This is a genomic window from Xenorhabdus sp. IM139775 (assembly GCF_028598745.1).
Lineage (GTDB): Bacteria > Pseudomonadota > Gammaproteobacteria > Enterobacterales > Enterobacteriaceae > Xenorhabdus.
Map to the genome: position 1 here is coordinate 1 of NZ_JAQRFK010000018.1, position 56,464 is coordinate 56,464.

Annotated in this window: 32 protein-coding genes and 3 pseudogenes; 22 read left to right on the plus strand and 13 right to left on the minus strand. The window is 49.0% G+C overall.

Features of this window, described 5'->3' with window-relative positions; all coding sequences use genetic code 11:
* Window positions 1-3: 3 nt before the first annotated feature.
* Window positions 4-2,052 (minus strand): bifunctional tRNA (5-methylaminomethyl-2-thiouridine)(34)-methyltransferase MnmD/FAD-dependent 5-carboxymethylaminomethyl-2-thiouridine(34) oxidoreductase MnmC, encoded by a 2,049-nt coding sequence (gene mnmC, locus PSI17_RS06145; protein WP_273551126.1) that lies wholly within the window; start codon window positions 2,050-2,052, stop codon window positions 4-6.
* Window positions 2,053-2,255: 203 nt separating this feature from the next.
* On the opposite strand from mnmC, the gene fabB reads away from it, so the two are divergent.
* Window positions 2,256-3,470: a beta-ketoacyl-ACP synthase I gene (gene fabB / locus PSI17_RS06150; protein ID WP_273551127.1), complete on the plus strand. Its 1,215-nt coding sequence runs from the start codon at window positions 2,256-2,258 to the stop codon at window positions 3,468-3,470.
* Window positions 3,471-3,525: 55 nt separating this feature from the next.
* Here fabB and PSI17_RS06155 read toward each other — a convergent pair whose 3' ends face one another.
* From PSI17_RS06155 to PSI17_RS06165, 3 genes are read right to left on the minus strand one after another with little or no spacing between them, the layout of a single operon-like run.
* Window positions 3,526-5,046, minus strand: a complete 1,521-nt coding sequence (locus PSI17_RS06155) for a tripartite tricarboxylate transporter permease (RefSeq protein ID WP_273551128.1) — start codon at window positions 5,044-5,046, stop codon at window positions 3,526-3,528.
* Between the two features lie 10 nt (window positions 5,047-5,056).
* Window positions 5,057-5,488, minus strand: coding sequence for a tripartite tricarboxylate transporter TctB family protein (locus PSI17_RS06160; RefSeq protein WP_273551129.1), 432 nt, complete (start codon window positions 5,486-5,488; stop codon window positions 5,057-5,059).
* A gap of 13 nt (window positions 5,489-5,501) precedes the next feature.
* On the minus strand, window positions 5,502-6,476 hold the full coding sequence (locus PSI17_RS06165) for a Bug family tripartite tricarboxylate transporter substrate binding protein (protein WP_443256008.1): 975 nt from the start codon (window positions 6,474-6,476) through the stop codon (window positions 5,502-5,504).
* Window positions 6,477-6,760: 284 nt separating this feature from the next.
* Here PSI17_RS06165 and tctD point away from each other — a divergent pair, with 284 nt between their 5' ends.
* Window positions 6,761-7,429 (plus strand): transcriptional regulator TctD, encoded by a 669-nt coding sequence (gene tctD / locus PSI17_RS06170; protein ID WP_273551130.1) that lies wholly within the window; start codon window positions 6,761-6,763, stop codon window positions 7,427-7,429.
* Window positions 7,426-8,859: a sensor histidine kinase gene (locus PSI17_RS06175; RefSeq protein WP_273551131.1), complete on the plus strand. Its 1,434-nt coding sequence runs from the start codon at window positions 7,426-7,428 to the stop codon at window positions 8,857-8,859. Before tctD ends, PSI17_RS06175 begins: the two co-directional genes overlap by 4 nt.
* On the opposite strand, the pseudogene PSI17_RS06180 reads toward PSI17_RS06175, so the two are convergent.
* Window positions 8,800-9,054, minus strand: a pseudogene (locus PSI17_RS06180) (EamA family transporter); the annotation flags it as partial. The gene PSI17_RS06175 and the pseudogene PSI17_RS06180 sit on opposite strands and share 60 nt — an antisense overlap.
* 310 nt (window positions 9,055-9,364) lie before the next feature.
* Here PSI17_RS06180 and pdxB point away from each other — a divergent pair.
* From pdxB to PSI17_RS06230, 10 genes are all read left to right on the plus strand, one after another.
* Complete coding sequence (pdxB, locus tag PSI17_RS06185; RefSeq protein ID WP_273551132.1) at window positions 9,365-10,492, plus strand: 4-phosphoerythronate dehydrogenase PdxB; 1,128 nt, start codon at window positions 9,365-9,367, stop codon at window positions 10,490-10,492.
* A gap of 67 nt (window positions 10,493-10,559) precedes the next feature.
* Window positions 10,560-11,570, plus strand: a complete 1,011-nt coding sequence (locus tag PSI17_RS06190; protein WP_273551133.1) for an aspartate-semialdehyde dehydrogenase — start codon at window positions 10,560-10,562, stop codon at window positions 11,568-11,570.
* A complete protein-coding gene (gene truA / locus PSI17_RS06195; protein ID WP_273551134.1) occupies window positions 11,570-12,409 on the plus strand; it encodes a tRNA pseudouridine(38-40) synthase TruA in 840 nt (279 codons plus the stop codon). Before PSI17_RS06190 ends, truA begins: the two co-directional genes overlap by 1 nt.
* A gap of 51 nt (window positions 12,410-12,460) precedes the next feature.
* Complete coding sequence (locus PSI17_RS06200) at window positions 12,461-13,159, plus strand: DedA family protein (RefSeq protein WP_273551135.1); 699 nt, start codon at window positions 12,461-12,463, stop codon at window positions 13,157-13,159.
* 117 nt (window positions 13,160-13,276) lie between these two features.
* Entirely contained in the window at window positions 13,277-14,224 is a 948-nt protein-coding gene (gene accD / locus PSI17_RS06205; protein ID WP_273551136.1) for an acetyl-CoA carboxylase, carboxyltransferase subunit beta, read from the plus strand.
* Entirely contained in the window at window positions 14,217-15,530 is a 1,314-nt protein-coding gene (gene folC, locus PSI17_RS06210) for a bifunctional tetrahydrofolate synthase/dihydrofolate synthase (RefSeq protein WP_273551137.1), read from the plus strand. The genes accD and folC overlap by 8 nt, the downstream gene beginning before the upstream one ends.
* Complete coding sequence (dedD, locus tag PSI17_RS06215) at window positions 15,520-16,209, plus strand: cell division protein DedD (RefSeq protein WP_273551138.1); 690 nt, start codon at window positions 15,520-15,522, stop codon at window positions 16,207-16,209. The genes folC and dedD overlap by 11 nt, the downstream gene beginning before the upstream one ends.
* A 115-nt stretch (window positions 16,210-16,324) precedes the next feature.
* Window positions 16,325-16,813 carry a colicin V production protein gene (gene cvpA / locus PSI17_RS06220; protein WP_273551139.1) on the plus strand — a complete coding sequence of 163 codons (489 nt, stop codon included), beginning with the start codon at window positions 16,325-16,327 and terminating at the stop codon, window positions 16,811-16,813.
* A 32-nt stretch (window positions 16,814-16,845) separates the two neighbouring features.
* Entirely contained in the window at window positions 16,846-18,363 is a 1,518-nt protein-coding gene (gene purF, locus PSI17_RS06225) for an amidophosphoribosyltransferase (RefSeq protein ID WP_273551140.1), read from the plus strand.
* A gap of 146 nt (window positions 18,364-18,509) precedes the next feature.
* Window positions 18,510-19,100: a UbiX family flavin prenyltransferase gene (locus PSI17_RS06230; protein ID WP_273551141.1), complete on the plus strand. Its 591-nt coding sequence runs from the start codon at window positions 18,510-18,512 to the stop codon at window positions 19,098-19,100.
* Between the two features lie 62 nt (window positions 19,101-19,162).
* Here PSI17_RS06230 and PSI17_RS06235 read toward each other — a convergent pair whose 3' ends face one another.
* Both PSI17_RS06235 and PSI17_RS06240 read right to left on the minus strand, forming a co-directional pair.
* On the minus strand, window positions 19,163-20,077 hold the full coding sequence (locus PSI17_RS06235) for a TIGR01777 family oxidoreductase (RefSeq protein ID WP_273551142.1): 915 nt from the start codon (window positions 20,075-20,077) through the stop codon (window positions 19,163-19,165).
* Between the two features lie 149 nt (window positions 20,078-20,226).
* A complete protein-coding gene (locus PSI17_RS06240) occupies window positions 20,227-20,847 on the minus strand; it encodes a glutathione binding-like protein (RefSeq protein ID WP_273551143.1) in 621 nt (206 codons plus the stop codon).
* Between the two features lie 127 nt (window positions 20,848-20,974).
* Here PSI17_RS06240 and yfcD point away from each other — a divergent pair, with 127 nt between their 5' ends.
* Entirely contained in the window at window positions 20,975-21,502 is a 528-nt protein-coding gene (yfcD, locus tag PSI17_RS06245; protein WP_273551144.1) for an NUDIX hydrolase YfcD, read from the plus strand.
* Between the two features lie 494 nt (window positions 21,503-21,996).
* On the opposite strand, the gene PSI17_RS06250 is transcribed toward yfcD, so the two are convergent.
* From PSI17_RS06250 to PSI17_RS17405, 4 genes are all read right to left on the minus strand, one after another.
* A complete protein-coding gene (locus tag PSI17_RS06250; RefSeq protein ID WP_273551145.1) occupies window positions 21,997-22,575 on the minus strand; it encodes an Ail/Lom family outer membrane beta-barrel protein in 579 nt (192 codons plus the stop codon).
* Window positions 22,576-23,301: 726 nt separating this feature from the next.
* Complete coding sequence (locus tag PSI17_RS06255; RefSeq protein ID WP_273551146.1) at window positions 23,302-30,828, minus strand: amino acid adenylation domain-containing protein; 7,527 nt, start codon at window positions 30,826-30,828, stop codon at window positions 23,302-23,304.
* On the minus strand, window positions 30,821-40,855 hold the full coding sequence (locus PSI17_RS06260) for an amino acid adenylation domain-containing protein (protein ID WP_443256009.1): 10,035 nt from the start codon (window positions 40,853-40,855) through the stop codon (window positions 30,821-30,823). The genes PSI17_RS06255 and PSI17_RS06260 overlap by 8 nt, the downstream gene beginning before the upstream one ends.
* Window positions 40,856-41,023: 168 nt before the next feature.
* Window positions 41,024-41,422: a phosphopantetheine-binding protein gene (locus PSI17_RS17405; protein ID WP_443256010.1), complete on the minus strand. Its 399-nt coding sequence runs from the start codon at window positions 41,420-41,422 to the stop codon at window positions 41,024-41,026.
* Window positions 41,423-41,509: 87 nt separating this feature from the next.
* Here PSI17_RS17405 and PSI17_RS17410 point away from each other — a divergent pair.
* A pseudogene (locus tag PSI17_RS17410) lies at window positions 41,510-41,563 on the plus strand (hypothetical protein); the annotation flags it as partial.
* 51 nt (window positions 41,564-41,614) lie between these two features.
* Here PSI17_RS17410 and PSI17_RS06265 read toward each other — a convergent pair.
* Together PSI17_RS06265 and PSI17_RS06270 are read right to left on the minus strand one after the other, a co-directional pair.
* Window positions 41,615-44,323 (minus strand): annotated as a pseudogene (locus tag PSI17_RS06265) (non-ribosomal peptide synthetase); the annotation flags it as partial.
* A gap of 228 nt (window positions 44,324-44,551) precedes the next feature.
* The gene (locus PSI17_RS06270; RefSeq protein ID WP_273551149.1) at window positions 44,552-46,165 is read right to left on the minus strand and encodes a cyclic peptide export ABC transporter; all 1,614 of its coding nucleotides are present in this window, start codon (window positions 46,163-46,165) and stop codon (window positions 44,552-44,554) included.
* Window positions 46,166-46,867: 702 nt separating this feature from the next.
* Between PSI17_RS06270 and PSI17_RS06275 the strand changes: the two genes are divergently transcribed.
* The 7 genes from PSI17_RS06275 (at window position 46,868) to PSI17_RS06305 (ending at window position 56,348) form a co-directional block, all read left to right on the plus strand.
* Window positions 46,868-47,605, plus strand: coding sequence for a hypothetical protein (locus PSI17_RS06275; protein WP_273551150.1), 738 nt, complete (start codon window positions 46,868-46,870; stop codon window positions 47,603-47,605).
* Window positions 47,606-48,600: 995 nt separating this feature from the next.
* Complete coding sequence (locus PSI17_RS06280) at window positions 48,601-49,812, plus strand: aspartate aminotransferase family protein (protein WP_273551151.1); 1,212 nt, start codon at window positions 48,601-48,603, stop codon at window positions 49,810-49,812.
* A gap of 26 nt (window positions 49,813-49,838) precedes the next feature.
* Entirely contained in the window at window positions 49,839-50,867 is a 1,029-nt protein-coding gene (gene astA / locus PSI17_RS06285; RefSeq protein WP_273551157.1) for an arginine N-succinyltransferase, read from the plus strand.
* Between the two features lie 74 nt (window positions 50,868-50,941).
* The gene (gene astD / locus PSI17_RS06290) at window positions 50,942-52,438 is read left to right on the plus strand and encodes a succinylglutamate-semialdehyde dehydrogenase (protein ID WP_273551152.1); all 1,497 of its coding nucleotides are present in this window, start codon (window positions 50,942-50,944) and stop codon (window positions 52,436-52,438) included.
* Between the two features lie 2 nt (window positions 52,439-52,440).
* On the plus strand, window positions 52,441-53,784 hold the full coding sequence (gene astB / locus PSI17_RS06295; protein ID WP_273551153.1) for an N-succinylarginine dihydrolase: 1,344 nt from the start codon (window positions 52,441-52,443) through the stop codon (window positions 53,782-53,784).
* A gap of 12 nt (window positions 53,785-53,796) precedes the next feature.
* Window positions 53,797-54,813: a succinylglutamate desuccinylase gene (astE, locus tag PSI17_RS06300; RefSeq protein WP_273551154.1), complete on the plus strand. Its 1,017-nt coding sequence runs from the start codon at window positions 53,797-53,799 to the stop codon at window positions 54,811-54,813.
* A gap of 116 nt (window positions 54,814-54,929) precedes the next feature.
* Complete coding sequence (locus tag PSI17_RS06305; protein WP_273551155.1) at window positions 54,930-56,348, plus strand: amino acid permease; 1,419 nt, start codon at window positions 54,930-54,932, stop codon at window positions 56,346-56,348.
* Window positions 56,349-56,464 lie beyond the last annotated feature (116 nt).

The following is a 56,464-nucleotide window of genomic DNA, read 5'->3' on the forward strand; positions in this document are numbered from 1 at the left end:
ACGTTAAGGTTTTTCTGTTTTCACTGCTTTACCACGTAATAACTTCCTGACCCAAAAGCGATTTGGGTGTAAAGCCGCCAATGTCTCATCATCAAGCGGTAGAGCTTCGCCAAAAATCTGGCTAGCCAATAATTCTGCGCTTAAAGGTGCAGAACATAACCCACGTGAACCTAACGCACCAAGGACAAATAAATTCGGGTAACAAGGCGATTTTTCAATAATCTTATTCGTGTTTATCTGTAGGGATAAATCCGCATATTTATCCATAATCTCACTGAAAACAGGCACATTTCCGATCATTGGCATATGATCCCGAATGACGCAACGGATACCCTGACGGGATTTTTCTTCTGAAATATCAACTTGTTGTGGCCAATCAACATCAGGAAAACATTTTAATAAACGATCGCGGTTTTCTTGTTGTTCGGCAGAAGAATACAAAGTATCCAACTGATTGCGCTGATAACTGGCACCGATACAGTGATACTGATTGTCAGGATTGACGGGGGTCATGTAGCCATCGTAACACAGCACACTTTTTAACTGGCGCAGGTCATCTGTGGTTGGAATATGGCTAACTTGACCACGAACAGCAGTGACAGGGAGTTTTTGAGTTTGTTCAAATTGTGGCAGACAGTGGCCATTGGCAATAATGACCACGTTGTGATCCTTGCATTGCAGATTTTCTTTATGCTCCACTAGCAACTGCCAACCGTTTTCACTTTGAATAAGCTTAGTCACTTTATGATTAAAATAAATCTTCATTCCCTGTTGTTCAGCCAGTTTAATCGCCGCTTGAGTCAATTGTGCGGGATATAACCATCCTCCTTGTGGATAGTAAATGCCATCGTAATTTACATCTAACCCACTTACATGGCTTAATTGGCTGCGATCCATACCAAGTGCAATTTCGTCCGGCCATGCTGTCCGCTGCATTTTGCCAATTTTATTTGCGCTTTTTTCATCGTAAGCTAACTGGCTGACGCCACACCATTGGTAGTCAAAAGGGACATTTTCGTCAATTAACTGATCGTACTGACGGCGGGCAAACGTAAATGCTGATGTGAAAAAGCGTTCTAATGGATCGTGATGACCATTCAGTAAGGGATAAAGTGCTCCTTGTTGATTGCCCGAAGCATTTTGGGCAGGTTGAGCATCCTGACAATATAGCGTGACCTTGGCGCCACGGCGCAATAGCGCCAGTGCGCTCAGTGCGCTGGCAATACCGCCGCCGATGATGGCAATATCATCGGCATGGGTAGCCGACTGACGGGAAAACCACGGTGTATCAGGCAAGGGAAGTGGATCACTTAATGGGGATAAGGTGCCCGTCAGCATCTCTCGTTTACGGCCAAATCCTTTAACCTTAGCGACATTAAAACCGGCTTTTTGCAATCCCCGGCGGACGATCCCGGCGGAGGTAAAGGTTGCAAACGTCCCTTCAGGACGACAAAATTTTGCTATTGCAGCGAACAACTGTTCACTCCACATTTGTGGATTTTTTGCTGGCGCAAAGCCATCCAAAAACCAGGCATCAACTTTCCCTGCCAAATTTGCATTGATCTTCGGTAATAGATCATTTACATCCCCAAACCAAAGATCCAGCGTGATAGCGCCATTATCCAGCATTAATCTGTGGCAGCCAGCCAGCGGTAAGGGCCATTGTTGGCATAATTGTGTAGAAAACGCGTTAAGTTCCGGCCAACGTTGGTGTGCTGTTTTCAGGTCAGTCGGTTGTAATGGGTATTTTTCAAAACTGATGTAATGCAGCCGTTTTAATGTAGCTTCAGGATGTTGTTGTCTGAAATGAGTAAAATCTCGACAAAGTGTCAGGAAATTCAATCCAGTACCGAAGCCGGTTTCTGCAATTACGCACTCTGGGCGGGAATGGGTATGAAAACGTTGAGGGAAATGGTTACCTTGCAAAAATACATACAATGTTTCTTCCAAGCCATCTTGATTTGAAAAATAAACATCATCAAACTGCGCTGAAATGGGGGTTCCTTGCTCATTCCAGCTTAGGGTTGCGTTGCTGATAGCACTGCTTTTCACAATAATGCCTGTACTGTTGATAACAATAATAGCTGGATTTTAACGGTCTTCATGGGGTAGCACCACCCATGCCAAAGCGTCAAGTTGAGTTTAGATCAATCTTTCTTTGAATTTTTAACCTGATCGGACTTGTTCAGCGTACAAGTGTACGCTAAAGTGCGGGTGAAGAAATCCTGCTGGTAAACATATTGATGAGGTAAGTAATGAAACGTGCAGTAATCACTGGTCTGGGTATTGTCTCCAGTATTGGTAATAACCAGAAAGAGGTGCTGGAATCTCTGAAAGAGGGCCGTTCCGGGATAACTTTCTCAGAAAAGTTTAAAGAGATGGGAATGCGCAGCCATGTCTGGGGCAATGTAAAGCTGGATACGACCGGTTTGATTGACCGCAAGGTACTACGTTTCATGAGTGACGCCTCTATTTATGCTTATCTGGCAATGGATGAGGCCATTAAAGATTCAGGCCTGTCCGATGAACAAGTTTCTAACCTGCGTACTGGTTTGGTGGTTGGTTCAGGCGGCGGCTCTCCTTATAACCAAGTTGCAGGTTCCGATGGTATGCGTGCCCGTGGCTTGCGTGGCGTAGGGCCTTATATGGTCACGCGTGCAATGGCTTCTGGCGTATCAGCGTGTTTAGCCACACCGTTTAAGATCAAGGGTGTGAACTACTCCATCAGTTCTGCGTGTTCAACTTCTGCACACTGTATCGGTCATGCCGTTGAATTAATCCAACTCGGTAAACAAGATGTTATTTTTGCCGGGGGGGGTGAAGAACTCAGTTGGGAAATGGCTTGTGAATTTGATGCAATGGGCGCACTTTCCACTAAATATAATGAAACACCAGAACAAGCCTCCCGTACTTATGATCAGAACCGCGATGGTTTTGTGATTGCCGGCGGCGGCGGTGTTGTTGTTGTTGAAGAATTAGAACACGCATTAGCCCGTGGTGCGCATATTTATGCTGAGATCATCGGTTATGGGGCAAATTCAGATGGCGCAGATATGGTCGCGCCTTCTGGGGAAGGCGCGGTGCGTTGTATGAAGATGGCACTGGATGGTATTGAAGGTGGCGTCGATTACGTCAACACCCACGGAACGTCGACGCCAATTGGTGATTTGAAAGAGCTGGAAGCCATCAGGGAGGTTTTTGGTGACAATACGCCTGCTATTTCTGCCACTAAAGCGATGACCGGGCATTCATTGGGCGCAGCGGGTGCCCATGAAACCATCTACAGCTTACTGATGTTGGAGCATGGCATTATTGCACCAAGCATCAATATTGAAGATTTGGATGAAAAAGCACTGGGCATGGACATTATTACGGAACCCACCAAACGTGAGCTAAAAACAGTGATGTCCAATAGCTTCGGGTTCGGTGGTACAAATGCCACGCTGGTGATGCGCAAGTATTCAAACTGATAGTCCGCAAGCGCAATGAAAGCCAATCCACTGATGATGTGGATTGGCTTTTTAATTAGGGCGTCATGGCTTTATTACGGTGTTTATTGCGATGTCTATTCATGATGCGCAGAATCGGTGGGATAACAATCACCAGTATCGCCAGTACCAGCAAAACTTGGGTAATCGTACTACTCCACAGGATGCCAAAATTTCCATTGCTGATTGAGAGTGCCCGTCGTAGGTTTTGTTCCAGCATCCCGCCCAACACGAAACCTAAGATCAGTGGCGACATGGGAAAATTCATTTTTCGGAGTATGTAACCGAAAACGCCTAATCCCACCATCAACATAAGATCAAACGTGGTACTGTGGATAGCATAGACGCCAACGGCAGAAACAATGGCGATGGCCGGAACCAGAAACCACATCGGAATATTCAGCATGCGGGTAAATAGCCCAATCATCGGGATATTCATGATCAGTAACAAAATATTGGCGATCAACAAAGCCGCAATCAGCCCCCAGACGATATCCGGCTGTTCTGTGAACATGGTGGGACCCGGCGTGATGTTGTAAAGCGTCAAAGCCCCCATCATCACGGCGGTTGTCCCTGAACCGGGTACACCGAGGGTCAACATGGGAATGAATGAACCACATGCTGATGCGTTATTCGCTGCCTCTGGCGCCGCGACCCCACGGATATCACCTTTGCCGAATGAATCACTGTTACCGCTGAGTCGTTTTTCTGTCATGTAGGTGATGGCGCTGGCGATTGTTGCGCCTGCACCCGGTAATATTCCGACAAAAAAACCAATCACTGAGGAGCGTAGGGTTGGCCCGACACACGTTGCCGCTTCTTTTCTGTTGAATAGCAGGCGTCCGGTTTTACTGATGGTTTTTTGTCCCATGGACGTGCTTTCCAGCATCAATAAAATTTCACTGACGGAAAACAACCCGATAACGACCGCAATAAATTGAATACCATCGGAGAGATGTACGCTATCAAAGGTGAAACGATAAACGCCCGTATTGGCATCCACGCCGACGGTGGCTAAAGCCAAACCGATTAGGGCTGCCAATAGTGATTTTACCGGGTTTTGGCTCATCATGCTGCCAAGACAGGCAATGGCAAATACCATTAAGGCAAAGTACTCAGCAGGCCCAAATGCTAAAGACCATTGTGCCAGCAGTGGGGCAAATAAGATGATGCCAATGATAGCCAGAAGTGAACCACAAAACGAACTGACGGCAGAGATAGAGAGTGCAACCCCCGCGCGTCCCTGCTTTGCCATTGGGTGCCCGTCAAGGGTTGTCATGATAGCGGCCGCATCTCCCGGTACATTGAGCAAGATTGAAGAGATCCGCCCCCCATATTCGCAGCCAATATAGACGGTAGCCAACAAGATTAAAGCCGATTCAGCGGGTAATTTCAGGGCAAAAGCCAGTGGTAACAGGATCGCCACCCCATTGATAGGGCCGAGGCCGGGTAATAACCCAACAACCGTACCAATAAAGCAACCAATCAGTGCAATAAGCAAATTTTTCGGCATTAATGCGACTTCAAAACCGTGGCTCAGATATAGCCAAGTATCCATTATTATCTCCTTAGCTGAGCCAACTGCCGATGGGCAGAGTGACATCTAACAGACGATCAAAAGCAAAAAAGAGTGAAATCCCCAGAAATACACCGGAAATCACTGCTGCAAGGAGCGTGGCGTTAAAGAGTCGTGCCACACAAATTGTCAATAATGTGGTGGCGAGCGGAAAACCCAACCACTCAAATACCCCCGCATAAATGGCGAGTGAGATAACCAACAAGGCCAAGCGAAGTAATACGTGTGGTGCCGGCCAGTGGATGGGGTCTGGTTTTTTAACCAGCAACAGTAAAGCGCAAAGTGCCATGAGCGAAAGAATCGTGATGGGAAATGGGCGAGGGCCCAAGGGTTCATAGTTATATTCGCTATGAATTCCCCATCCAATCATCAACCCAATGCCACATAGCACCAGCCATACAGACGCAAAGATGCGATCGCTCATGATGCCACCCCCGTTATTTTGCTAAACCAAAGGATTTGGCCATTTCATGGTATTGAATAACCTGTTTTTTGACATAGCTATCCAGTTCTTTCCCCGTCAGATTGAATTCAAATAACCCACGTAGCTCACGTTGTTTTTTGAATTCAGCAGATTGTTGGAGTCTTTGAAAAGTCTCTATCCACCACTGGTATTGTTCATCAGAAACTTTCGGGCCCATATAAAAGCCACGCATGACCGGCCAGACAAGGTCATAACCCTGTTCTTTTGCCGTTGGAATATTTGCCAGCTCCCCCCCCAATCGTTTATCGGCATAAACAGCCAGTATGCGGATCTTATCGCCATGGAGGTAAGGTAAAGTTTCACTCAGATCACCGGAGACGACTTGAATATGATTGCCCAACAACGCCGTGATAGGCTCACCGCCACCTTCGAACGCGACATAGCGCATCTTGCGGGGGTCAATACCGGCTTCTTTAGCCAGTAATGCGGTTTTCATCCAGTCTTGGCTACCGATGGAGGCACCTGCACCAAATACAATACTTTCGGGGGATTTTTTAAAAGCCGCCATCAAATCTGTCAGGGTTTTGTAAGGGGAGTCATGGTGCACCGCAATCATGCCGTAGTCAGTGCCAACACTGGCCAGCCAGCGCACCTCATTGACGTTGTAACGACCAAATTTGCCTTGGGCAAGATTCAATAGCGAGCCACCCGAGAAGGCTACGATAGTGCCGGGTTCAGCGGGTCTCTGGGCAACGATGGCATTATAAGCAACCGCACCGACACCACCGGGCATAAATGTCACCCGCATGGGAGAGTCTATGGTTTGGGTTTCCAAGAGTGAGATTTGGACGAGTTTACAAGTTAAATCAAAGCCTCCACCGGGTTTGGCCGGCGCAATACATTCGGTTCTATCGGGGGCTGCGGTGGCAAAAGCACTGGTACAAACAAGCAGGCTTGCAGCGGTTAATAAGGTTTTGAATATTTTCACTTTTATTCCTCACATAACGCCAATATAAAGAGATGAACGCCAAATTTCCGGCACAGGGTTATTTATATAATTGAAACCTTTCAATTACCTTTCATTAACAATAAAATTCGTATGGATGTGACCTTAGTCGCTTAATTTGTGCGGTGTTTCCCTTTTTTGTGTTAATTATTTGTTTGAATTTGTGTTTTTTGTTAACCCGTCTGCAATTGCTGAATCTTCATATTGCAATTGTGTAATATCTCCGCTTTATTTCTTTGGCTAATTTTTAACGATAGGTATTATTCATGCGTCTCTTATTGGTTGAGGATCATCCTGATTTATTACATTGGTTACAAAAAGCATTGAATAATTCCGGATTTGTGGTTGATTTGGCTGAAGATGGTGTTGTGGCCGATCAGCTATTGCAGACGGAAAATTATGCTTTATTGATTCTGGATGTTGCCTTACCCAGACTGGATGGCCTGTCTCTGTTATCACGGTTGCGTAAGCGTGGTCAAAACTTACCGGTATTGTTATTGACCGCCAAAACAGAGGTGACGGATCGTGTCAGGGGGTTGAATTCTGGTGCGGATGATTACTTGACCAAGCCTTTTGATTTTCAGGAACTGGAAGCCCGTATTCGTGCGTTGTTACGTCGTAGTACCGCGATACCGCAAGAGACACAGAAATTCGGTTCATTATCTTATGAAGATGAAGGGTATTTCCTCTTAAACCACGTACCACTGGCACTGACGCCCAGAGAATTGTCGGTCTTAACGACACTTTTTCACCGTCGGGGGCGTCCGGTTTCTAAACAGCAACTGTTTGAGCAGGTGTTTTCTTTAGCGGATGAAGCAAACCCGCAAAGTATCGAACTGTATGTGCATCGATTGCGGAAAAAATTACTCAACAGTGATGTCGGGATCAAAACATTGCGCGGGTTGGGCTATCGGCTGGAGCTGTTGGTGTCATGACGTATTTGAAAATACCGCGGTCGTTATTCCATCAACTGCTGTTGTTTTTTGGCGTACCGCTATTGCTGCTGGGCTGCGCTTCTGTCTATAGCCAGTATGTCAGTGTGAGAAATACTGCCATGTTGGCTTATGACAGGACACTGCTGGCCTCGGCAAGAACCGTCGCTGAACGTCTGATTGTGCGGGATCAAAACTTGGTCGTTGATGTCCCTTATGTTGTTCTGGACAGCTTTGAACGCAATACGAATGATCGCTTGTACTATCAAGTTATCTCACCGGAAGGAAAGACGATTTCTGGCTATGATGACCTTCCCCGGATACCGCCGCCTATCCAGCGTTCTTCTTTATATACCGCCTTGGCCTATTTTTACGATGCTGAATATCAGGGGCAACCGATACGTGTGGTGGGATTGTATCAGCCCATCAATGAAGGGGGCATCATGGGGATGGCATTAATCTTGGTGGCAGAAACCGTGATGTCCCGTCAATATATGGCTCACCAATTACTGCTTTCGTCCCTGATCAATCAAGGCGCTGTTGTCTTATTGACCTTACTGCTCGCTTATATTTTGCTCAAATTACTGCTTAAGCCATTGCGAAAACTGTCAGGCATCATGATCCGCCGTGCGGCTAATGATCTGACACCCTTGCCAGATATTTTACCGTGGTCTGAACTTTCATCATTGCTTCAGGTACTTAACCGCTATATCGAACGGTTACAATTAATGGTTGAACGTCAAGGGCGGTTCAGCGCCGACGCGTCCCATCAACTCAGGACACCGTTGGCTGTCCTGAAAACTCAGGTTGCAGTCGCCCGTACTGAACAAAATCCAGACCAGAGAGGCAGCACACTGGCGGCGATTGATAAAAGTGTGGATAACATGATTTCACTGACTGATCGATTATTGCAGTTTTCACAGCTTAAGGTGCATAAAAAAGAGGCAATACAGAATTATCAACCCGTCAATATGGTGGAATTATTGCAACAAGCCTGTTTTTCCCGCTTACAGCAAGCAGAAAGTAAAAATATTGATTTAGGCTATGAAGGGGAAGACGCCTTGTGGATCAAAGGCGATCCGCTATTGTTAGCCGAAATGTGCGCCAATCTGCTGGATAACGCCATCAAATATACCCCGCAAATGGGCGTGGTCACGGGAAGGGTGTCTATCATGCCGGATAAAAAACAGGGCTGCCTTGAGATTGAGGATTCAGGGCCGGGGATTGCCCAAGAAGATATTCATCAATCGCTCATGGCGTTTAACCGATTGGATAATGTTGCCGGGCTGGAGGGGGCGGGGTTAGGGCTGACCATTGTTAAAGAGGTCAGCCTGTATCATGGTGCTACTCTCCAGCTTTTGCCCGGCGAACTATTAGGAGGATTGCTCGTTCGAATTATATTCCGGCTTTCTGCGAGTCAGCGGAATACGTAATTGTTGAGCGAGTATTACGCCGAACAGCACAATACTCCCGCCAATTAAGTGATAACTGTGCATCTTTTCATGAAGCGCCACGATAGCAATGATGGCCGTAAAGACAGGCGCCAGATTCATAAAAATAGCCGTCATATTGGCACCAATGCGCACGACACCTTGTATCCACAAATAGGGCGCAATGATGGAGGCGGGTTCGATAAGGGTGGCAGCCGCTTTGCTGACAACGGCATTGATTGACCAGATCAGCACCGCGACGAGGGGAAACAATAAGTTCTTCATTGAGCCAGATTATTTATATCAGTGTATCGTGCATTGAGTTTAGCAAATACCTTATCCAACAATCTTGTCTTATTCGCTTTAATGGCCTCTTCAATACGAGATGTTGTTTTTTTATGGTGGATTTTTTTGAACGGAAGATTGAAAAGATCAAGGCATATAGGTTTTATGCGGATAAAGTGGCAGAATAGCGGGTCACGCCCATTTAAGCCATTGGATGAGAAAAGTGAAAATTTTAGTTGATGAAAATATGCCTTATGCTGAACAACTCTTTCAGGCATTGGGTGAAGTACAGGCAGTTCCGGGGCGTCCAGTACCGGAGGGCGCGCTGGGACATGCCGATGCCTTTATGGTTCGGTCGGTCACTAAAGTCAATGAATCCCTGTTGCAAGGCAGTTCGGTGAAATTTGTCGGAACGGCGACTGCGGGAATGGATCATGTTGATCAGCAATGGTTAGCCCAGGCCGGAATTGGGTTTTCCGCCGCCCCCGGATGTAACGCCATTGCCGTCGTTGAGTACGTATTTTCAGCACTGCTGCTATTGGCTGAACAAGATCAGTTCCAACTTAAAGATAAAACGGTCGGTATTGTCGGTGTTGGCAATGTCGGTGGGCGTTTGGCTGATCGACTGGCGGCTTTGGGCGTGAAGACCTTACTGTGCGATCCTCCCCGCGCCGATCGGGGTGATGAAGGCGAGTTTTGGCCTTTAGAAACCTTGGTCAAAGAAGCCGATATTCTGACTTTCCACACACCGCTTAATCAATCGGGTTCATACAAGACCTATCATTTAGCGGATGCAGAATTACTTTCTGCATTACCGGACAACCGAATTTTAATTAATGCCAGCCGTGGTGAGGTGGTTGATAATCAAGCATTACTTGCCGTACTGCAAAAGGGAAAGAAACTACGTACAGTTCTTGATGTTTGGGAGCCGGAGCCTGACCTTTCTTTGCCTTTGTTGGCGTTAGTCGATATTGGCACTCCCCATATTGCAGGTTATACCTTGGAAGGCAAGGCACGGGGGACAACTCAGGTTTTTGAGGCGTATTGTGAGTTCTTGGGGCAACCTCGCAAGACGGCGTTGGCGGATTTGTTGCCGACCCCCGATTTTAGTCAGGTCACCGTGCGGGGGGAAGTGACGCAAAGCGTCCTCAAGCGTTTGATGCATTTAGTGTATGATGTGCGCCGTGATGATGCCCCCTTACGTCAGGTTGCGGCTCAGGCAGGTGCGTTTGATCGATTGCGCAAAGACTATCCAGAACGTCGGGAGTGGTCTTCCCTGACCGTGCATTGTGACTCAGAAGAGAGCGCTCAATTACTAGCCAGAATTGGATTTAATGCCAAAGTGATTTAATCGAGGCAGGGGTTCCTGTCAGTCAGCAAAAATAAGAAGTGGAATAAGAGAAGTGGAGAAAACCAACATGTCAGAAGGTTGGAATATTGCGCTTTTGGGTGCAACAGGCGCAGTAGGTGGAGCGATATTGGCGTTATTACAGGAACGTCAATTTCCGGTTGGTGAACTACATCTTCTTGCCAGCGAACAAAGTGCCGGAAAGATCCAGCGTTTTAACGGAAAAAACATCACGGTTCGTGATGCAGCAGAATTTGACTGGTCACAGGTGCAATTCGCTTTTTTTGCCGTGCCGATGGAAGTGACTGCACAGCATATTGAAAAGGCAACGGAGTCGGGTTGTCTGGTGATTGACAGCAGCGGCTTGTTCTCAGCAGAGCCGGATGTGCCCTTGGTGGTTCCCGGCGTAAATTCATACGCACTGGCTGAATACCGTCACCGTAACATCATCGCGGTGGCAGATAGTGCAACCAGTCAGGTGCTGACCGCCATCAAACCATTGATCGATGCGGCGGGGATTGCCCGTTTACAGTTGACCAATCTATTGCCCATGTCGGTTCATGGCAAAGCCGCCATTGACGAATTGGCAGGGCAGAGTGCACGTTTATTAAATGGCATTCCCCCCGATGAAGGCCGTTTCAGCAAACAATTGGCCTTCAATATGCTGCCTTTGTTACCTGATGCAGAAGGCACGGTGCGTGAAGAGCGTCGTATTGTCGATCAAATTCGCAAAGTGTTGCAGGATGAAGGGCTGCCAGTTTCCGTAAGTTGTGTCCAATCTTCAGTGTTCTATGGCATTGCGCAGATGGTGAGTGTAGAAACATTGCGCCCGGTGGGTATCGAAGAGGCCCGTGAGGAATTTGAACGTGTTGAAGACATTCAGGTTTCAGAAGAGGGAGATTACCCGACTCAGGTCACTGATGCTTCGGGCAGTGAACGTTTGGCGATAGGCTGCCTGCGCAATGATTATGGTATGCCGGAAATGCTGCAATTCTGGTCAGTTGCCGATAATATCCGTTTTGGCGGCGCCCTGATGGCGATTGAAATCGCAGAAAAACTGATGCAGGAGCAATTTTACTGATGTCTGATACAGGGCTGGGTCAGTCGGTGCCAGCGGCAAAGCAAGTGAAAATTGCACTGGGGATTGAATATGACGGCAGTCGATATTATGGTTGGCAGCGTCAGCAAGAAGTGAAAAGCGTACAAGAGTGTCTGGAAAAAGCGTTGTCGAAAGTGGCGAATGAGCCGATTTCAGTTCTCTGTGCGGGCAGAACGGATGCAGGGGTACACGCCACCGGGCAGGTCGTGCATTTTTCCACCTCGGCACAACGTAAAGATGCAGCATGGACTATGGGGGTCAATAGCCATTTGCCAGCGGATATCGCCGTACGTTGGATCAAAACGGTGGATGATGAATTCCATGCTCGTTTCAGTGCAACAGCCCGCCGTTATCGCTATGTGATTTTCAACCATCGCTATCGCCCAGCGATATTGGCACGCGGTGTCACGCATTTTCATTATCCATTGGATGAGAAAAAAATGCATGAAGCAGCACAGCGCTTGTTGGGCGAGAATGACTTTACCTCTTTCCGCGCCGTGCAGTGCCAGTCCAATTCACCGTGGCGCAATATGATGCATATTCATGTTAGTCGGCACGGGCATTATGTTGTTATTGACATTAAGGCGAATGCTTTCGTTCATCATATGGTGCGCAATATCGTTGGCAGCTTGCTGGAGATTGGTTGCGGAAATCAGGATATTGGCTGGATGGCTGAATTATTGGCACTGAAAGACCGGACAAAAGCGGCAGCAACCGCCAAAGCTGAGGGCTTATATTTAGTTGCGGTGGATTATCCTGCTCGCTTTGGTTTACCTGAACCTGTTATGGGTCCCCTGTTTCTGGGAAATAAGTTAATTTGACATTTTCGAATAGAATAGTGATAGGGATGTTTGATCATAACGAGGAATATTATGGACTTTTTAACTCATTTTGTTGATTTTGCGAAATTCATTGTCGATTTTATTTTACACATTGATGCACATTTAGCTGAGTTGGTTGCTCACTATGGTGATTGGGTTTACGGCATCCTGTTTCTGATCATATTTTGTGAAACAGGCTTGGTGGTCACGCCATTCTTGCCGGGAGACTCTTTGCTGTTTGTGGCTGGCGCACTATCTGCCCTTGATTCCAATGATCTTAATGTCCACATCATGGTGGCTTTAATGCTGGCAGCCGCCATTATTGGTGATGCGATAAACTATACCATTGGTAGAATTTTTGGTGAGAAACTATTTACCAATCCAAATTCAAAGATTTTTCGCCGTAGTTATTTAGATAAAACCCACGGGTTTTATGAAAAACATGGTGGAAAAGCCATAATTTTGGCTCGGTTTGTGCCAATTATTAGAACGTTTGCACCGTTCGTTGCCGGAATGGGGAAAATGTCTTACCGCCATTTTGCTGCTTATAACGTCATCGGTGCATTTATCTGGGTGCTATTATTCAGCTATGCGGGTTATTTGTTTGGTGATATGCCAGTGATACAGCAGAATCTGAAATTATTGATTGTTGCGATTATTTTTATTTCTATTCTGCCGGGAATCATTGAAATTTGGCGTCATCGTCGTGCTGCATCGAAAAAAGCAGCAAGCAATGCAGTAGATAGATAAATCGATAACCGTAAGCAGGTTTGAGCAGTTTTTTATCCACACTGTAATGGCATTGTGGTTTAATGGCACGTAAAACAAAAGCTGGCATCAGCCAGATTTAGACGGAAAGGTTCATTAATGAGCTGGATTGAAAAGATTCTAAATAAAAGCAAAATCATGCAAACTCGTAAGGCAAGCATACCTGAAGGAGTTTGGACAAAATGTGACAGTTGCAGTCAGGTACTTTATCGTGCTGAATTAGAGCGTAACCTTGAGGTGTGTCCAAGATGTAACCACCACATGCGTATTTCAGCCCGCCAGCGATTGAATTCATTCTTGGATGAAGGTACAGGCACGGAGTTAGGCAGTGAGCTGGAACCTAAAGATATCCTGAAATTCCGCGATATTAAAAAATATAAAGATCGCTTGGTTGCCGCCCAGAAGCAGACGCAAGAAAAAGATGCCCTGATCGCCATGAAAGGTAAGCTGCATGATATGCCCGTGGTGGCTGGTGCCTTTGAATTCAATTTCATGGGCGGCTCAATGGGGTCCGTGGTTGGCGCCCGTTTTGTCCGTGCCGTTGAACAGGCCCTGGAAGATAACTGCCCGTTTGTCTGTTTTACTTCCAGTGGTGGGGCGCGTATGCAGGAATCCCTGATGTCACTGATGCAGATGGCAAAAACCAGTGCTGCGCTGGCAAAAATGCAGGATCGGGGTTTGCCTTATATCTGTGTTTTGACCAACCCAACCATGGGTGGGGTAACCGCAAGCATGGGGATGTTGGGGGATATTAATATCGCGGAACCGAAAGCATTGATTGGTTTTGCCGGCCCTCGTGTCATCGAACAGACCGTGCGTGAAAAATTGCCGGAAGGTTTCCAGCGCAGCGAATTCCTGCTGGATAAAGGGGCGGTTGACATGATCGTGAGCCGTCTGGAAATGCGTGACAAAGTTGCCAGCCTGTTTGCCATGTTGACGCATCAACCGCAACCGGGCACAAAAACGGAACCAATGGAAGCAGCCGTTGTTGAATCTGCTGATGTTGAAGCTGATATAAACATCAATCCTAATAAAGAAGATGCCTGATATTTTGCAAATTCCTCAAGCCACGTCGCCACTGATGACGTGGCTTTCCTATCTGGGAAACCTGCATACCAAAGCCATTGATATGGGCCTTGGGCGTGTAGGAAAACTGGGTCGTCAATTAGACCTGTTGAACCCGGCCCCAAAAGTGATCACGGTGTCAGGCACGAATGGCAAGGGAACGACTTGCCACACCCTTGAATCTATTTTCCTGGCCGCAGGGCTTAAAGTGGGGGTGTACAGTTCCCCACACCTGATACGTTATACCGAGAGGGTACGTATTCAGGGCAAGGAAGCAACGGAACAAGATTTCTGCCGTGTATTTGCCGCGATTGAAGCCCAGCGCGGCGATATCTCATTGACCTATTTTGAATATGGGACATTGGCCGCCTTACAACTTTTCAAAGACGCTGCTCTTGATGTCGTGATTTTGGAAGTGGGATTGGGTGGCCGTTTGGATGCCACTAATATTGTTGATGCTGATATTGCCGCCATCACCAGCATTGCGCTGGATCATACCGATTGGTTGGGGTCAGATCGTGAACACATTGGCCGTGAAAAAGCCGGCATTTTCCGCCGTGGGCATTTTGCGGTGGTGGGTGAGCAGGATATGCCCCAGTCAATTGCTGACGTTGCGGATGAATTGGGCGCGAAACTTTTTCGTCGTGGTGTTGACTGGCACTTCTCACAGCATGAAAATCGCTGGAGCTGGTTAAGTCATCAGCAGCAACTCAATGGGTTACCTTTGCCCAACCTGCCGCTGGCAAACGCTGCCACGGCGATGGGGGTGATCCACTGCTTGTTGCAACAGGATGATAAAATCAGCCGCGCGATTGATGAGCAAGCCATTCATATGGGATTGAAAAATGCCCAATTACCGGGGCGTTTCCAAATGATCAGGCAACAACCGCTGGTCATTTTAGATGTGGCTCATAATCCACATGCTGCGGGCTATCTGGTGCAGAAATTAGCAGGGCTGCCTCGCTCACCGGGCAGTAAAATCCGCGGTGTCATTGGCATGTTGGGCGATAAGGACATTGCCGGTACGCTCGCCTGTCTTTCCTCACAGATTGATGAATGGTACTGCGCATCCCTGCATGAACTGAGGGGAGCGGACGCCGAAATATTGTCTGGGCACCTTGTCCGTGCCCGGACATTCCCGCAAGTAGCAGCCGCTTGGCAGCAGGCAATGGAAGACGCATCGGCGCAAGATATCATTGTGGTCTGTGGCTCTTTCCACACGGTGGCACATGTTATGGAGGCACTGGAGATGGCGGCATCGGAGGGGGGCAAGGAAAGTGGCCAGTAAATTTCAGAATCGCTTGGTTGGAACCCTCGTTCTCGTCGCATTGGGCGTGATTGTGTTGCCGATGATTTTTGATGGTGATAAGAAATATAAAGAAGGGCAATTTGCTTCGATTCCGTTGATGACAAAACCGGGTGATGAAGAAGATATTGACTCGATCCCGCCATTGGCACAAAACATGCCGTCCACACCGCCCGAAGGGGCGGCACAAGCAATGCAATCACAGGAGCAAGAGCCAGATATCGAAACGTTGTCCAGGCTACCGTCTTCAGAGCCGGTCACAGCACCGCCGGTGACCGGCACGCAAGACCGGAAGACAGCGGTGAAACCTGAATCCCCCCCCCAGCGGAAAGTGGAAACTCAACCGCCGGAGAAAAAACCGGAATCCCGTGCTGAAAGCAAGCCAGAGACTAAATCGAAACCCGCAGAACAAGCACCTCGGGCAACGGCCTATGTGGTTCAACTGGGTGCATTAAAAAATGCGGATAAAGTTGACGAAATAGTCGCGAAACTGCGTCTTTCCGGGCATCAGGTATACACCGTGCCTTCTTCTCCGGTACAGGGACAATTGTCACGGATCTATGTCGGGCCGAATGCGTCAAGGCAGAGACTGGAATCCATTTTGTCCGAACTGAGGGAACTGACGGGATTACAAGGGCAGATCAAAAACTATCAGCCATAATTGGGTGCGTTTCAGATTATTTTCGGTAGAGTGATGAATCTACTACGCAAACGTTTTCGTTTTCTGTTAGAATGCGCCCGACCTGAATGTCGGGGGCCTGTTTTTGGATTAAGATATGGTCTGGATTGATTATACAATTATTGCCATCATTGGTTTCTCGGCACTGGTTAGCTTGATTCGTGGTTTTGTTCGCGAAGCGCTCTCCCTGATAACATGGGGCTGTGCTTTCTTTGTTGCCAGCCACTTCTATACTTATCTGGCGGCGTATTTTACCCGCCTTGAAGATGAACTGGTGCGGAATGGGGTAGCGATTGCTATCTTATTCATTGCAACACTGATTGTTGGCGCAGTAGTAAACTATGTCATTGGTTCACTTGTTCAGCGAACAGGCCTGTCAGGTACTGATCGGGTGCTTGGGATCTGTTTTGGGGCCTTGCGCGGTGTCTTGATTGTGTCCGCTATCCTGTTTATGGCAGACTCTTTCACGCCCCTTCCCAAAAGTCAGGATTGGCAACAATCACAACTGATCCCACAGTTCAGTCAAATCATCAGGTGGTTTTTTGACTACCTGCAAAGTGCGTCGAGTTTCCTGCCGGAGAGATAACGCTCTCCGCTTGGCTGATGAGGAAAGGCTACATGTGCGGTATTGTCGGTATCGTCGGTTTTACACCGGTTAACCAGTCGATTTATGATGCATTGACGGTGCTTCAGCACCGTGGACAAGATGCAGCAGGTATTGCAACTATTGATGGTAACAATGAATTTCGTTTACGTAAGGCCAACGGCTTGGTCAAAGATGTGTTTGAAACACGGCACATGCTACGTTTACAGGGAACCATCGGGATTGGGCATGTCCGTTATCCTACGGCGGGCAGTTCCAGTGCCTCTGAAGCACAACCCTTTTATGTGAATTCTCCTTTTGGTATCACGTTGGCACATAACGGCAATCTGACAAACGCACATGAATTGAAGAAGATGTTGTTTGAAAATGCCCGCCGCCATGTCAATACCACCTCAGATTCTGAAATCCTACTGAATATTTTTGCCAATGAATTAGCCCAATTTCCCCATTTTCCCTTAGCGCCTGATGATATCTTCTCGGCCGTCTCAAACATGCACAAAAAAATTCGCGGTGCGTATGCCTGCGTTGCGATGATTATTGGGCATGGGGTGGTGGCTTTCCGTGATCCACACGGCATTCGTCCCTTGGTATTGGGGAAGAAAACCGGGGAAGATGGCCGCGATGAATATATGGTGGCGTCGGAAAGTGTGGCGCTGGATACATTGGGTTTTGAATTCCTGCGTGATGTCGCTTCGGGTGAAGCGATTTATATCACTGAAAACGGGCAACTGTTTACGCGCCAGTGTGCAGAAAATCCGTCATTGACTCCTTGTCTGTTCGAATTTGTTTATCTGGCTCGCCCGGATTCCTTTATTGACAAGGTGTCGGTATATAACGCGCGGCTACGGATGGGGAAAAAACTCGGGGAAAAAATTGCCCGTGAATGGGAAGACCTGCATATTGATGTGGTTATTCCCGTACCGGAAACCTCGTGTGACATTGCACTGGAAATCGCCCATATTCTGAATAAACCTTATCGTCAGGGATTTGTCAAAAATCGCTATGTCGGGCGTACCTTCATCATGCCGGGTCAGCAGGAGCGACGTAAATCCGTTCGCCGTAAACTGAATGCCAACCGCGCAGAATTCCGGGGCAAAAATGTTCTGCTGGTGGATGATTCCATTGTACGTGGCACCACGTCGGAGCAGATCGTCGAGTTAGCACGTGAAGCGGGTGCCAAAAAAGTCTACTTTGCTTCGGCGGCACCGGAAGTTCGCTTCCCGAATGTTTATGGCATTGATATGCCAAATGCCAATGAGCTGATTGCCCACGGTCGGGAAGTGGATGAAATTCGCCAGCTTATTGGGGCTGATGCGCTGATATACCAAGATCTCCCTGATCTGGTGCAAGCGGTACGGGAAGAAAACCCGGATATTGAAAAATTCGAATGCTCTGTATTTGATGGTATCTATGTGACGAAAGACATTGACCAGATTTACCTCGACTATCTGGAAAACTTACGTAAGGACGATGCCATGAAAGTGCGCGGACAGAGCGAAATAGAGAATCTGGAAATATATAATGAAGGATAATATTGTTATTATCATTCAGTTAGCTATCTTATCAACTTCAAGTTGCCGTCCGTAAGACGAAAACAGAGTATTATCTCCCCGCAACGCGGGGAGATAATCAATGTATCTTGAAGTATGACGATATCGCCAGGATCTCAGGGGAAAACATGAAAAAATTGATTGTCGGGCTGACCGGGGCAAGTGGTGCGATTTATGGTGTCAGGTTACTGCAAGTTTTGCAGTCAGTAGAGGGCATTGAAACGCATTTGGTCATCAGCCAATCGGCCCGGCAGACTCTGGCACTGGAGACGGACTACACGCTGCGGGAGGTACAGGCCCTGGCTGATGTGGTCCATGACAATCGTGATATTGCCGCCGCCATTTCCTCGGGATCTTTCAAGACATTGGGGATGGCCATTTTACCCTGTTCGATAAAAACCCTGTCAGGCATTGTGCATAGTTACACGGATGGCTTAATGACCCGTGCTGCGGATGTGGTTTTGAAAGAGCATCGCAAGTTAGTGTTGGGGGTGAGAGAAACCCCCTTACACTTGGGGCACTTGAGATTAATGGTACAGGCCGCGGAAATTGGGGCGGTGATCATGCCACCGGTTCCCGCATTTTACCATCGTCCTGAACATATTCAGGATATCATCGACCAGACAGTGAACCGTGTGCTTGACCAGTTCGATATTGACTTGCCGGAAGATCTCTTTCACCGTTGGCAGGGGGCTAAACCCGCTGGGGATGACATTTAAGTGAGTCATGATGCTGTTGCGAAGCGATCGCAACAGCATAATTAAACCGGCGCAGACAAAAATTAGCCCGCATTGTCTTTTGCTTTTATCACATCTTGCAAGGCTTCCTCCAACTGAAAATAACGGAAACCAAAGCCGGCTGCTTCCAGTTTCTGAGGAATAGCTTGTTGGCCGCCTAACACCAACGCTGCGGCTTCTCCCATCACGATTTTTAATACACATGCAGGAATGCACATAAAAGCAGGGCGATGTAATACACCTGCGAGTGTGGCACTAAACAGCTCATTATGTACAGGGTAAGGCGATGTCATATTAAAGGGACCCTGTAGCTCGGATGATACCAGCAGGTAATAGATACCATTAACCATATCATCAATGTGTATCCACGGCATATACTGCTTGCCATTGCCGATTTTCCCACCTAAACCCAGCCGGAACAGTGGCAGCATTTTTTGCAGTGCGCCGCCTTTTGGTGCCAGGACAATGCCCGTACGCAACAAGCATACCCGGGTTTTACTACTTTTGGCCTGTAAAGCCAGTTGTTCCCAACGTTCACAAAGCTGATGAGCAAATTCATTTTGGGGAAGATCGTTTTCGGTCACGACAGATTGCCCCTGATCGCCATAATAGCCAACCGCAGAACCGGAAATAAATACCGACGGTGGAGATTCACTGGCCTTAATGAGCTTGCTCAACTGCTCCGTAAGCTGCCAGCGGCTTTGGCAAAGTTTCTTTTTTTGTTTCGGTGTCCATCGCTTATTGGCAATAGGCTCACCGGCAAGATTGATAACCGCATCAAAGCCGTTGAGGGCGTGTTGGTTATTTAATGTTGTCCAGCATTCAACGCGATCAGAAAACAGAGAATATACTTTTTGTGGTGAACGACTCAAAATGGTGATGGAGTGGGAGAGTGAAAGTAGTTGGCAGATCAAGTGATGACCAATTAGCCCTGTTCCCCCCGTTATTAAGATACGCATAGCCACCCCCTGTAACAAAAGATAATCGTCTATTGACTATAACAAGGGATGACTTAAGTGCCAGCGAAATATGCTGCTATCTGTTATCAACATCAATTTTTTTGGTGAAAAATTTCGCCATCAACTGAATTTTCTTACATATATTTGAGTTAAGCCTCTTGATAGGCTGATTGTGTCGCAGGGCGTTGACTGATCTTATCCAGCCATTTTGCAACCGCAGGGTAATCCTGCAAATCGATTTTTTGGTGTTCATGGCATTTCGCCCACGGATAAGTGGCGATATCTGCGATACTATATTCGTTTCCGCCGAGGTAGGCGGTTTTTTCCAGTTGGGTATTTAATACCTTATATAAACGCTTTGATTCTTCCACATAGCGATTAATGGCATAGGGGACAACTTCTGGCGCATAGCGATTGAAGTGGTGATTCTGACCGAGCATGGGGCCGAAGCCGGCAACCTGCCAAAACAGCCATTGCAATTGTTCGGTACGTTCACGTACATCTTGACTTAAGAGCTGGCCTGTTTTGTTTGCCAGATAAAGTAAAATGGCGCCAGATTCGAAGATGGAGATAGGTTTTCCCCCGTCAGCGGGTTGGTGATCGACAATGGCCGGGATCTTATTATTGGGGGCAATGGCAAGAAATTCGGGTTTGAACTGTTCACCCGTGCTGATATTAATGGGGTGAATGGTATAAGGAATACCGGCTTCTTCAAGGAAAAGGGTGATCTTGTAGCCATTTGGGGTTGGAGCATAGTACAGATCTATCATATAACCTCCAGTAATAATAACTTATAAAAAATGTACCAATATTACCTTACCATCGTTTGTCTACAGAATGTGATAAATTTATTGCAACAATTAATATGTAACTCATTGATAGAAGGCTTTTAGGATAATGAAAGAAAAATCAACAAACATTGAATGGATTGATATCGTCAATGAAGACAATGAAGTCATTGCACAGTCAACCCGTCAGCAGATGAGGGCGCAGAACCTGAGGCACCGTGCGACTTATATTGTCGTGCATGATGGGATGGGTAAAATTCTGGTTCAGCACCGTACCGAAACGAAAGACTTTTGTCCGGGGAAATTGGATGCAACGGCAGGCGGTGTTGTTACCCAAGGCGAAACTTTTATGGATGCTGCCCGCCGGGAAGCCGAAGAAGAGTTGGGGGTTGCCGGTGTGCCTTTTGCCGAACATGGCATTTTCTATTATGAAGAAGACCATTGCCGGATATGGGGTGGTTTGTTCAGTTGTGTCAGTCATGGCCCATTTGCCTTGCAGGAAGAAGAAGTCGCCGCGGTTTACTGGTTAACGCCGGAAGAAATTACCGCCCGTTGTGATGAATTCACCCAAGATTCACTGAAAGCGCTTTCTTTATGGTTGGCACGTAACAATCAAATGGAGTCGTTTTTAAATTAAAAAAACGATTGATGGATTAAAAAATTGATATGGAAAAGCTCATCTATTCTCAGGGCGCGAGCACACTATTTTAGCTGCGTTTTGAAGATGATTATCTCTTAATATTCGGTTTTAATAGTGTTTTTATCGAGTGAAATTTAATCACACAGGCAATTCTTTAGACTTTTATAGAAAACTAAAGAATTAAAGAACAAGAGTGACATTTTAAGTTCAAATATTAATCAAAGTATGCTCGCGCCCTGATCTATTCTGAGCTTAATGAGTACGGTGATATTTATTACAGGGATAAAGATATTTCGTTGGTATTAAAGAATGATTTAAAACAGGGGTGTGTATTGATAATACATTCCCCTTATTTTTACTGAGATTTTTTTAATGCTTTATTAAAAACAGATATGATGTTTTTCTGATATTTCAATAAACAACCCCCTAAAATAATTGAGCATCCGCCCACGATTCAGGGTGTTATTTTAATGACTATTTACTTGATGATATTAGAAGCGGTATCCAACACCAATTGTCCAAGTTCCTGTTTTAGCAACGTCAAAGTTTGCACGCTCGTATGAAACATCAACAGCGATATTGGGGATTGGGTTAAATTGTAATCCAGCACTATAGGTGGCAGCAGTTTCGTTTGTTGTCTTTGACCCTGTTGTTGTCCTTGCTATTCCTGCGTATGTATTACGAGAAGTAGTAGAGACAGTCATGAAATCGTGGTACTCGGCTGCACCAAGCAAGGCATAGGCACTGACATATTCATTAAAACGGTATGATGGACCAGCCATCCATGATCTATAAGTAATGTCTTGGCTTCCGTTTACGGTAGCACCTAGACCTGACATTGAGCCATTTGCTTTTTGGTTAGTTATAGTGAAGGAACCCATAATGCCCCAATGATCATTAAATTCATAACGATATTTCAGGTTAGTCCCTTTTGAGTCTTTCTCGAAATCGGAACCCATACTGCTTTGGGCATAGCCGATTGAGATGGTGTGTTTTTCATGTGCATTTGCTGCCAATGCGAACATAGATAAACCAGCGGCCACTGCTGGAATCAATAGTGTTTTTTTCATTTTGTATTATCTCATTGCTTGTAATTTCGCGGCGGAATATACAATAGATAAGAAAAAACACAACTAAAAAATCACATATAGTAATTTGTTTTTACAAGTGTATTTATAGTCTGTTATATTTATTTTATTATTAATTGTAAGTTTTTTTATGATTATTTGCGGCAATACATGGTCAAAAATGATTAATTTTTTATCTTTGTCAATGGTACTAACCGATTTACTTGAATCACTATTTCTGAATAAAGAAACAACGATTAAAAAAATAAACAAAGCAATCTGCACCAGAAATGAGGCGGTCAACTTGTCACAGAATTAAAATTATACGAAACCATTAATTAAAAGACTTTTTAAGATGTATTTATAATGCAACTAAGCAATATTTATCAATTAAAAATATTATTAATGGATTCTGTGATTCAATCGTGAGTTTTGTTTTTTATTGCTCCTGTTTAACACACGAAACTAACTATTTTATGCACTAACCCAAAAGATCAAAAAAGATTTATGCCCCACAAAACCGTCGGTGTTTTACAGGACAAACTTGTGACGGATTTGTTAACAAAACAGCTAAATCATCTCTCGCTTATCCAAATGATGAAAAGAAACCATACGGTTAATGCAAGATGTCACAAATGACCAATTGGGATTCTTGATCCAACAACGAAAAAACCTCGTTAAAAATAACGAGGTTTTTTATCCGATAAGGCGGCCAGAAACTTTGTGGGATTATTTATCTGATTGATTTACCCCGGCTATGGCCGATGCTAAACCCCGGACAAAAGGCTCATGCATAAGGGTGATGTGATCACCCGATAATGTTTCGGCAATCACCTTTCCAGTCACCTGCGTTTCCCATCCCTCAATAATGCGCTCGGCAGAAATATCGTGTTCTGCATACTGTTGATTATCGCTGGCCAGAAACAGGTGGAGTGTTCCTGCATAGCGCTCTTGCGGCTGATAAGTTGCCAAAGAGTGAGCCTTGAACACGCTTAAATAGGTGGCGATTTCTTTGGCTTCAAGTTGCGGCGGTAACAGTGCCTCTTCAATCAGGCGAAGTCGCAAGCCAGCGAATTGTTCTTCTTCTGTCATGGATTGAAATTCTTCTTCGGTAAAGTTTTCGTCTGCGCCCGCTAATGCAGCCAGCACATTACCAAACTCAGCCAGCCAGCGGCTGTCAGGCCATTCTGATTCGATTTTTGGGGTTAAACTCCCAAGCGGCGATTCGCTATCGACCACAGCCAGTAAGCCAATGCTTTCACCCTGTTGGGTAAGCTGTCGCGCCATTTCGAATGCAAGCCAGCCACCGAAAGAGTGTCCGCCCAAGTAATAAGGGCCGTTTGGCTGAACTTTCTTCAGCGAGTCAATCATCATGCCGGCCATTGCCTCAAGGCTTTGCGGAGGAGCGCTGTGCCCATCCAACTCTGGTGATTGCATACCCCAAACGGAGTAAACACCGTCCAATGCTGTCGCCAATTCCCGCAAATAGAGCACATGTCCTCCGGCACCGGGCGCAAAGAACAGCGGTGTTGCCTTGAGGTTCCGTGACAGGCCGACCATCGCACCGACACAGGGATTATCTCGATCTTCAATGGCGCTGGCCTGATCTTTGATGGTCGTAAACGTCATCAATCTTGCCATCATGTTTTGTGGAAGCCCCAGTTTTTCTACCGCCAAAGAACCGGCTTTCAGGATCAGCAACGAATGCCCGCCCAGTTCAAAGAAATGGTCATGGCGGCTGACTCGCTCTAACCCAAGCAGCGCTTGCCAGATCTGAGCCAGTGCCGTTTCAGTCTCGCCTTGGGGAGCTTCATAGTCGCGAACCACGATGGCAGACTGATCCGGCGCTGGGAATGCCTGACGGTCGATTTTGCCATTCGCCGTCAGCGGAAAAGCATCAAGGGTAACAAATGCACTGGGCAGCATATATTCGGCAAGATGTTGAGCAAGTTGCCGGCGCAGTTCACCGGGGATCAGGGTTACCCCGGATTGAGGCTGAACATAGGCGACAAGACGCTTATCATCAGGTGGGGTTTCCCGGACAAGGACAATGGCGTCCTGCACGCCCTGGCACTGCACCAGACGGGTTTCTATTTCCCCCAGTTCAATGCGGAACCCACGCAGCTTCACCTGAAAATCATTGCGTCCCAGATACTCAATCATGCCATTGGGCAACCAGCGTCCCAGATCCCCCGTTTTGTACATGCGTGCATCGGGCTGTTTGCTGAACGGATCAGCGACAAATTTCTCGGCGGTTAAATCGGGGCGGTTCAGATAACCACGGGCAACGCCGGCACCGCCAATATAGATTTCACCACTGACCCCCAGAGGAACCGGCTTGCCAAATGTATCCAGAATATAAATACGGGTGTTGGGCAATGGATAGCCAATCGGGAGGCTATCGGTGATCTCAGCCGATTGCTTGCCATCCATTTTTAATGTGGTCGCAATCACCGTGGTTTCGGTCGGGCCATAAGAGTTGATCCAACGGCAGGATTGCGTTGCCGGCATTGATTGCCAGTGCTGCCAATGACGCAGTTCCGCTTTTTCTCCGCCGACGATAACCGTGCGCAGGTATTTGCCGAACCCACTGCGATCCGCCATCATTTCTTGTACCCAGTGATGCCAGAAAGCGGTAGGCATATCCATGATGGTGATTTTCTGCTCGTTTAACAGCCCGACAAATGCTTTATCCGGCACGCGGATATGCGCCGGGCGCAGAACCAATGTCGCTCCCGCAGCCAGCGTCGGGAAGATATCCGAGACTGAGGTATCAAACGCGACCGTGGCAAATTGCAGGATGCGATCCCCTAATTGTGGCTCGCTGGTCTGGCGCTGGGCATGGATAAAATTCACCCCATTGCGGTGCTCCAACAGCACGCCCTTGGGCTGTCCCGTCGAGCCGGACGTATAAATAACATAGGCCAGATGATGGGACTTAAGTCCCATCTGGCGGGCATCAGGATTATGTACCGGCTGTTTTGCCACCTGATTTTGGTGGGATTCATCGTCCAGTAACCAGACAGGAATATCTTGGGTTGGCAAAAGCCCTTGTAAGTGTTGCTGAGTCAGCAATAACACCGGCTGACTGTCCGACAACTGGTAGGCAAGGCGTTCAACGGGGTATTCGGGATCGAGGGGAACGTAACCCGCACCCGCTTTCAGGATAGCGTACAGGCCGATAATCATCGCCAGACTGCGATCCACACAGATAGCGATGCGATCATCGGGGCGCACGCCGGACGCAATGAGTTGATGTGCCAATTGGTTGGCATGGCGGTTCAGTTCCGCATAACTCAGTTGGCTGTCGCCGAATACCAGCGCAGTGGCATCCGGTGCCTGCGCTGCCTGTTGTTCGAACAATTGGTGGATTAAGGCTTCTTGCGGATATTCCGCCGCGGTATCGTTAAATGCTTCCAATAATTGCGTGCGCTCTGCCAAGGGCAGAATATCAATGGCCTGCATGGATTGGTCAGGATCATGTTGCAGTGCCGCCACAATGCCTTTTAACGCCATGTTGACATAAGCATTAATCCGCACCGGATCTACTGTCTGGCTGCATTGCGCGGTAAGTTCGAACCCGTCATCAAAATCATCCACGTCCAGCGATAAAGGATAATTGCTGCGCTCTTCACCCGCTATTTCGTGAATTCCCTCCCAAGCGATGGCAGCGACGTGTCCATCTTCACGCGGACTATGGCGGAAATTCAGCAGGCTGTTAAACAGCGGCAGTGATGCCTGAACCCCGCTGCAACGTTGGGCAATTGCCAGTGGGGTCTGTTCATGATCCAACAATTCACTCAGGCGCTGATAGGTTTCCTGTACCGCCTGTTTAACGCTGCGTTCCTGTAATTTAATGCGGACAGGCAGGGTATTGATAAACATACCGAGCACTTCGGCGGCTCCGATCCCCCCCTGAAAGCGCCCTAACAGCACCGTGCCGAATACCACATCGTCACGTCCGCAGCACTGTGCCAGCACTTGCGCCCAAGCCACATGGAACAGAACCGCGGAACTGATGCCTTGCTGACGGGCGCAATCACGGATCTGTTGTGCCAGTTCGTTATCCAGCGTGAAGATATCTTCGACGATTTGATCGTGTTCATCGCGCGGATTCCCTTGTACATCAAGTAAGCCGAACGGCAGAGTCGGCTCTTCCACATCGCCCAGTAATTGCCGGAAATAGGCTTGATGGACTTCAGTCGGCACCCTGCGAATTTGGGCGATAAAATTGCGGTAAGGCAGCGGTGTCGGCAGGCGATCCGCTTCGCCCAAGAGCAGTGCCTGTACTTCGCTGAAAATCATTTCCAGTGACAGGTGGTCACACACCAGATGATGGTGCAGCAAACTCAGCCACCACTGATCGGCGTCGGGATCTTTGGCGATGCAGGCCGCCAGTAACGGCGCTCGGGTAATATCCAAGCGGATTGAATCTGGATCGGTGAGACGCCGTAATTGTGTTTCGGCTGAACCTGCACCAGTGGGGGCTTCTGAGGTCAATAGCGTGACCTCTGTGATTGGCAGCGGGGCCTGACGGTAGACAACTTGTACCGGTGCCGGCAGTTCGTGCCAGTGGAAAGCGCTACGCAGAATGTCATGACGATTAATGACTTGTTGCAGCGCCTGCAAGAAGTTATCCAGCCGTGTCCGGTGGTCAAAGTTCATCAGAATATTTTCAAGATAGGTGTCACCGGTTTCCGCCAGTAAATGGTGGAATAAAATCCCTTCCTGCAATGGCCCAAGGGGGTAAATATCCTGAATATTAGCGACGCCGCCCGGTACGCGGGCAACAATTTGGTCAATTTGTGGCTGCGTTAAGGTCATCAGGGGCAGCATATCCGGCGTAATGATCCGGCTGTCTTCGCGGATCAGATTAGGCGGAATGGTCAGGGCATCCGTTGCTTGATCTCGGTCCTGACCCAAGCGGGTGCTCATGGCTGCCAGCGTGGGTGCCGAGAACACCGCACTGACCTCAAGGGACAGCCCTTGCTGGCGCAACTGTTCGATCAGGCTGACCACCAGCAGGGAATGCCCGCCCAGTTCGAAGAAATTATCCTGACGCCCGACCTGTTCCAGATTGAGCATGGATTGCCAGACGGCCGCCAATGTCTGTTCAGTTTCACCTTGTGGGGCTTCATATTCACGGCTGACAATCGCACTGCGATCCGGTGCCGGCAGCGCCTTGCGATCCAGTTTACCGTTGGCGGACATCGGCAGGGCATCCAGCATGACAAACGCACCCGGCAGCATATGTTCCATCAGGCGGGTACTCAGTTGCTGGCGCAAATCTGCCGGTTTCAGCGTGATACCGGTTGCCGGGACGACATAAGCGACCAGCCGCTTGTCGCCGCTTTCTGCTTCACGGGCGATCACCACCGCATCGCTGACGCCTTCACAGGCCGCCAGTTGTGCCTCAATTTCCCCCAGTTCAATGCGGAAGCCACGGATTTTGACCTGAAAATCATTGCGCCCCAGATACTCAATCATGCCGTTGGGCAACCAGCGCCCCAAGTCACCGGTTTTATACATGTTCGCGTCAGCGTGTTCACTAAATGGGTCAGCCACAAATTTCTCGGCGGTTAAATCAGGGCGGTTGAGGTAACCACGGGCAACACCGGCACCGGCAATATGGATTTCGCCATCGACGCCAATCGGCACTGGCTGGCCTTGTGTATCCAGAATATAAATACGGGTATTCGGCAGCGGGCGGCCAATCGGAATGGTGTCATGGGGATAAGGCACTTGGCGGTTATCCACATCCACGGTCAGCGTGGTGGCAATCACGGTGGTTTCCGTCGGGCCATAAGAGTTAATCCAGCGGCAGGATTGGGTTTCCGGACGGGACAGCCAGCTTATCAGATGGCGATGCTCGGCTTTTTCACCGCCCACAATAATCGTGTGCAGATAGGGGCTGAAACCACTGCGACCGGCCGTCATCTCCTGCACCCAGTGATGCCAGAACGCTGTCGGCATATCCATGATGGTGATTTTCTGTTCACGCAAAAAAGTGACAAACGTCATATCCGGTATGCGGATATGGGGCGGACGCAGAACCAGTGTCGCACCGGATGCCAGTGTCGGGAAAATATCCGATACCGAGGTATCAAACGCGATAGTGGCAAATTGCAGAATGCGATCGCCTAATTGTGGCTCGCTGGTCTGGCGCTGGGCATGGATAAAATTCACCCCATTGCGGTGTTCCAGCATCACGCCCTTGGGCTGTCCCGTCGAGCCGGACGTATAAATAACATAGGCCAGATGGTGTGGCTTAAGTCCCATTTGGCGGGCATCGGGATTATGTACCGGCTGTTTTGCCACCTGATTTTGGTGGGATTCATCATCCAGCAGCCAGACAGGAATATCTTGGGTTGGCAAAAGCCCTTGTAAATGTTGCTGCGTCAGCAATAACACCGGCTTGCTGTCCGATAACTGATAAGCCAGTCGTTCGGCCGGGTATTCCGGATCGAGGGGAACGTAACCCGCACCGGCTTTGAGGATGGCGTACAGGCCGATGATCAGCACCGGACTGCGCTCCGCACAGATGGCGATGAGATCATCGGGGCGAACACCGGAAGCGATTAAATGATGCGCCAGTTGGTTGGCATGGCCGTTCAGTTCGGCATAGCTCAGTTGGCTGTCGCCGAATGCTAATGCCGTGGCGTCAGGGGTCTGTTCTGCCTGTTGCTCGAACAGTTGATGGATCAATAAGGCTGGTGGGAGCGGGCAGGCGGTATCATTAAAATCCGCCAATACCTGAGCGCGTTGCTGTGGTTGCAAGAGTGGCAAACTTTCCACCGGTTGCGCATCATCCTTCACCATTGCCGCCAGCAGGGTTTGCAGGTAACCGGCAATGCGTTCAACGCTGGCATGATCAAACAGGTCACTGGCATACTCCAGCCCGCCGACTAAGCCGGTTTCGCTGTCACTCAGGGAGAGGGACAGATCGAAATGCGAGCTGTTTTCGGCCAGATTGAGTTCGCTGATCGTGGTATCCGCTAAGGCGATACTTTGCTGGCCGGGGGTATTATCCACCGACATCATCACCTGAAAAATCGGGCTATAACTGAGGCTGCGCGGGGGTTTGAGTGCCTCGACCAACTGCTCGAACGGTAAATCCTGATGGGCATAGGCTTTCAGCGCATGGTCTTTAATCCTGGCCAGCAGCGTGCTGACTGTTGGATTGTCATCCAATGGTATGCGCAGTGCCAGCGTGTTGACAAAGAACCCAATCAGCGGCTCTAACTCGCTGTGTTGCCGGTTAGCCACCGGTGTGCCTATCACCAGATCTTGCTGTCCGCTCAGGCGGGAAAGTAAAATCGCCCATCCCGCCAGCAGGGTCATAAACAGCGTGGTTCCGTGGCGCTGGCTCAGGTTGCTTAATCCGGCACTTAATGCCGGTGACAGGGCGATATCGACAGATCCTCCGGCATAACTCTGTTTCTCCGGGCGTGGCCGATCCGTCGGCAGTTCCAGCAACGCGGGGGCACTTTGCAGTGCGTCCCGCCAGAAACTGATCTGCTTTTCCAGTCGCTCACCCTGTAACCACTGCCTTTGCCAAAGGGCATAGTCCGCATATTGCAGGGTCAAGGCGGGCAGGGGATCATCCTGTCCTTGGCTGAACGCATGATAAAGCGTGGAAAGTTCGTGCATCAGGATGTTGAGTGACCAGCCATCGGAAATAATATGATGCTGAGTGAGCAAGAGGATATGCTCATCTTCCGCCAATCGCAGCAGACAGCCCCGGATTAAGGGGCCTCGGGCAAAATCAAAGGGCTGGTGGGTTTCCCGCCGGATCGTTTCTTCGATGATGGTGAATTGCGCTTGTGCAGGTAACGGGCTGAGATCGGCCACGGTCAGGGAGAAACCGCGTTCTGGCTCGCCAATCACTTGCAGCGCCTGTCCTGCGACCACCTTGATAGTGGTGCGCAGAATTTCATGACGGGCGACAATTCTGTCCAGTGCGGCTTGCAGGGCAGTTAAATTCAGGTCGCCTTGCAGGCGCAGGCCACCCGGAATGTGATAGGCCGTTTGTGCAGCCGGATCTAATTGCGCCAGAAACCATAAGCGTTGCTGTGCCCAAGACAGCGGGAGCGTTTGCTGGTCAGCGCTTCTCGGTACAATTTGCCTTTTTTCCCTGCCCTGCCCCTTGTCGCTGGTCTGACTCTGTTTGATGCGCTCGTTAAGTTTTTTCTGGAGTACCGCTTGTCTTAATTCAAGTAGGCTCTGTTTTTTTAGGTTTAGTTCGTTGTTACTCATTTAATTCACTATCTCCATGTAATAGGGCGCGCAGCTCATCTTCAGACAAGTTCTCCAATTCTTTTTGCAGCGATTCGAGATCGTCTTGGGCGAAAAAGGTTTCAATCTGTCTTGATGCGATAAGTTCAGCGAGTTCAGAAAGTGCCGGATGGGCAAAGATGTCTTGGATGGAGACTTCAAGCTGGAATTCATCACGCAGCCTTGCCATGAGCTGAATGATGGATAAGGAATTGCCACCTAAATCAAAAAAGCTGTCGTGACGGCCTATTTGTGCTAACCCCAGTAAATTCTGTAGGATGGCGGCAATCTGCTGTTCGATTTCACCTTGGGGGGCGGCGTATTCGCGGCCGGCAATGGCGGTGCGATCCGGTGCCGGCAATGCCTTGCGATCCAGTTTGCCACTGCCGCTCAGCGGGAAAGCCTCCAGCATAACAAACGCGTTCGGCACCATATAGCCCGCCAGACGGGTACTCAGTTGCTCACGCAGGCGATTGGCATCGGGCGTAAAGCCGGATTGCGGGATGACATAGGCCACCAGCCGCTTGTCACCGCTTTCTGCTTCACGGGCGATCACCACCGCATCGCTGACACCTTCGCAGGCCACCAGTTGCGCCTCAATTTCCCCCATCTCAATGCGGAACCCGCGGATCTTGACCTGAAAATCATTGCGCCCCAGATATTCAATCATGCCGCCGGGCAACCAACGCCCCAAGTCACCGGTTTTGTACATGCGCGCGTCAGCGTGTTCACTAAATGGGTCAGCCCCAAATTTCTCGGCGGTTAAATCAGGGCGGTTGAGGTAACCACGGGCAACACCGGCACCGGCAATATGGATTTCGCCGCTGACACCAAGCGGAACCGGTTGTCCGAGCGTATCCAGAATATAAATGCGCGTATTCGGCAGCGGGCGGCCAATCGGAATATGGTCATGGGGATAAGTCACTTGCCGGTTATCCACATCCACGGTCAGGGTGGTGGCAATCACGGTGGTTTCCGTCGGGCCATAAGAGTTAATCCAGCGGCAGGACTGGGTTTCTTGGCTGGACAGCCAGCTTATCAGGTGACGATATTCGGCTTTTTCACCGCCCACAATAATCGTGTGCAGATAGGGGCTGAATCCACTGCGACCGGCCGTCATCTCCTGTACCCAGTGATGCCAGAAAGCGGTGGGCATATCCATGATGGTGATCTTTTGCTCGCGCAAGAAGTCAACAAATGTGGCATCCGGCACCCGGATATGAGGCGGACGCAGAACCAGCGTCGCTCCCGCTGCCAGCGTCGGGAAAATATCCGAGACTGAGGTATCAAACGCGATAGTGGCAAATTGCAGAATGCGATCGCCTGATTGTGGCTCGCTGGTCTGGCGCTGGGCATGGATAAAATTCACCACATTGCGGTGTTCCAGCATCACGCCCTTGGGTTGTCCGGTGGAACCGGAGGTATAAATAATATAGGCCAGATGGTGTGGCTTAAGCCCCATTTGGTGGGCATCGGGATTATCAGTCGGCTGTTTCGCCACCTGATTGCGGTGCGAGTCAGCATCCAGACACCAGACAGGACTGTCTTGGATTGGCAGGCGTTCTTGCAAATGTTGCTGCGTCAGCAATAACACCGGCTTGCTGTCCGACAATTGATAAGCCAGTCGTTCAGCCGGGTATTCCGGATCGAGGGGAACGTAACCCGCACCCGCTTTCAGGATGCCGTACAGGCCGATGATCATCTCCGGACTGCGCTCGACACAAATCGCCACGCGATCGTCAGGACGCACGCCGGCCGCAATGAGTTGGTGAGCCAGTTGGTTGGCATGGCGGTTCAGTTCCGCATAACTTAATTGCCTGTCACCACATACCAGCGCAGTGGCAGCCGGTGCCTGCGCTGCCTGCTGTTCGAACAGTTGGTGAATTAACCCCTGCTGCGGATATCCGGCGGCGGTATCGTTGAATGTCGCCAGTAATTGCGTGCGCTCTACCGGCGACAGAATATCGAGCGAGGCAATCTGTTGCTCTGGTGCGTGTTGCAAAGCCGCGATAATCCCTTCCAGTGCCGTATTCATATAGGCGTTGATGCGGGCGGGATTAATCTGTTGGTGACATTGCGCGGTCAGCGCAAATCCATCATCAAAATCATCCACATCCAGCGACAGCGGGTAGTTACTGCGTTCTTCGCCGCTGAGTACCTGAACGCCTTCCCAAGCCAACGATGCCGACGGAGACGCATAACGTGGGCTGTGGCGGAAGTTCAGCAGGCTGTTAAACAGCGGTAAGGGAGCTTGGATACCGCTGCAACGCTGGGCCACCGCCAGTGATGCCTGCTCGTGATCAAGTAATTCACTGAGCCGCTGGTGAGTTTCCTGTACACTTTCCTTAACGGTACGCGCCTGTAGCTGAATGCGGACAGGCAGGGTATTGATAAACATCCCGAGCACTTCGGAAGCGCCGACGCCGCCCTGTAAGCGCCCTGACAAAACCGTACCAAACACCACATCATCCCGTCCGCTGCATCGTGCCAGTACCTGCGCCCAAGCGACATGGAACAGGACTGCCGCACTGATGCCCGATTGACGGGCGCAATCACGCAGGTGATAAGCGAGTTCGCTATCCAGTGTCAGGGTATCTCCTGCGATTTTATTCAGTCCGTTTTTATTAAGATCACCGCCTTGCACCTCCAATAAGCCAAAGGGCAGGGTCGGTTCTTCCACATCCCCAAGCTGTTCACGGAAATAGGCTTGATGCACTTCCGGCGGGACGCTGCGGGTTTGGGCGATAAAGTTACGGTAAGGCAGGGGCACCGGCAGGGTGTCGTTTTCTCCCAAGACCAGCGCCTTAATTTCATTGAAGATCATCCCCAATGAAATATGGTCACACACTAAATGGTGGTGCAGCAGGGAGAGCAGCCATTGTCCGGAATCAGGATCTCGGGCAATATGTGCCGCCAGAAGCGGCGCTTTGCTGATATCCATCCGTACCGTGCGGGGATCAGTGAGGCGGCGTAACTGCGCCTCTGCGTGTTCTTCCCCTGACCATGTGATTTCAGGCAATGTGATTTCAACCACCGGCAGCAGGGCGCGACGATAAACGACCTGCACAGGCTCCGGCAGTTCTTGCCAGTGCACAGCGCTGCGCAGAATATCATGCCGGTCAATCACGCGTTGCAGCACCTGCAAGAAAGTGTCTAAACGTGTCCGGCTGTCAAACGCCATAAGCTGATTGTCCAGATAGAGATCACCTTCGGTATCCAGCAGATGGTGGAACAGGATGCCGGCCTGCAATGGCCCCAGCGGATAGATATCCTGAATATTGGTGACCCCGTCAGGAACAAGGCTGACCATCTGGTCGATCTGGTTTTGGGTCAATGCCACCAGCGGCAGCATATCCGGCGTAATAGCCCGGCTGTCTTGGCGGATCAGGTTCGGTGGCACCGCCAGCTTGCCGGCACCTTGAGCCGTATCTTGATTTAAACGCGCGCTCATGGCGGCCAGTGTCGGTGCAGAGAACACCGTGCTGACGTCAAGAAAGAGATCGTGCCGGCGCAATGCTTCGATCAGATTGACCACCAGTAATGAGTGTCCACCCAGCTCGAAGAAGTTATCGTGGCGCCCCACATGTTCCAATCCCAGCAGGGATTGCCAGATCGTCGCCATTTTTTGCTCCGTTTCGCCTTGGGGGGCGGCATATTCACGGCTGACCATCGCAGACTGATCCGGTGGCGGCAGGGCGTTGCGATCCAGTTTGCCGTTGGCGGACAGCGGAAAAGCCGCCAGCATGACAAACGCACTCGGCAGCATATGTTCCATCAGCGTGGCGCTCAGTTGTTCACGCAGATGAGCAGGGTTGAGTGTGACACCGGATTGTGGGATCAGATAAGCCACCAGCCGCTTGTCACCCAGACTGTCTTCACGGGTTTCTTCACGGGCGATAACGACGGCATCACTGACGCCCTCACAGGCCGCCAACTGGCTTTCAATTTCACCCAATTCAACGCGGAAGCCGCGGATCTTGACCTGAAAATCGTTGCGTCCCAGATATTCAATGGTGCCATCGGGTAGCCAGCGGCCTAAGTCACCGGTTTTGTACATGCGCGCATCGGGTTGTGGGCTGAACGGATCGGCCACAAATTTCTCGGCGGTGAGATCAGCGCGGTGCAGGTAACCACGGGCAACGCCGGCACCGCCAATATGGATTTCGCCACTGACGCCAATCGGTACCGGTTGCCCGAGTGTATCGAGAATATAAATACGGGTATTCGGCAGCGGATAACCAATCGGGATAACATTTTCGCGCGGCAGCGGGTTTTTGTTGTCCACGGTCAGCGTGGTGGCAATCACGGTGGTTTCCGTCGGGCCATAAGAGTTAATCCAGCGGCAGGACTGGGTTTCCGGGCTGGACAGCCAGCTTATCAGATGGCGATACTCGGCTTTGTCACCGCCCACAATCAGGGTATGCAGATAGGGGCTGAAACCACTGCGACCGGCCATCATCTCCTGCACCCAGTGATGCCAGAACGCCGTCGGCATATCCATGATGGTGATCTTCTGTTCACGCAGGAAGGTGACAAACGTCATATCGGGTATGCGGATATGGGGCGGACGCAGAACCAGTGTCGCACCGGATGCCAGCGTCGGGAAAATATCCGATACCGAGGTATCAAACGCGACCGTGGCAAATTGCAGAATGCGATCGCCTGATTGTGGCTCGCTGGTCTGGCGCTGGGCATGGATAAAATTCACAACATTGCGATGCTCCAGCATCACGCCCTTGGGTTGTCCGGTAGAACCGGAGGTGTAGATGATATAGGCCAGATGGTGTGGCTTAAGTCCCATTTGGCGGGCATCAGGATTATGGCTGGGCTGTTTGGCGACAAGACTTCGCTGGGCTTCATCGTCCAACAACCAGACAGGCACATCCTGCTTTGCTAAACGCGACTGTAGGTGACGCTGGGTCAACAACCCAGCGGGCTGGCTGTCTGACAACTGATAGGCCAGACGTTCAGCAGGATATTCCGGATCGAGGGGAATATAACCCGCCCCCGCTTTGAGGATCGCGTACATGCCGATAATCATTTCCAGACTGCGGTCGGCACAGAGCGCGATGCGGTCATCGGGACGCACGCCGGCGGCCATCAGGTAATGCGCCAGTTGGTTGGCATGGCGGTTCAGTTCGGCATAACTCAGTTGGCTATCGCCAGACACTAAGGCAGTGGCATCAGGCGTCTGTTCCACTTGTTGCTCGAACAATTGGTGGATCAGCCGATCTTGCGGATAGGCCAGAGCCGTATCGTTGAAAGCCACCAATAGCTGGTTGCGTTGTTGCGGTTGCAGCAGCGGTAATGCCTGCACGCGCCGGGAATCATCTGCCACCATCGCGGCCAGCAGGGTTTGCAGGTAGCCGGCAAGCCGTTCAATGCTGGTACGGTCAAACAGATCACTGGCATATTCCAATTCACCGACTAAACCCGTCTCAGTCTCGTTGATGGAAAGCGACAGATCGAAATGGGTGCTCTGGCGGGCTAATGGCAGCTCATCCAGCACTAAACCGGATAACTCAAGGGATTGCTGGATCGGGGTGTTATCCAGCGCGAGCATAACCTGAAAAATCGGGCTATGGCTCAGGCTACGAGGCGGTTGCAATGCTTCGACCAGTTGCTCAAAGGGCAGGTCTTGATGGACATAAGCCGCCAGGGCATGGGCTTTGACGTGTGCCAATAGCGAGCTAACCGTGGGGTTATCTTCCAGTTTTACCCTGAGCGCCAGGGTATTGGCGAAGAAACCGATCAGCGGTTCTAATTCGCTGTGCTGCCGGTTAGCGACCGGCGTGCCAATCACAATATCGTGTTGACCACTGGTGCGGGCGAGCAGGATTGACCATGCTGCCAGCAGTGTCATGAATAAGGTGACGCCGTGGCGCTGGCTCAACGCTTTTATGCCATCACTTAATTCAGGCGAAAGTACCAAGGCCACCTGATCCCCGTGGTAACGCTGAACCGCAGGGCGTGCCCTGTCTGTCGGCAGTTCCAGTAACGCAGGGGCACCTTGCAGTGTTTCCCGCCAGAAACTGACTTGTTTTTCCAACACGTCGCCTTGCAGCCACTGTCGCTGCCAGAGGGCATAATCCGCATATTGCACCGGCAGTGCCGGCAGCGGATCGTCTTGCCCCTGAGTGAAAGCCCGGTAGAGGGTGGTCAACTCGTGTATCAGGATATTCAGCGACCAGCCGTCCGAAACCATGTGGTGTTGGGTGAACAGCAGGACATGTTCATTATCGGTGAGTTTCAGCAGTTGGCCGCGAATTAATGGCTCAAGGGCAAAATCAAACGGATGGTGTGTTTCAAACCGGGCAGCTTCATCGATGGCCGCCTGTTTTGCTGCCTCGGTTAACGGGCTGAGATCGTTAAAGGTTAAATTGAAACCCCAATCCGCCCCGGCAATCACTTGTTGCGCGATACCATCTGCCATTTTAATCGTGGTGCGCAGAATTTCATGGCGTGCAACGATCCTGTCCAGCGTCGCGTGCAGCGCATTCCGATTTAGCTGACCTTGCAGGCGCAATCCGCCGGAGAGGTGATAGGCCGTCTGGGCGGCAGAATCTAACTGAGCCAAGAACCACAGTCGTTGTTGCGCCCAAGAGAGTGGCAGCACCTGTTGCCGGTCGGCGGGTAAGATCACCGGCTGAGCGGGTGGGGAGGAGCAATGCTGTGCGGGTTGGCGGGCGGTACTCAGTAATTGCGCCAAATCTGACAAAATGGGATGCGTGAACAGATCCTGTAAGTCGATATTGATGTTAGAAACTTCGGTGTTGGAAACTTCGGTGTTATTAACTTCAGTGTTAAAAACCTGACGCAGGCGGGCAGCCATTTGCACCGTCAGCAACGAGTGCCCTCCCAACTCAAAGAAATTGTCATGGCGCCCAACGTGTTCCAGCCCCAGCAGGGATTGCCAGACGGCCGCCAGTTTCTGCTCAATTTCCCCTTGCGGGGCTTCATACTCGCGGCTGGCAATCGCAGACCGATCCGGTGCCGGCAGGGCTTTGCGATCTAACTTACCACTGCCGGTCAGCGGGAAAGCCTCCAGTATGACAAAGGCACTGGGGATCATGTGCTCCATCAGATGGATGCTCAACTGTTCACGCAGATCGGAAGGAGTGAGCGTAACATCCGGTTGGGGCAGCAAGTAGGCCACCAGACGTTTGTCACCTACTGTGTTTTCACGAGCTGTGTTTTCACGAGCTGTGTTTTCACGAGCTGTGTCTTCACGAGCGATAACCACCACATCTTTAACGCCGTCGCAAGCGGCTAACTGCGCTTCGATTTCGCCCAATTCAATCCGGAAGCCGCGGATTTTGACCTGAAAGTCATTGCGTCCTGAATATTCAATCTTCCCGTCTGGCAGCCAGCGCCCCAGATCGCCGCTTTTATACAGGCGGGCGTCGGGATCTGTGCTGAACGGGTCGGGGACGAAACGCTCTGCGGTGAGTTCCGGTCGGTTCAAATAACCACGGGCGACACCGGCACCGCCAATACATATCTCTCCGTTGACACCGACAGGAACCGGCTGACCAAGCGGATCGAGAATATAAATACGGGTATTGGCATTGGGGCGGCCAATGGGAATGCTGTTTACCTGCTCGTCAGAAGCCCCCCCATTCAGGATCAATGACGTTACGATAACCGTGGTTTCCGTTGGGCCATAGGTGTTGATCCAGCGGCAGGTGTGCGTTTCGGGGAATGATTGCCAATCCGCTAAATAGCGGTATTCCGCTTTCTCACCCCCGACAATCACCGTATGCAGGTCAGGACTAAAACCGGTGCGCCCGGCTTTCATCTCCTGTACCCATTGGTGCCAGAATGCCGTCGGCACATCCATGATGGTGATTTTCTGCTGCTGTAAAAAATCAATAAATTCGCTATCCGGCACGCGGATATGGGCAGGACGCAGGACTAAAGTCGCACCCGCGGCCAGTGTCGGGAAAATATCAGACACGGAGGTGTCAAATGCCATGGTCGCAAATTGCAGAATGCGATCCCCCGGCCGAGGTTGGCTGATTTGATGTTGGGCGTGGATAAAATTGACGACATTGCGATGTTCCAGCATCACGCCTTTAGGTAATCCGGTCGAACCGGAGGTGTAGATGATATAGGCCAGATGATGGGGCAAAAGCCCTGATTGGCTGGCATCAGGATTGTGTGTCGGCTGTTGTGCCACTGTCTTGCGGTGGGTTTCCCCGTCCAGCCACCAGACCGGCACCCCCGTCTGCGGCAAACTCGCCTGTAAATGTTGTTGGGTCAGCAATAACACCGGCGTGCTGTCTGACAACTGATAAGCCAGCCGTTCGGCCGGATATTCGGGATCGAAGGGAACGTAGCCCGCGCCGGCTTTGAGGATCGCCAACATACCGATGATCATCTCCGGGCTGCGTTCGACACACAGCGCCACCCGAACGTCCGGGCGTATGCCAAAGGCTATCAGGCGGTGTGCCAGTTGGTTGGCGCGCTGGTTTAATTCGGCATAACGCAGTTGGGTATCCTGATACACCAAGGCAATGGCATCAGGCATCAATGCTGCCTGTTGCTCAAACAGTTGGTGGATCAACGTATCCGGCGGATAGCGGAGGGTAGTATTGTTAAAATCCACCACCACTTGTTTACGCTGTTCTGGCGTCAGCAGCGGCAGTTCCGTCACCCGTTGGCTATCGTCTGCCACCATCGCTGTCAGCACCCTGTTTAACTGGCTGACCAGACGTTCAACCGTTGCGTGGTCGAACAGATCACGGGCATATTCCAGATCACCCACTAAACCGTTTTCCGCCTCATCCAGTGTGAGTGTCAGGTCAAAATAAGCGCTGTTCCTGATTAATGGCCGCTCATCCAGTACTAATCCCGGCAGGTCGAAATGCCGTGATCCCGGCGTATTATTGGTGGCCAGCATGACCTGAAAAATCGGGCTATGGCTCAGGCTGCGCGGAGGTTGCAGAATTTCGACCAATTGCTCGAAAGGCAGATCTTGGTGAGCAAAGGCATTGATGGCTTGTTCTTTCACTTGTGCCAGAAGGTCACTGACACGGGGAGCCTCGTGCAGTTGCACACGTAATGCCAACGTATTGGCAAAAAAGCCGATGAGGGGAGCTAGTTCCGGTTGTTGACGATTGGCGACGGGCGTCCCGATCACCAGATCATCCTGACCGCTGAGACGGGAGAGCAATACCGCCCATCCTGCCAATAACGTCATAAATAAAGTGGTGCCGTGACGCTGGCCGAGGGCTTTTAAACCTGCCTGCAATGCGGGAGGCAGGGCAATATTAACCCGTCCGCCGAGATAGCTCTGCTTCGCTGGCCGTGGCCGATCCGTGGGGAGTTCCAGCAGTGCGGGCGCGCCTTGCAGGGTGTTACGCCAGAACGCGATCTGTTTTTCCTGTGTTTTTTCCGGTTCTTTTCCCTGTGCTTTTTCCGGTACTGTTTCCCGGACTTCTCCCTGTAACGCATTTTTCTGCCAGAGAACATAATCCGCATACTGAATGGTCAGGGCTGGCAAGGGATCAGGCTGTCCTTGGCTGAATGCGCGATAAAGTGTGGACAGCTCCTGCATAAAAATACCGACTGACCAACCATCAGAGATAATATGATGCTGAGTTAACAGCAGGATATGCCGATCTTCTGCCAGTTTCAGCAATCTTCCCCGCGCCAGCGGGCCATTGACCAGATCAAAGGGATGATTGGCCTCAAGGTCGGCCACTTTCTCAATCGCGGCTTGTTGTTCTGCTTGTTGTTCTGAGAATAGTAGGCTGAAATCTTGTTGTATCAGGGAAAAGCCACTATCGGCATCACGAATGCGTTGTTGTGCTTCATCTTCTACCGTCACGATGATCGTTCGCAGAATTTCATGGCGTGCCACAATACGATCCAAGGCCGCTTGCAAAGCGTCCAGATCCAGTCTGCCCTGAAGGTTCAACCCCACTGACATATGGTAGGCCGCTTGAGCGGCAGGATCTAATTGAGCCAGAAACCATAAGCGTTGCTGTGTCCAGGATAATGGCACGCCGTTATCCCGCGACTGGGCGGTGATAGCGGTTGTTTGCGCCGGTTGGCGTTTCAGTTTTGCTGATTTGGCTAACTCAAGTAGTCTTCTGCGTTCTGCTAAGGGTAGAGATGAAAGCTCGTTATTATTCATTTGATTATCACCACTTAAAACAAGGTAAAGTAAACGCTAATTCATTGATTTATAGATATCTTGTAAAGACTCTGCATCAAATTGCAGTAATAGGGAGTCGATAATGCACTCTTCAAGCTGACAGAGGGTGGGGTGGGAAAACAGTTGATGAAGGGATAATTCAACATCAAATGTGTGTTTGATTTGCGCCTGTAGTTGTAGCACTAACAGGGAGTGACCGCCCAGTTCGAAAAAATTGTCATAGCGGCTTACCCGATCCAATCCCAATAATGTTTGCCAAATGGTGGCCAATTGCGCTTCGGTTTCTCCTTCCGGTGCTGCATATTCACGGGTTGACATGGCGGCGTGATCGGGTGCCGGCAGCGCCTTGCGATCCAGTTTGCCGTTTGGCGAGAGCGGAAAAGCCGCCAGCATCACAAAGGCGCTCGGTAGCATGTAATCGGCGAGATGCCGGCTCAGTTGTTCACGCAGTTGGGAAATGCTTGGTGTGCTGTCCGGATCGGGGATTAAATAGGCCACTAATTGATTGTCACCAACACTGTTTTTACCAATGCCATTTTTACCAACACCATTTTTACCAACACCATTTTTACCAATACCATTTTCACGGGCAACGACGACGGCTTCACGCACACCGGTGCATTGGGTCAGGCAGGTTTCAATCTCGCCCAGTTCAATGCGCAATCCGCGAATTTTGACCTGAAAATCGTTACGCCCCAGATAGACGATGCTGCCATCCGCCAGCCAACGTCCCAGATCCCCCGTTTTGTACAGGCGGGCATCAGGATCGGTACTGAATGGATCACGGATAAAACGTTCTGCGGTCAGTTCCGGCAGATTCAGGTAACCCCGGGCGACGCCGACGCCCCCGATGTAAATTTCACCCGCAATGCCGATCGGGACAGGTGCCCCGTCGCTGTCGAGAATGTAGATTTTGCTATTGGCAATGGGATGTCCAATCGGGACTTGCCCGATATGGCGATCCGGCACACACCGCCAGGCGGTGACATCAATGGCGGCTTCCGTGGGGCCATACAAATTATGTAGCTCACTGTGAGGAAAATGGGACAGGCATTGTTGCTGCAAGGGATAAGGGAGCGCTTCTCCGCTGCATAAGATTTGGCGCAGGGAAGGGCAACGACCGGCGGGCACGTAATGGAGAAAGCTTTGCAGCATGGAGGGCACAAAATGCAGGGTGGTAATCTGCCGGCTTTCGATCTCGTTTAATAAATAATCGGGTGCCTTATGCCCCCCCGGGTGCGCTATCACTAATTGGGCACCAAACATCAGCGGCAGGAAAAACTCCCAAACAGAAACATCAAAACTGAACGGGGTTTTTTGTAATACCCGATCCTGAGAGGTTAATTGGTAGGTATCCTGCGCCCAGAGTAACCGGTTGACGACGCCCCGGTGTTCGTTCATCACCCCTTTGGGTAAACCTGTCGAACCGGAGGTATAAAGCACATAGGCTAAATGGCGGGATGTCAGCCCCAAATGAGCCGCGTCTAAGTTATCGTCGGCTTGGCGATCGATGTTGGCCTGAACGGTTGGATTATCCAAAATCCAGACAGGCATTTTGGTCACGGGCAGTTGTTCCTGCAAGCCATGATGGGTCAGCAGGATCATCGGCTTGCTGTCTGACAGGATATACGCGAGCCTGTCCGTCGGGTATTCAGGATCGAGCGGCACATAGGCGGCACCGGCTTTTAATATCCCCAGCAGGGCAATAACCATATCCAGACTGCGCTCCATGCAGACAGCGACGCGATCATCCGGATGAATGCCCGCCGCGACGAGGGCATGAGCCAGTTGGTTAGCCCGCTGATTCAACGCCATATAACTGAGTTGAGTCTCCCCGAACAGCAGCGCTGTTGCCGTCGGGTGGCGTGCCACTTGTTGTTCAACAAATTGATGGATTAAGGCGTGTTGCGGGAAAGGCTTAGCGGTGGCGTTAAAATCATCAATGACCTGCCGACGCGCCGGCTCATCCATCAGCGGCAAACGATTAACCGTTTGCTGTTCGTTATCCACCATCGCTTCCAGCAAGGTCAAAAGATTCTGCATAAGCTGGGCGATAAATTCAGCATCAAATACCGCCGTGTCATAATGAAAGGTATAACCGATATGCTCGTCGGCTTCTAACACATTGATCATTAATGGAACGGGGACATCGGCATAGAGAGGATAGGGGAAAGGCCGCAATTGTGCATTTCCCCACGGTAGCGTAATCCTGTCGTCTTCCGCCATCCACAGGGTAGTGAGATCACCAATATATCTGGCTTTTTGGAATATCATGACCGTCTGGAAAACGGGGTGAACGTCTGTATTACGTTGCAATTTCAGTTGTTCCAGCACCTTGGGGAACGGGTATTTCTGGTTTTCAATCCCCTGCCGGAGGGTTTTTGCTGCTTGGGTGATATGTGCCTGTAGCGTCATATCGCCGTTTATCCGGCCGCGCAAGGCAACCGGATTGATAAATTCACCGACTAATTTTCCCCAACGGGCGCGGCCCCTGCCCGGCAGGATAGAGCCGATAATGACATCATCAGCTCCGGTATAACGGTTCAGGAGGATCTGGTAGGCGGCCAGAAAGAGGGTAAACAGGCTGTTATCATAGTTTAGTGCCAGTGCTTGCAGTTTGTGTTTCAGCGAGCGGGTAATGATTCGCTTGACAGAGATTTTACCGGTGGCTGGCAGGGCGCTATTTTTAGGCGGCCATGATAATACGGGCAAATCGCCTGCCAGTGCGTTTTGCCAGAATTGTTGCTGTTTTTTGGCACCGGTGCTGTTTAACCACTGTTGCTGCCATGTCACATAATCATGGAAACGATTTTCTGGGGCGTTTTCCAGGGGCTTGGCTGAAAGCAGGGCATCAAGTTCATCTAACAGTATCCAATAAGACCAGCCATCAACCGCCAGATGATCAAAAGTCACAACCATGATGCTTTCTTGCGGGTTGCACTGATACCAACTGGCATAAACCCGCAGCGGACGGGCCAGATCAAACGGGTGCCAGCAGTCATCCCGGACACGCTGTTTAAGTGTTTCTTCGTTAAGGTGTTGGGCATCATGCTGGGTCAGTGTGATTTCAGAGCGCTCTGCGATGCAGTAGCCCAATTCGCCGTGGTATAGCCCAAAACTTGCCCGTAGCATCGGGTGTCTTTGCACCAATTTATTCAGGGCGTTTTCTAAACACTGAGCGGTTAAACCTTTAATGCGGGCACAAAATGCACTATTATTCTGGCCGCGTTTATCAGGGGCAATTTGGTATTGAAACCAACGGCTGCGTTGAGCTTCTGATAACGGGAATGATTTCAATTTTTCCGGGTAATTCATTCTATAGCTCCCTTTTTATGGGTACATTAAAAATAAAAACATGAGAACTGATAAAACAAAAATCACACTTGAGTTTAAACAGATAAAAATAACCCGATGAAATAGAACATAAATCTATTTCTATTTTATGCTCATGCTGTTAATCAATATTTTTCGGGCGTATAAAGTGAAATAAGAGCCTATTTTATTAGGCTCTTTGCTATGAGCATTATTTCATTTTATTGATGTCTAACTGACCTCTTTAATATGACCATCTTCTAATTTGATAATGCGGTCGGCAATATTAAAGTAAGCGTCATCATGACTGATAACCAGAACGGTTTTACCCCGGGCTTTTAATTCTGGCAGCAACTCCGTATAGAACAGGCGCTTAAAGACGGGATCTTGGTCGGCAGCCCACTCATCAAACAGATAAATCGGGCGATCTTCCAAATAAGCGGACACTAAAGCCAGCCGTTTCCGTTGACCTGCGGAAAGATGGGTGGTGGAAAATCTGCCATCCACGATTTTAACTTTATGCGCCATGTTTAATGCGGCAATATAATGCGTTGCCTTTTCAGTGACATTCGCATCGCTGTTGAGGAGTTGCTCAAACAGATGGTAATCAGAAAAAACGGCCGCAAAATGTTGACGATAATGCTCATTATTGGCGGCTGTGACCTGCACACCATTGAGTGAAATCGCGCCGGATTCTTGCTCAAATAGGCCAACCAGCAACATGGCGAGCGTGGTTTTCCCACTGCCGTTGCCACCGACAATAAAAACAATTTCACCTTGCGATATTTTCAAACTTAATGGGCCGAGTGCGAACTGGCGGTCTTCTTTATCCGTGGTGTAGTGGTGGACAACCTCTTTTAGCTCAAGCGTGATTGATTGTGGCTGGTTGAAGGGATTAGGGCCTGCAACCTGTACGGACAGGCTTTCTTCCAGTTCACTGTCAAGGCGACGCATCTTATTCAGTGAAACTTCTGCTTCCCTCAGTTCGGGAATGGCACCGATAACCTCACTGATAGGGCCGGATAAAAAGAGCACCAGCAGCGATACTGTCACCAGCGTTGCGGGTTCTTGGGGAAACCAAATCGGCACAACAAAAACGATGATGCCAATGATGACATAAAATGTGACCGAACTGGCGTTAATGACCCAAGCATAGCTGGAATTTGCTTTGACGCAGACTTCCTGAAAGACTTTGGCTGCCGGCGCAATGACTTTATCAATAAAAAGATTGCCTTTTTGTTTATTGAGTTGCAGCTCTTTACTGCCATCAATCAGGCTCTGGAAATTAAGGTATATTTTATCAATTTGATCACGCATCTGTGTCATTAATTGTAATGGATATTTTTCCCACAGATAAAACACATACATACCGATAAGGCAGCATACTGCCAGAATGAGAAACAGTTGCCAGGACATCCAGGCTAAATAACCAAAACAGGCGATGATGAGGGTGATATTACCAAAAACTGACGGTGCCAGCATAAAGGAGTGTACGAAAACATCGACGTCTTTAGTCAAAACCGCTAATAAACCATGCCGCCCAAGTTTATGGAGTTTTTTAAGTGGTGCACGTAGAATTTTATTACTCAAGCTGAGGCGTAATGAAAAAATCGTGGATTGGGCTAAATGGGATAATGTAATTTCTGATAGGGTTTTAGTTATAAAAAAAATAAAACAGATACCAAAAAAGCTCCAAAGAAAAGTAGTCAGGTTAATCTTTTCTGTCACTCCCTGACTGATCATCCCGACTATCGAAGCACCGGCAAATCCACTAATTAATGCGCTTATTGTCGATACCAGCAGTAATACCCAAGATTGACGATATAAATAAGCTATTAGAGTCATAAAGAACAAGCCATTGTCGAAGGTTATAATTAATATGAAAATTCACATATCTGTTTACTCAATCCCTTATGGTTGTTTTTTTCTTATCAAACTGCAAGCGTGATTTATAATATAACGATATTAATAAATATCACTGTGATGGAAATTATTTCCTAAATAGTGTTTCAAAATGACAGGCGTAAACCTTGTCCCCCGCAGCGCGGGGGACAAGGTTACAAACTCTCACTATTATGAAAATTTAGTTAGAGTAAACAATGAGATAATCTATACCCGTCGTCTTTCAAGCTGCCTCTTTGTTGGCTGCGCTCATTTACCCCGGTCACATAGTTGTCTATGCTCCCGGGGATTCATTCCCTTGCCGCCGCGATGCAACTTGAAATCCATTGGGTATAATTGTAAAGAGAAATTAGATAAATGATAGGCTAGGTATATAAAACGTTGTTCATAATATATACATCATAAACTTCGGGTTGCAGCTCGCAAGACGAAAGCCGCTGGCTTATCTCGCAGTGCGGGGAGATAATAAATTCATCTTGAAGTACGAGGAGTATATACTAATCGATGATGGTGCTAACAGAACAGCATAAGTAGGAAAGAATAACACATCCCATTAGTTAATTTTATAAGTTACATTATTTTAACGTTAAAAAATATTGCGTACAATCTGTTTTAATTCCACTAATTCCCTTGAGGAAGAAAAATATGCCATTTTTAAAACCGTTTAAAGAAAAATTTGAAGTTGGTGATTTGATTTTTGGTTTAGATTCAGTGAGATCTGGGTATATTGCTGAAAACCCTGCGTTTTTGGCAGCGAAAATACATTTCCACAAAAAAGATAATTACCCTCCTATATCAATTGATCAATATCTCACTCTTGCGGAAATATATCAGGGAATGAATACAGAAATATATATAAAAAAACAAAGGGAGGCAGAAGAGTCCATTGACGATAGATATATCAATGCAGTTAATCGTTTTAATGGAAGGCTTAACTACAATAGTTCTGAAAAATTCAGAAAATATAGGGAAAGCTTCAAGTCACATTTAAATAAGCATCCCAAATACAATACTGTGCTGACAGATTTTGAATATAATCGTCAATACCTAGGAAGAAAATGTAAAGGAGGGTTATCATTCGTATGTGAAAATAATGATCCATCCATTGTGAAAGATGTGCATTTCATACTTGATGATATAGAGTACGAGCGGGTTGTTTATAAGCTTGATACGAATATCACGGGAAAAGAGTTGAGATTTCTCTATAGAAACAGAAATAATCCTAACATATCTAGGAAGGTACAATTTTGGATCTGCGATAAACCCACTTCTCCCCCTTGGGAGAATGAAGGAAATAACCTATGGAAAAATTATATTACCCAAAAAGAAAGAGAGAGCACGATGGCAGGGATAGCTAACTTACTGGGTGGAATAAGAAAGTGAGGATAGCCAGCAATGATAAACGCCAGTGCTATCGTGCTGGCGTCACTGAACAAGATATTTGGTACATGGTCAAATGATATTTTTAAATGATTAACCGGATTTATCGATACCCAATAGGTTTTAAATTGCGACTTTGTTGATTATTACATTGTAGATTGAAAATAACCGGATATATCATAGTCATACATAATGTAATATTAATTGATACAATTAATATTTATTAATGTCTTTGGCATGATGCTATTTTTATTTTAGAGGTGCTATAAGGCTACACAGTCATTGGAATCAAGAATTTGAGTCTTTTTCTGAAGAGGAAAAAATAAATCATTCAGCAATATTTCTACCGCATTATCAAGGGGACTTTAAATATTGTTTTGATGAACCCAAAAATGGTTTATCTAAACCGTAATCCAAGGGAGCCGCTGAATCCTCGACAGTCGCCGTATCCATTAAGAAACAGACGTACCTCATAGCGCCCCATAACCTCCCAAAATGGCTGTAATTTTTTAATATATTGAATTTAAACACTATTATCGATACATAAGGTAAAGTTTGTTAATTGCAAATATATTTTTCAGATCGTGGCCATCCCAAAAAGTCACTATTTATGAATAATTATTGAACGAAATTACGGCATTGCCGTTATCTTCGTTTCGATACCTCTTTTGATTTATTTTTTTATGCATAAACGATGCATAAATTGAAAATAAATCCATTTTTATAAATTGTGAAAAACATCATAAAGTAAATTCATTGTGACTGGATTGTGTTGACTTTGTTAAATGCCGGGGAGATTATGAGGTTAATAACTGATCAGACAGGATTAAAAAATGCTTGCGGTAATGTCACTGGGAATTTATCGACACAAATTTACCGAAACAAGTTTACCGAAATAACGGATTGATAGATTAAATAAGGCCATTCATTAAAAATTAAATTTAATGGTATATAAAATTATTCTTATTTTTATATCCCAATTCATTGAGGAAAAACAAATGCCGAACACGATTCAAAGAGATTGGTTTGACCAGTATATGGTTCCCTGTTTTTCACCGGCAAACTTTATCCCTGTGGTTGCCAAAGGTTCACGGGTCTGGGATCAAAATAGTAAGGAATACATTGATTTTGCGGGTGGGATTGCCGTGAATGCACTCGGCCATGCCAATGATAAATTAAAAGATGCATTAAATTTTCAAATGGAAAATATATGGCATATTGGTAATGGCTATACAAATGAACCTGTCTTAAAACTGGCGAAATATCTGGTTGAGAATACCTTTGCAGATAAGGCCTTTTTCTGTAATTCCGGTGCGGAAGCCAATGAAGCGGCATTAAAAATTGCCAGAAAATATTCTCTGGATAAATATGGAACTCATAAGAACGAAATTATTTCATTTGAGAATTCCTTTCACGGTAGAACATTATTTACGGTGACGGTTGGCGGGCAACCCAAATATTCCCAAGATTTTGCACCATTGCCACAGCAAATTACGCATCTGCCATTCAACGATATCGACGCGATTAAAGCCCATATATCAGAAAAAACCTGTGCCGTGATTGTTGAACCGATCATTGGAGAAGGGGGGGTGATCCCGGCTGAACCTGCATTTTTGCAAGCATTGCGGGAGTTGTGTGATCAATATCAGGCGTTGCTGATTTTTGACGAAATCCAAACCGGCATTGGCCGGACCGGGTATTTGTATGCCTACGAGGAAACCGGTATCGAGCCGGATATCCTGACCAGTGCCAAGGGGCTGGGGGGCGGGTTCCCGATTGGTGTCATGCTGGTCAGGCAGCACATCGCCGAGGTGTTCCAGCCGGGAACGCACGGCACAACCTTTGGCGGCAACCCACTGGCGGCAGCCGTTGCCAATACCGTCGTCGAACTGGTGAACCAGCCGGCGTTCCTTGCCGGGGTACAAAAACGCCATCATGAATTTATGCAACGGATGTCCGAGATTAATCAGCGCTATCAGGTATTTAGTGAATTGCGTGGCAAAGGGCTATTGCTCGGGGCTGAGCTGGTTGAGAAATATCAGGGCAAGGCGAAGACCCTGAGCAATATTGCGGCGGAAGAGGGATTAATTGCCTTGATCGCTGGTCCCAACGTGTTGCGTTTTGCGCCTGCGTTAAATATCGAACAGCAGGATATCAACGACGGTTTTATCCGCCTTGAAAACGCCCTCCAGCGATTTGTTCAGGAATAATAAGGCCGAGTTGAGGTGATATCATGATGCTATTTAGATCCGTTCAACATGAAGATTTAGAGGATATCCTCAATCTTTCGTCCCGTGCTGGCGTTGGCCTGACGACATTACCGAATAATCAGGAATATCTGACGGCACGGATTTCACGCAGCATTGATTCTTTCAGCGAGGCAAAGGGACGAGCACAACAGGGGTTTTTATTTACCTTGGAAGATACGGAACAGCATCGTGTTGTCGGCGTCAGTGCGCTGGAAGTTGCGGTCGGGCTGGAAGAGCCTTTCTACAATTTCCGCGTCCATAAATCCGTGCGGGCTTCCCGAGAATTGGGGGTTTACAACACCTTTGAAACGCTGATGGTCGGGCAGGATTATACCGGATGCAGTGAATTGTGTACGTTGTTCCTGTCCCCTGATTATCAGGGGGGAGGTAATGGGGTGTTTCTTTCCCGCAGCCGATTACTGTTTATTTCCGCCTTCAGGCACCTGTTTCCGCAATCTATTTTTGCGGAAATGCGAGGGGTTGTGGATCAACAGGGGGAATCGCCGTTCTGGAATGCCCTTGGCAAACATTTCTTCACGGTACCTTTTGCCCAAGCGGATTACTTGACCGGTATTGGCTCCAAGACGTTTATTGCCGAGCTGATGCCATTCCATCCGATTTATGTGCCTCTGTTGCCGGAAGAAGCCCGTCATGTCATTGGTCAGGTGCATGAAAATACGTTGCCTGCCCGTGCCATTCTGGAAAAAGAGGGATTTTCCTATCACGGTGCGGTCGATATTTTTGATGCGGGTGCCATCTTGGATGCCGAGATTGACAAAGTACGCGCCGTCAAAGCCAGCCGGCTGGTGCATGTGAAACGAAGCGATCATGTTTCCCGATTACAGGGGAGCACACAGTACATCGTTTCTAACCTGAATTTTCAGGCGTTCAAAGCACTCCTTCTGCCTGTTTCTGACCCGCTGGTGAGCGATGAATTGCCGCTGACCCCCGCGGAAATGGAGATGCTCCAAGTGGATGATGGCGATCCGGTACGCTTCGTTTCTCTTTTCTCTTAAGTTTTTCGCCAGTCAGGTTTTTTCACAATTAAAAACTTCGCTATCAAGCGCTTTTGCCATTAAAGGATTTCACAATGAATCATCAAGCAAATTACATTGGCGGTGAGTGGGTCGCCGGGCAAGGTCTGCCTGTCGTGAAATATTCTCCGGTGGATCAACGGGTTTTGTGGCAGGCGAACGGTGCTTCTGCCCATCAGGTCGGGGCAGCCTGCCAGTCCGCCCGTAAAGCATTTCCTGCATGGTCTGGATTGGCGGTTGAAAAACGTATCGCCATTATCCAGACATTTGCCGATTTGCTGGCGCAAGAAAAAGAGCAGCTTGCGCAAGTCATTAGCGAAGAAACCAGCAAACCGTTGTGGGAAACCCGGACAGAAGTCCAGTCAATGATCGGCAAGATCGCCATTTCGCTTGAAGCATGGGCGCAACGGACGGGGTATGCCGAAACCCCCATGCCGGACGGCAAAGCGATATTGCAGCATCGTCCCCACGGCGTGATGGCGATCTTCGGCCCCTATAATTTTCCGGGGCATTTACCCAATGGGCATATTGTCCCGGCGCTGATTGCCGGGAATACGCTGGTGTTCAAACCCAGTGAGCTGACGCCAATCACCGCAGAGAAAACCGTGGAATTGTGGATTAAGGCGGGTTTGCCGGTCGGTGTGCTGAATCTGCTTCAAGGCAGCAAGGAAACGGGGGGCGCTTTACTGGATAACCGTGAAATTGATGGTGTGCTGTTTACCGGCAGTGCGGCAACCGGCTTTCACTTCCACCGCGTATTAGCGGGTCAGCCAGAAAAAATGCTGGCGCTGGAGATGGGGGGCAACAATGCCCTGATTGTGGACGATTATGATGATATTGACGCCGCCGTTTACACCATTATCCAGTCGGCCTTTATCTCCGCCGGGCAGCGCTGTACGTGTGCCCGCCGGTTGCTGGTGAAGCAAGGGGAAAGGGGGGATGCCTTAATCCAGCGGTTACTTGAGGCCAGCGCCCAGATTGTCCCTGCCCGTTGGGATGCTGACCCCCAGCCTTTTATCGGTGGCGTCATCTCGTTGGCCGCCGCGCAAAGTTTGCTGGAGGCTCAGTCTAACTTGCTGGCCTTGGGCGGGATCGCTTTGCTCACCTTGACGCAGCCTGATCCGCATTCAACGTTTATGACGCCGGGTATTGTTGATCTGACCCATGCCAAAGCCATTCCTGATGAAGAATATTTCGGCCCCCTGTTAACGGTGAGGCGTTATACCACGTTCGACGAAGCCATCGCGATAGCGAATGATACGCGGTTTGGGCTGGCTTCGGGGCTGATTTCGCCTGATGCCGGCCTGTTTGAAAGACTATTGCAAGAGGCGAGAGCGGGGATCGTGAATTGGAATAAGCCGCTGACAGGGGCATCCGGCAAGGCACCGTTTGGGGGTATTGGGGCATCCGGCAATCACCGCCCCAGTGCCTATTATGCTGCGGATTATTGTGCCTGGCCGATGGCTTCCCTGGCCGCTGAAAGTGTGGTTTTGCCTGAAACGCCGACACCGGGCCTCGATTTTTTTCATTCATCAATCGGATGTGAGAGGTAATTATGTCAGGGATTGAAGCAAATTTTGATGGTCTGGTGGGAATGACCCATCATTACGCCGGCCTGTCTACGGGTAATGAGGCTTCCATCAATCATCGGGGGCAGCAATCCAATCCCCGCAAAGCCGCGCTTCAGGGATTGATGAAAATGAAAGCGTTGTCTGATATGGGGCTGGTACAGGGCGTTTTGCCCCCGCAACAACGCCCTGACCTGCCGGCATTGCGGCAGTTGGGGTTTAGCGGCAGTGACGGACAGGTGTTAAATAAAGCCGCCCGCTATTCCCCATTGCTGCTGTCTAACCTCAGTTCCGCATCTTCCATGTGGGTAGCCAATGCGGCAACGGTTTCACCTTCCGCAGACAGTGCGGATCAGCGTGTTCATTTCACGGTGGCAAACTTAAATAATAAGTTGCACCGTTCGCTGGAAAGCACCACGACGTCACGCGCCCTGAAAGCCACTTTTCCTGATCAAGCCTATTTCGTTCATCATGATCCGCTGCCCCAACATGCCGATTGGGGGGATGAAGGGGCGGCGAACCATAATCGTTTCTGCGGCGAATATGATGAAGCGGGCGTCCAGTTATTTGTCTATGGACGCAAGGCGTTGCAGCAGGGGGTAACACCGGCGCGTTATCCGGCACGGCAGACACTGGAGGCAAGTCAGGCCGTCGCCCGCCTGCATCAGCTTGAAGATGACAGGACAATCTTTGCCCAACAAAATCCGCTGGCCATTGACAGCGGGGTGTTTCATAACGATGTCATCGCCGTCAGCAACCGCAATGTGCTTTTCTATCATCAGCAGGCTTTTTTGGATCCGCAGTCAGTATTGACTGGGTTGAGGGAAAAACTGGCCCGGCTTGGGCACAGCCTGGTTGCCATTGAAGTACCGACAGAGCAGGTCACCCTTCAGGATACCGTCGGATCGTACTTATTCAACAGCCAGTTATTGAGCCAGCCGGATGGCAACATGATGCTGATTTTACCGGAAGAGTGCCGGCAGAATCACAATGTCTCGGCCTATCTGCAAACGTTGATTGCGCAAGGCAATTCCCCCATCACACAGCTTCACTTTTTTGACTTGCGGGAAAGTATGCGCAATGGCGGTGGGCCGGCCTGTTTGCGGCTCAGGGTGGCGTTGAATAAACAGGAGTTGGCCGCGGTAAATCCGGCGACCTTGATGACACCAGAACTGTATCAACGTCTGACGCTATGGATTGAACGTCATTATCGCGATTCGCTGTATGCGGCGGATCTCGCTGATCCGCAACTATTGGGCGAAGTCTACTGTGCCCTTGATGAACTGACGCAAATACTCAGGTTGGGTTCGATTTATGAGTTTCAGTGTTAATCAGGAGATGAAATGGATTTACTGACTTTATTGCTTAACAACAAAATAGGGCTTGAAAACAAGATCGAAAATAATGTGTGTTTTCCGCCCACCATCGAGTCAACATGGTTGGCGGAAGGGGTATTGCAACTGTTACCGCAAGAACAACAGCCATCTTCACCCGAGAAAATCCCCGATACGTTGATCATCTCAGCGGGAATTCATGGCAATGAAACGGCACCCGTGGAAATACTTACCCGGATAGTGTCACAACTGGAACAGGGAAGTTTGCCATTACAACACAATCTGCTGTTGGTCTTTGGCAATTTACCCGCCATGCGCGAGGGGAAGCGGTATCTTGATCATGATCTCAACCGCCTGTTTGGCGGCCGTTATCAACAGCTTCCGTTGGCAAAGGAATCGAACCGCGCGAGGGTGCTGGAGTCGGTTATCCGGCAATTTTTTAATCAACCGGCGGTGATGGCCTCAGCGCAACGCAGGCACCTTGACCTTCATACCGCCATCCGGGGTTCCTGCCATGAGCAGTTTGCCCTGTTGCCCTATCAGACCCGTGAATATGCCGCAGATTTTTTACAGTGGCTGGACGACAGCAATATTGATGCCCTGGTCTTTCATAACACGGGAGGGGGAACGTTCAGCCAGTTTACCAGCGAACATTTTAATGCAGACAGTTGCACGCTGGAAATCGGCAAGGCGCTTCCTTTCGGGCAAAATGATCTGGCCAGATTCCGCAATATGACCACCGCCTTGCAGGATTTGATCGCCGGCCGATCTGCCATCAAACGGGATAAACCGGCGCTTAAACGTTATCGTGTGGTGGATGCCATTATCAAACAACACGCCAGTTTTCAGCTCAATATTCCAGAAGAGACGAAAAACTTTACTGAATTACCGCAAGGTTTTGAAATCGCCCGCCAGCAAAATCAGTCCTGGAAAATCACCTCGCCTGCAAACTTTATTCTGTTTCCTAATGCGCATGTAGCGATTGGGCTACGGGCAGGGTTGTTGTTAGAAAAATATTGCTGTTAGGGAAATATTGCTGTTAGGGAAATATTGCTGTGGAAGAAATAGTCGGGTCAGGGAAATATTCAGTGGGCAAAATTCACATAATCAATTTATAAAAAAGCAAACCGTAGAGGTTATTGATGACAAAATCATTAAAAACACCCGTAGGGGAATCATCCGCCGGTGCGCAAAAACTTCACCGTGGATTAGGTAAGCGCCATGTCCAGTTGATCGCCATTGGTGGAGCCATTGGGACGGGATTGTTCATGGGGGCAGGGAAAACGATTGCTGTATCAGGGACTTCAATTATCCTGACTTATCTTTTGATTGGCTTTTTTGCTTTTATGGTCATGCGGGCAATGGGGGAACTGTTGCTCACCCAATTGGATTACCGGACATTTGCTGATTTTGTCGCAGATTATCTTGGCGATAAGGCCAGCTATTTTCTGGGCTGGACTTATTGGATGAGTTGGATCGTCAGTTGTATCGCCGATGTTGTGGTGTGTGGCGGTTATATCCAGTATTGGTTTCCGGACAGTTGGCTTTGGTTAACGGCACTGTTTATCTTGGGATTGATGTGCTTGTGTAATTTCTTCTCAGTCCGGCTGTTTGGTGAGGCAGAATTCTGGTTTGCCATGATTAAAGTGGTCACGATAGTTGCCCTGATTGTCGTGGGTGTCGGCATGGTGGTGGTGGGATGGACTTCACCCAATGGCGTGACAGCCTCTGTTCGTCATTTGACGGAGCCAGACGTCTTCCTGCCAAATGGTGTCTTCGGTTTTTTTGCCGGTTTTCAGATCGCCATTTTCTCTTTTACCGGTATTGAGTTGGTTGGTACGGTGACGGCGGAAACCAAAGAGCCGGAGAAAATCTTACCCAAAGCCATCAACAGTATTCCCATCAGGGTCATTATCTTTTACGTACTCTCCATGATGTGCATCATTGCGGTGACCTCATGGCCGCAGATTTCACCGGAAGCCAGTCCATTTGTGACCTTGTTTGCACTGGCCGGGTTACCCGCCGCCGCCGCCGTGATCAATTTTGTGGCGCTCACTTCGGCCATGTCTTCAGCAAACAGTGGGTTATACGCCTGTACCCGGATGCTCTATGGCCTGTCGACAGAAAAATTGGCGCATCATAAATTTGGGCAACTTTCCATCAGCAGCGCCGTTCCGGTATTCGGCCTGATATTCTCCGTGCTCTGTATGGCAAGCGGCGTATTCCTGTTGTTTATCATTCCTGATGTGATGAAATTATTTACGATTGTGACCACCGTAGCGGCCATTATGGTGATTTACAGTTGGTGCATGATCCTGCTGGCTTATCTGGCTTACCGCAAGAAACGTCCTGATCTGCATAAAAAATCCATCTATAAAATGCCAATGGGCATTCCGATGACTTGGTGTACGCTGCTATTTTTTGCCTTTACCGTGGTGATTATGGTATTTGATTATGACACCCGTGTTGCGTTATATGGCACACCGTTATGGTTTGTGATATTGGAGGTTTTGTGGCGAAGAAGAAAATATCAGGAACAACGGAGAGAAATAATAAATTAGCGTTAATTCATTCACCAAGTCTGTTTTTTTGATGATTACTACTGGGAGAATATCATGATATTCAGATCAAATTCTTTCGATGTGAAAAAAAAGAATATACCCAGCCCGTTAGATAG

Excerpts from the sequence above, each read along its gene's own strand:
- astD (WP_273551152.1), top strand. The coding sequence starts at position 50,942 with ATGAATCATCAAGCAAATTACATTGGCGGTGAGTGGGTCGCCGGGCAA.
- PSI17_RS06280 (WP_273551151.1), top strand. The coding sequence starts at position 48,601 with ATGCCGAACACGATTCAAAGAGATTGGTTTGACCAGTATATGGTTCCC.
- cvpA (WP_273551139.1), top strand. The coding sequence starts at position 16,325 with ATGGTCTGGATTGATTATACAATTATTGCCATCATTGGTTTCTCGGCA.
- astE (WP_273551154.1), top strand. The coding sequence starts at position 53,797 with ATGGATTTACTGACTTTATTGCTTAACAACAAAATAGGGCTTGAAAAC.
- PSI17_RS17405 (WP_443256010.1), bottom strand. The coding sequence starts at position 41,422 with ATGCTACCGAGCGCCTTTGTGATGCTGGCGGCTTTTCCGCTCTCGCCA.
- purF (WP_273551140.1), top strand. The coding sequence starts at position 16,846 with ATGTGCGGTATTGTCGGTATCGTCGGTTTTACACCGGTTAACCAGTCG.
- PSI17_RS06190 (WP_273551133.1), top strand. The coding sequence starts at position 10,560 with ATGTCAGAAGGTTGGAATATTGCGCTTTTGGGTGCAACAGGCGCAGTA.
- PSI17_RS06250 (WP_273551145.1), bottom strand. The coding sequence starts at position 22,575 with ATGAAAAAAACACTATTGATTCCAGCAGTGGCCGCTGGTTTATCTATG.
- PSI17_RS06270 (WP_273551149.1), bottom strand. The coding sequence starts at position 46,165 with ATGACTCTAATAGCTTATTTATATCGTCAATCTTGGGTATTACTGCTG.
- fabB (WP_273551127.1), top strand. The coding sequence starts at position 2,256 with ATGAAACGTGCAGTAATCACTGGTCTGGGTATTGTCTCCAGTATTGGT.
- astB (WP_273551153.1), top strand. The coding sequence starts at position 52,441 with ATGTCAGGGATTGAAGCAAATTTTGATGGTCTGGTGGGAATGACCCAT.
- truA (WP_273551134.1), top strand. The coding sequence starts at position 11,570 with ATGTCTGATACAGGGCTGGGTCAGTCGGTGCCAGCGGCAAAGCAAGTG.
- PSI17_RS06240 (WP_273551143.1), bottom strand. The coding sequence starts at position 20,847 with ATGATAGATCTGTACTATGCTCCAACCCCAAATGGCTACAAGATCACC.
- PSI17_RS06305 (WP_273551155.1), top strand. The coding sequence starts at position 54,930 with ATGACAAAATCATTAAAAACACCCGTAGGGGAATCATCCGCCGGTGCG.
- tctD (WP_273551130.1), top strand. The coding sequence starts at position 6,761 with ATGCGTCTCTTATTGGTTGAGGATCATCCTGATTTATTACATTGGTTA.
- PSI17_RS06175 (WP_273551131.1), top strand. The coding sequence starts at position 7,426 with ATGACGTATTTGAAAATACCGCGGTCGTTATTCCATCAACTGCTGTTG.
- PSI17_RS06235 (WP_273551142.1), bottom strand. The coding sequence starts at position 20,077 with ATGCGTATCTTAATAACGGGGGGAACAGGGCTAATTGGTCATCACTTG.
- PSI17_RS06275 (WP_273551150.1), top strand. The coding sequence starts at position 46,868 with ATGCCATTTTTAAAACCGTTTAAAGAAAAATTTGAAGTTGGTGATTTG.
- folC (WP_273551137.1), top strand. The coding sequence starts at position 14,217 with ATGCCTGATATTTTGCAAATTCCTCAAGCCACGTCGCCACTGATGACG.
- PSI17_RS06230 (WP_273551141.1), top strand. The coding sequence starts at position 18,510 with ATGAAAAAATTGATTGTCGGGCTGACCGGGGCAAGTGGTGCGATTTAT.
- accD (WP_273551136.1), top strand. The coding sequence starts at position 13,277 with ATGAGCTGGATTGAAAAGATTCTAAATAAAAGCAAAATCATGCAAACT.
- PSI17_RS06200 (WP_273551135.1), top strand. The coding sequence starts at position 12,461 with ATGGACTTTTTAACTCATTTTGTTGATTTTGCGAAATTCATTGTCGAT.
- yfcD (WP_273551144.1), top strand. The coding sequence starts at position 20,975 with ATGAAAGAAAAATCAACAAACATTGAATGGATTGATATCGTCAATGAA.
- PSI17_RS06160 (WP_273551129.1), bottom strand. The coding sequence starts at position 5,488 with ATGAGCGATCGCATCTTTGCGTCTGTATGGCTGGTGCTATGTGGCATT.
- astA (WP_273551157.1), top strand. The coding sequence starts at position 49,839 with ATGCTATTTAGATCCGTTCAACATGAAGATTTAGAGGATATCCTCAAT.
- PSI17_RS06155 (WP_273551128.1), bottom strand. The coding sequence starts at position 5,046 with ATGGATACTTGGCTATATCTGAGCCACGGTTTTGAAGTCGCATTAATG.
- PSI17_RS06255 (WP_273551146.1), bottom strand. The coding sequence starts at position 30,828 with ATGAGTAACAACGAACTAAACCTAAAAAAACAGAGCCTACTTGAATTA.